This is a genomic window from Parasphingorhabdus sp. (assembly GCF_048269865.1).
GTDB lineage: Bacteria > Pseudomonadota > Alphaproteobacteria > Sphingomonadales > Sphingomonadaceae > Parasphingorhabdus.
Genome location: NZ_JBLWUA010000008.1, coordinates 172220 through 227534, shown reverse-complemented (window position 1 = coordinate 227534; position 55315 = coordinate 172220). Strand labels below are relative to the sequence as shown.

59 protein-coding genes and 1 pseudogene (2 of these 60 cut by a window edge) are annotated in these 55315 nt (G+C 58.9%); 25 read left to right on the top strand and 35 right to left on the bottom strand.

From position 1 onward, the window contains the following. Positions 1-417 carry the end of an SDR family oxidoreductase gene (locus tag ACN0WW_RS12695; RefSeq protein WP_417613043.1) on the top strand. 516 nt of this gene lie to the left of the window's left edge, so the window shows 417 of its 933 coding nt (coding positions 517-933); its start codon lies beyond the left edge, outside the window; the stop codon is at positions 415-417. A gap of 5 nt (positions 418-422) precedes the next feature. Then, positions 423-1190, top strand: coding sequence for an SDR family NAD(P)-dependent oxidoreductase (locus ACN0WW_RS12690; RefSeq protein ID WP_417613041.1), 768 nt, complete (start codon positions 423-425; stop codon positions 1188-1190). Between the two features lie 67 nt (positions 1191-1257). Here ACN0WW_RS12690 and ACN0WW_RS12685 read toward each other — a convergent pair whose 3' ends face one another. The 4 genes from ACN0WW_RS12685 to ACN0WW_RS12670 all read right to left on the bottom strand — a co-directional run bounded on the left by ACN0WW_RS12685 (position 1258) and on the right by ACN0WW_RS12670 (position 6731). Next, entirely contained in the window at positions 1258-2247 is a 990-nt protein-coding gene (locus ACN0WW_RS12685) for a HupE/UreJ family protein (protein ID WP_417613039.1), read from the bottom strand. Continuing rightward, positions 2244-3059 (bottom strand): peptidyl-prolyl cis-trans isomerase, encoded by an 816-nt coding sequence (locus ACN0WW_RS12680; RefSeq protein ID WP_417613037.1) that lies wholly within the window; start codon positions 3057-3059, stop codon positions 2244-2246. Before ACN0WW_RS12680 ends, ACN0WW_RS12685 begins: the two co-directional genes overlap by 4 nt. A gap of 87 nt (positions 3060-3146) precedes the next feature. Next, positions 3147-5036 carry a DUF3604 domain-containing protein gene (locus tag ACN0WW_RS12675; protein WP_417613035.1) on the bottom strand — a complete coding sequence of 630 codons (1890 nt, stop codon included), beginning with the start codon at positions 5034-5036 and terminating at the stop codon, positions 3147-3149. An 87-nt stretch (positions 5037-5123) separates the two neighbouring features. Further along, complete coding sequence (locus ACN0WW_RS12670; RefSeq protein WP_417613033.1) at positions 5124-6731, bottom strand: phytoene desaturase family protein; 1608 nt, start codon at positions 6729-6731, stop codon at positions 5124-5126. 156 nt (positions 6732-6887) lie between these two features. On the opposite strand from ACN0WW_RS12670, the gene ACN0WW_RS12665 reads away from it, so the two are divergent. The 10 genes from ACN0WW_RS12665 (at position 6888) to ACN0WW_RS12620 (ending at position 16096) form a co-directional block, all read left to right on the top strand. After that, complete coding sequence (locus ACN0WW_RS12665) at positions 6888-8705, top strand: DUF885 domain-containing protein (RefSeq protein ID WP_417613031.1); 1818 nt, start codon at positions 6888-6890, stop codon at positions 8703-8705. A gap of 268 nt (positions 8706-8973) precedes the next feature. Continuing rightward, entirely contained in the window at positions 8974-9816 is an 843-nt protein-coding gene (locus tag ACN0WW_RS12660; RefSeq protein WP_417613029.1) for a DUF6597 domain-containing transcriptional factor, read from the top strand. Between the two features lie 126 nt (positions 9817-9942). Further along, positions 9943-10398: an SUF system Fe-S cluster assembly regulator gene (locus ACN0WW_RS12655; RefSeq protein ID WP_417613027.1), complete on the top strand. Its 456-nt coding sequence runs from the start codon at positions 9943-9945 to the stop codon at positions 10396-10398. 47 nt (positions 10399-10445) lie between these two features. Beyond that, on the top strand, positions 10446-11906 hold the full coding sequence (gene sufB, locus ACN0WW_RS12650; protein ID WP_417613071.1) for a Fe-S cluster assembly protein SufB: 1461 nt from the start codon (positions 10446-10448) through the stop codon (positions 11904-11906). A gap of 163 nt (positions 11907-12069) precedes the next feature. Continuing rightward, positions 12070-12819, top strand: a complete 750-nt coding sequence (gene sufC, locus ACN0WW_RS12645; RefSeq protein WP_417613025.1) for a Fe-S cluster assembly ATPase SufC — start codon at positions 12070-12072, stop codon at positions 12817-12819. Beyond that, complete coding sequence (locus tag ACN0WW_RS12640; protein WP_417613023.1) at positions 12816-13010, top strand: hypothetical protein; 195 nt, start codon at positions 12816-12818, stop codon at positions 13008-13010. Before sufC ends, ACN0WW_RS12640 begins: the two co-directional genes overlap by 4 nt. Next, a complete protein-coding gene (locus ACN0WW_RS12635) occupies positions 13007-13759 on the top strand; it encodes a SufD family Fe-S cluster assembly protein (protein WP_417613021.1) in 753 nt (250 codons plus the stop codon). Before ACN0WW_RS12640 ends, ACN0WW_RS12635 begins: the two co-directional genes overlap by 4 nt. A gap of 50 nt (positions 13760-13809) precedes the next feature. Beyond that, the gene (locus ACN0WW_RS12630; protein WP_417613069.1) at positions 13810-15045 is read left to right on the top strand and encodes a cysteine desulfurase; all 1236 of its coding nucleotides are present in this window, start codon (positions 13810-13812) and stop codon (positions 15043-15045) included. Positions 15046-15054: 9 nt separating this feature from the next. Continuing rightward, positions 15055-15627: an SUF system Fe-S cluster assembly protein gene (locus ACN0WW_RS12625; RefSeq protein WP_417613019.1), complete on the top strand. Its 573-nt coding sequence runs from the start codon at positions 15055-15057 to the stop codon at positions 15625-15627. Positions 15628-15733: 106 nt separating this feature from the next. Further along, positions 15734-16096, top strand: coding sequence for a HesB/IscA family protein (locus ACN0WW_RS12620; RefSeq protein ID WP_417613017.1), 363 nt, complete (start codon positions 15734-15736; stop codon positions 16094-16096). Positions 16097-16161: 65 nt separating this feature from the next. Here the strand turns inward: ACN0WW_RS12620 and ACN0WW_RS12615 are convergent, their stop codons facing one another. Continuing rightward, the gene (locus ACN0WW_RS12615) at positions 16162-17316 is read right to left on the bottom strand and encodes a slipin family protein (RefSeq protein ID WP_417613015.1); all 1155 of its coding nucleotides are present in this window, start codon (positions 17314-17316) and stop codon (positions 16162-16164) included. A gap of 784 nt (positions 17317-18100) precedes the next feature. Here ACN0WW_RS12615 and ACN0WW_RS12610 point away from each other — a divergent pair. After that, positions 18101-18241: pseudogene (locus ACN0WW_RS12610) on the top strand (HesB/IscA family protein); the annotation flags it as partial. An 18-nt stretch (positions 18242-18259) separates the two neighbouring features. Here ACN0WW_RS12610 and ACN0WW_RS12605 read toward each other — a convergent pair. The 9 genes from ACN0WW_RS12605 to ACN0WW_RS12565 all read right to left on the bottom strand — a co-directional run bounded on the left by ACN0WW_RS12605 (position 18260) and on the right by ACN0WW_RS12565 (position 27087). After that, the gene (locus ACN0WW_RS12605; protein WP_417613013.1) at positions 18260-19273 is read right to left on the bottom strand and encodes a cupin-like domain-containing protein; all 1014 of its coding nucleotides are present in this window, start codon (positions 19271-19273) and stop codon (positions 18260-18262) included. 238 nt (positions 19274-19511) lie between these two features. Beyond that, positions 19512-20441 (bottom strand): electron transfer flavoprotein subunit alpha/FixB family protein, encoded by a 930-nt coding sequence (locus tag ACN0WW_RS12600; RefSeq protein ID WP_417613011.1) that lies wholly within the window; start codon positions 20439-20441, stop codon positions 19512-19514. 90 nt (positions 20442-20531) lie between these two features. Then, the gene (locus ACN0WW_RS12595; RefSeq protein ID WP_417613009.1) at positions 20532-21278 is read right to left on the bottom strand and encodes an electron transfer flavoprotein subunit beta/FixA family protein; all 747 of its coding nucleotides are present in this window, start codon (positions 21276-21278) and stop codon (positions 20532-20534) included. A gap of 188 nt (positions 21279-21466) precedes the next feature. Next, a complete protein-coding gene (sucC, locus tag ACN0WW_RS12590) occupies positions 21467-22666 on the bottom strand; it encodes an ADP-forming succinate--CoA ligase subunit beta (protein WP_417613007.1) in 1200 nt (399 codons plus the stop codon). Positions 22667-22895: 229 nt separating this feature from the next. Continuing rightward, entirely contained in the window at positions 22896-23411 is a 516-nt protein-coding gene (locus tag ACN0WW_RS12585) for a GNAT family N-acetyltransferase (protein WP_417613005.1), read from the bottom strand. Between the two features lie 13 nt (positions 23412-23424). Continuing rightward, positions 23425-23724 (bottom strand): hypothetical protein, encoded by a 300-nt coding sequence (locus ACN0WW_RS12580; RefSeq protein ID WP_417613003.1) that lies wholly within the window; start codon positions 23722-23724, stop codon positions 23425-23427. A 14-nt stretch (positions 23725-23738) separates the two neighbouring features. Then, positions 23739-24527 (bottom strand): DUF1206 domain-containing protein, encoded by a 789-nt coding sequence (locus ACN0WW_RS12575; protein ID WP_417613001.1) that lies wholly within the window; start codon positions 24525-24527, stop codon positions 23739-23741. A 60-nt stretch (positions 24528-24587) separates the two neighbouring features. After that, complete coding sequence (ppa, locus tag ACN0WW_RS12570; protein WP_417613000.1) at positions 24588-25130, bottom strand: inorganic diphosphatase; 543 nt, start codon at positions 25128-25130, stop codon at positions 24588-24590. A 16-nt stretch (positions 25131-25146) separates the two neighbouring features. Further along, on the bottom strand, positions 25147-27087 hold the full coding sequence (locus tag ACN0WW_RS12565) for a M61 family metallopeptidase (RefSeq protein ID WP_417612998.1): 1941 nt from the start codon (positions 27085-27087) through the stop codon (positions 25147-25149). Positions 27088-27237: 150 nt separating this feature from the next. Here ACN0WW_RS12565 and hisS point away from each other — a divergent pair, with 150 nt between their 5' ends. The 4 genes from hisS to ACN0WW_RS12545 all read left to right on the top strand — a co-directional run bounded on the left by hisS (position 27238) and on the right by ACN0WW_RS12545 (position 31299). Next, on the top strand, positions 27238-28485 hold the full coding sequence (hisS, locus tag ACN0WW_RS12560; RefSeq protein WP_417612996.1) for a histidine--tRNA ligase: 1248 nt from the start codon (positions 27238-27240) through the stop codon (positions 28483-28485). Next, on the top strand, positions 28482-29558 hold the full coding sequence (gene prfA / locus ACN0WW_RS12555) for a peptide chain release factor 1 (RefSeq protein ID WP_417612994.1): 1077 nt from the start codon (positions 28482-28484) through the stop codon (positions 29556-29558). Before hisS ends, prfA begins: the two co-directional genes overlap by 4 nt. Continuing rightward, the gene (gene prmC, locus ACN0WW_RS12550) at positions 29551-30420 is read left to right on the top strand and encodes a peptide chain release factor N(5)-glutamine methyltransferase (RefSeq protein WP_417612992.1); all 870 of its coding nucleotides are present in this window, start codon (positions 29551-29553) and stop codon (positions 30418-30420) included. The genes prfA and prmC overlap by 8 nt, the downstream gene beginning before the upstream one ends. A 204-nt stretch (positions 30421-30624) precedes the next feature. Next, positions 30625-31299 carry a DUF4167 domain-containing protein gene (locus ACN0WW_RS12545; protein WP_417612990.1) on the top strand — a complete coding sequence of 225 codons (675 nt, stop codon included), beginning with the start codon at positions 30625-30627 and terminating at the stop codon, positions 31297-31299. Between the two features lie 52 nt (positions 31300-31351). Here the strand turns inward: ACN0WW_RS12545 and ACN0WW_RS12540 are convergent, their stop codons facing one another. Then, positions 31352-32095, bottom strand: a complete 744-nt coding sequence (locus tag ACN0WW_RS12540) for a YgfZ/GcvT domain-containing protein (RefSeq protein WP_417612988.1) — start codon at positions 32093-32095, stop codon at positions 31352-31354. Between the two features lie 101 nt (positions 32096-32196). On the opposite strand from ACN0WW_RS12540, the gene pyrC reads away from it, so the two are divergent. Beyond that, positions 32197-33246: a dihydroorotase gene (gene pyrC, locus ACN0WW_RS12535; protein ID WP_417612986.1), complete on the top strand. Its 1050-nt coding sequence runs from the start codon at positions 32197-32199 to the stop codon at positions 33244-33246. A 13-nt stretch (positions 33247-33259) separates the two neighbouring features. Here pyrC and rarD read toward each other — a convergent pair whose 3' ends face one another. Further along, positions 33260-34180: an EamA family transporter RarD gene (gene rarD, locus ACN0WW_RS12530; protein ID WP_417612984.1), complete on the bottom strand. Its 921-nt coding sequence runs from the start codon at positions 34178-34180 to the stop codon at positions 33260-33262. A gap of 74 nt (positions 34181-34254) precedes the next feature. Beyond that, positions 34255-34515 carry a hypothetical protein gene (locus ACN0WW_RS12525; RefSeq protein ID WP_417612982.1) on the bottom strand — a complete coding sequence of 87 codons (261 nt, stop codon included), beginning with the start codon at positions 34513-34515 and terminating at the stop codon, positions 34255-34257. Between the two features lie 52 nt (positions 34516-34567). On the opposite strand from ACN0WW_RS12525, the gene ACN0WW_RS12520 reads away from it, so the two are divergent. The 3 genes from ACN0WW_RS12520 (at position 34568) to ACN0WW_RS12510 (ending at position 36415) form a co-directional block, all read left to right on the top strand. Continuing rightward, positions 34568-35119 (top strand): GNAT family N-acetyltransferase, encoded by a 552-nt coding sequence (locus ACN0WW_RS12520; RefSeq protein WP_417612980.1) that lies wholly within the window; start codon positions 34568-34570, stop codon positions 35117-35119. Between the two features lie 12 nt (positions 35120-35131). Continuing rightward, the gene (locus ACN0WW_RS12515) at positions 35132-35569 is read left to right on the top strand and encodes a DUF1330 domain-containing protein (protein ID WP_417612978.1); all 438 of its coding nucleotides are present in this window, start codon (positions 35132-35134) and stop codon (positions 35567-35569) included. A 114-nt stretch (positions 35570-35683) separates the two neighbouring features. After that, positions 35684-36415, top strand: coding sequence for a hypothetical protein (locus tag ACN0WW_RS12510; protein WP_417612976.1), 732 nt, complete (start codon positions 35684-35686; stop codon positions 36413-36415). An 83-nt stretch (positions 36416-36498) separates the two neighbouring features. Here ACN0WW_RS12510 and ACN0WW_RS12505 read toward each other — a convergent pair whose 3' ends face one another. From ACN0WW_RS12505 to secB, 8 genes are all read right to left on the bottom strand, one after another. Then, a complete protein-coding gene (locus ACN0WW_RS12505) occupies positions 36499-37263 on the bottom strand; it encodes an SDR family oxidoreductase (RefSeq protein WP_417612974.1) in 765 nt (254 codons plus the stop codon). Between the two features lie 27 nt (positions 37264-37290). Next, positions 37291-38538 carry a cytochrome P450 gene (locus tag ACN0WW_RS12500; RefSeq protein ID WP_417612972.1) on the bottom strand — a complete coding sequence of 416 codons (1248 nt, stop codon included), beginning with the start codon at positions 38536-38538 and terminating at the stop codon, positions 37291-37293. Between the two features lie 18 nt (positions 38539-38556). Then, positions 38557-38898, bottom strand: coding sequence for a putative quinol monooxygenase (locus ACN0WW_RS12495; RefSeq protein ID WP_417612970.1), 342 nt, complete (start codon positions 38896-38898; stop codon positions 38557-38559). Positions 38899-38911: 13 nt separating this feature from the next. Continuing rightward, positions 38912-39322: a nuclear transport factor 2 family protein gene (locus tag ACN0WW_RS12490; RefSeq protein ID WP_417612968.1), complete on the bottom strand. Its 411-nt coding sequence runs from the start codon at positions 39320-39322 to the stop codon at positions 38912-38914. 85 nt (positions 39323-39407) lie between these two features. Beyond that, the gene (gene murA / locus ACN0WW_RS12485) at positions 39408-40691 is read right to left on the bottom strand and encodes a UDP-N-acetylglucosamine 1-carboxyvinyltransferase (RefSeq protein ID WP_417612966.1); all 1284 of its coding nucleotides are present in this window, start codon (positions 40689-40691) and stop codon (positions 39408-39410) included. A gap of 88 nt (positions 40692-40779) precedes the next feature. After that, positions 40780-41775, bottom strand: a complete 996-nt coding sequence (gene trpS, locus ACN0WW_RS12480) for a tryptophan--tRNA ligase (protein ID WP_417612964.1) — start codon at positions 41773-41775, stop codon at positions 40780-40782. A gap of 3 nt (positions 41776-41778) precedes the next feature. After that, positions 41779-43368: a murein biosynthesis integral membrane protein MurJ gene (gene murJ, locus ACN0WW_RS12475; RefSeq protein ID WP_417612960.1), complete on the bottom strand. Its 1590-nt coding sequence runs from the start codon at positions 43366-43368 to the stop codon at positions 41779-41781. Positions 43369-43391: 23 nt separating this feature from the next. Then, positions 43392-43934 (bottom strand): protein-export chaperone SecB, encoded by a 543-nt coding sequence (gene secB, locus ACN0WW_RS12470; RefSeq protein WP_417612958.1) that lies wholly within the window; start codon positions 43932-43934, stop codon positions 43392-43394. 277 nt (positions 43935-44211) lie between these two features. On the opposite strand from secB, the gene ACN0WW_RS12465 reads away from it, so the two are divergent. From ACN0WW_RS12465 to ACN0WW_RS12455, 3 genes are read left to right on the top strand one after another with little or no spacing between them, the layout of a single operon-like run. After that, positions 44212-44877, top strand: a complete 666-nt coding sequence (locus ACN0WW_RS12465) for a Tim44/TimA family putative adaptor protein (RefSeq protein ID WP_417612956.1) — start codon at positions 44212-44214, stop codon at positions 44875-44877. A gap of 25 nt (positions 44878-44902) precedes the next feature. Continuing rightward, entirely contained in the window at positions 44903-46204 is a 1302-nt protein-coding gene (locus ACN0WW_RS12460) for a murein transglycosylase A (RefSeq protein WP_417612954.1), read from the top strand. 2 nt (positions 46205-46206) lie between these two features. Then, positions 46207-46767 (top strand): Smr/MutS family protein, encoded by a 561-nt coding sequence (locus ACN0WW_RS12455; RefSeq protein WP_417612952.1) that lies wholly within the window; start codon positions 46207-46209, stop codon positions 46765-46767. A 9-nt stretch (positions 46768-46776) separates the two neighbouring features. Here ACN0WW_RS12455 and dapE read toward each other — a convergent pair whose 3' ends face one another. The 9 genes from dapE to ACN0WW_RS12410 form a co-directional block, all read right to left on the bottom strand. Then, entirely contained in the window at positions 46777-47904 is a 1128-nt protein-coding gene (dapE, locus tag ACN0WW_RS12450) for a succinyl-diaminopimelate desuccinylase (protein WP_417612950.1), read from the bottom strand. Positions 47905-47914: 10 nt separating this feature from the next. Beyond that, a complete protein-coding gene (locus ACN0WW_RS12445) occupies positions 47915-48586 on the bottom strand; it encodes a glutathione S-transferase family protein (protein WP_417612948.1) in 672 nt (223 codons plus the stop codon). A 70-nt stretch (positions 48587-48656) separates the two neighbouring features. After that, positions 48657-49277, bottom strand: coding sequence for a ribosome biogenesis GTP-binding protein YihA/YsxC (yihA, locus tag ACN0WW_RS12440; RefSeq protein ID WP_417612946.1), 621 nt, complete (start codon positions 49275-49277; stop codon positions 48657-48659). Beyond that, positions 49274-51133, bottom strand: coding sequence for a membrane protein insertase YidC (gene yidC / locus ACN0WW_RS12435; RefSeq protein WP_417612944.1), 1860 nt, complete (start codon positions 51131-51133; stop codon positions 49274-49276). Before yidC ends, yihA begins: the two co-directional genes overlap by 4 nt. A 53-nt stretch (positions 51134-51186) precedes the next feature. Then, positions 51187-51399, bottom strand: a complete 213-nt coding sequence (gene yidD / locus ACN0WW_RS12430) for a membrane protein insertion efficiency factor YidD (RefSeq protein WP_417612942.1) — start codon at positions 51397-51399, stop codon at positions 51187-51189. 2 nt (positions 51400-51401) lie between these two features. After that, entirely contained in the window at positions 51402-51803 is a 402-nt protein-coding gene (gene rnpA, locus ACN0WW_RS12425; RefSeq protein ID WP_417612940.1) for a ribonuclease P protein component, read from the bottom strand. Positions 51804-51858: 55 nt separating this feature from the next. Continuing rightward, the gene (gene rpmH, locus ACN0WW_RS12420) at positions 51859-51993 is read right to left on the bottom strand and encodes a 50S ribosomal protein L34 (protein ID WP_074203543.1); all 135 of its coding nucleotides are present in this window, start codon (positions 51991-51993) and stop codon (positions 51859-51861) included. A gap of 120 nt (positions 51994-52113) precedes the next feature. Beyond that, positions 52114-52449, bottom strand: coding sequence for a PGPGW domain-containing protein (locus ACN0WW_RS12415; protein ID WP_417612938.1), 336 nt, complete (start codon positions 52447-52449; stop codon positions 52114-52116). A gap of 121 nt (positions 52450-52570) precedes the next feature. After that, complete coding sequence (locus ACN0WW_RS12410) at positions 52571-53302, bottom strand: hypothetical protein (protein WP_417612936.1); 732 nt, start codon at positions 53300-53302, stop codon at positions 52571-52573. A gap of 177 nt (positions 53303-53479) precedes the next feature. Between ACN0WW_RS12410 and ACN0WW_RS12405 the strand changes: the two genes are divergently transcribed. Continuing rightward, on the top strand, positions 53480-54988 hold the full coding sequence (locus tag ACN0WW_RS12405) for a YifB family Mg chelatase-like AAA ATPase (protein WP_417612934.1): 1509 nt from the start codon (positions 53480-53482) through the stop codon (positions 54986-54988). 43 nt (positions 54989-55031) lie between these two features. Here ACN0WW_RS12405 and ACN0WW_RS12400 read toward each other — a convergent pair whose 3' ends face one another. Continuing rightward, a protein-coding gene (locus tag ACN0WW_RS12400; protein WP_417612932.1) for a bactofilin family protein crosses the window boundary here: on the bottom strand, positions 55032-55315 show its 3' portion. Its footprint extends 139 nt past the window's final position; only the last 284 of its 423 coding nucleotides appear in the window; its start codon lies off the right edge, out of view; it ends in the stop codon at positions 55032-55034.

The window sequence follows — 55315 nt, the reverse complement described above, 5'->3', positions numbered from 1 at the left end:
AACTGGATCAGCCTCGACGATGTCGGCAAGTGCATGGTCGCCGCGATGGATCGGCCGGACTTTGAAGGCTCCTGGCTGAACATCGGTGGTCCGCAGCGCCTGAAGCCACCGGAAGTGGCCGAAACCCTCTCTCGCGTGTTCGGACATGAAATCAAATATGATCCCTGCACCCCGAAGGAATTCGGTGACTATCTGGTCGAAGCCTTTGGCGATGATGTGCCGCCCGAAAATCGCGAAACAATGGCGGCCGGGATCACGGCTTTTTACGAGTATAACAACAATAACGAAACCAGACCATTCGAAGTGGATACCGACTTCATGCAGCAGCGTCTGCCGGAAGTCGAATTCGAGACCCTGGAAGAATGGGCGGCGCGGCAGGATTGGTCGGAAAACGCGCACAGACCTCCAGCAGGATAACGCCGATGTCAAAACGTATGCACGGCAAGATCGTGCTGGTGACCGGTGGTGCCTCGCGCCCCGGTCTCGGCGCTGCGATTGGCGAACGACTGGCTGAAGAGGGCGCAACCGTTGTCCTCAGTGATGTCAACTTGAAGGGTGTCGAAGAAACGGCCGCACTGATCCGCGAAAAAGGCGGTGATGCGTCGGCGGTTCAGCATGATGTTGCGTCTCAGGACGATTGGGATCAGGTGGTGGCGAACGTGCTGGCCAAACACGGAAGGCTGGACGTGCTCGTCAATAATGCGGGTATATTGGAAGTAGCACCTGTTTCCAGCGACCGGGCAGTTGGTGCTATGCGTAGCCAGTTTGACGTCAACGTTGTTGGCAGCTTTATCGGTACCCAAGTTGCGGTCCGTGCGATGCGGCAGTCGGGCGGAGGCTCAATCGTTAATATGTCATCGGTGGCCGGGCTCGTTGGATTTCGGGGCAGCGCGAGCTATGCTGCGTCAAAGGGCGCGGTAAAGCTGTTCAGCAAATCGGTTGCGCTCGAAGTCGCTGCCGAAAATATCCGCGTGAACACAGTGCATCCCGGAATTATCCGGACCAATATGCAGGACCTGGGAGCGGAGAGCAATTCGGATAATTATGCCGCTATCGAAGCGGCCATTCCAGCAGGCAGACTCGGCGAACCGGCCGACATCGCCAATTGCGTCCTGTTTCTGGCATCAGACGAATCCACCTATGTGACCGGTGCTGAATTTGTCGTCGACGGTGGCTATACGGCTCAATAGGATTGAGTGCGATTGCGGCCCACCTTTGCTGTGATGGCACGCGGGTGCCCGCTATTGCCGATACTATTCAGATCGCCATACGTTCGATAAACCAGTAGGTCGAAATGATCCCGATACCATAGGCCATAGCGGTCTTGGTGGGCTGTAGCCATTGGCTCTGGAAACTGCGAATTGCGTGCAAAAGCAGCAGCGCCACCGCGACAATGGCCAATTGGCCGATTTCGACGCCGAGGTTGAAGGTCAGCAAGGCTAGCGGCACATCGCCTTGCGGCAGGCCGATTTCGGCCAGTGCACCGGCGAAGCCAAAGCCGTGGAGCAGGCCGAACAGAAAGGCCACGATCCACGGGAAGCGTTCGGACAGGCGGATCTCGCCGGGTTTTGCCTTTACCACTTCAACAGCCAGGAAGATGATCGAAAGTGCGATGACCGCTTCAACCGGCCGGGAGGGTAGCGACAGAAATCCAAGCGTCGTACCGACCAATGTAAGGCTGTGCGCCACCGTAAATGCGGTCACGGTTTTGGCCACCAGCCAGCCACCCTTGAGCAGCAGCACCAGCGCCAGCACGAAAAGCAGATGGTCAAAGCCCAATAATATATGCTCGATTCCGATGATCGTATAAGTCGCGGCGACATTGGAGATCACCGACGGTTCGGCTAGCGTAGCCGCAGGCTGATCCGGGGTCAGGCGGACCGTTTGCATGGCGCTGTCGATCGGGGCGATGCGCACCAGCGCGTCGGTGGTGGATAGCTCCAGGCCTTGCAGACCGATGGTTTGTCCCTGCAGCGATCCGTCGCAGTGCAGGTCGAGGCGCGTGAGAATATTGCTGCCGGAATATTCGCGCCGGGGCTCACCGTCGATTTCGCAATTTTCCGGGATTAATATCTCACCGGTCTGACCAAGGCGCGAATTGGTGGAGGCCTTCCATAGCAGCGACCATTGGCCGGGCGTCTGTTCCGTCATTTCGATATAGGCGGGGCGCAATTCATCGGCGTGAGCGCGCGCTGGAAACAGCGCAAGCGCGACACACAGCCACAACAGAGCGTAACAGCATCTCATGGCCTGCCGGCTACCGTGACTTCATATTGCGACCGGTAATCGGCAAGCGCCTGTTCTTTCTGCGCCGCCCGTCGGGCCGCCAGCCAGTCATTGGTTGCTTGCTGCCGGATGTCCGCCAAAGCGGGCGTCTCGCCCGGTGTTTTTTTGATGATCTGTACTGCGTGCATGCCAAAACCTGACACAACGGGGCCAGCCCATTGACCGGTTGGCAACTGGTCCAATGCTCCTGCGAACTCATCGCCAAACTGGCGAGAGATTTCTGCAATGGTGGCGTTCTGAATTGTTTCAGGCAACGAAATCGATCGCGCCAAATCGGCGGGCTTGGCGCCTTCTTTCAAACGTTCGATCCGCTCTTTCGCCTGTTCAGCGGTGATCTGGCCCAGATAGATTTGTTCGAAATCGTAGAGCGGGGAGAGGGCGTATTTTTCAGGATGTTCTTTCAGCCATTGCTGCAGAACTGCATCGGTTGGTGCAGAAGTTTCCGCATTTTCACTGTCGATAAAGCGCATTTTGGTGAAAAGCCGCCGCCGGATAACCGGGTCATCCTTGTCCAAGCCCAGCCGGAGAGCCTCGCGATAGTAGATTTCTTCAGCAATTTCCTGATCGATCAGGCCATCCAGTTCATCCGCTGTCGGCGGGCGCCGGAAATTCCGGACCCAGTCACTGGTGAGCCGGTCAATGTCTGTCTGATCGATACTGATCCTATAGTCCGCCGGGTCACGGTCGGCGCCGGTCGCCCAGAAAAAAGCAAAAACAAGCAGCGCGCCACCCAGAAAATGGACGAGTGGCTCGCGAACAAATTTACCCAACATATATCATACAATCCATCAGTGGCGGCAGCAGCTTTTATGTTCTCTTGGGCAGCCGCGTGTCAGGCTATCGGTGAACGGTTGGTCCGGCTAAGCCGACGGCGTATACCAGATTGGCGAACTGTAGGCCCGTTCCTGCTGAATCTTGACTACTTGTTCTGGCAGGGTGAGGCGGAATTTCAGCGCATCATAGACCGGCCATGTTGGTGTCGGAATTTCGAGCACGCGTACATAATAAAAGGCATTTTGCGCGGCGTCGAAATCGGGGTCCTGCCAGAAGGTGACCAGTTCGGGCGCGCCGGTCGCATTGTCCCAGGTGCCCTTGGTCAAATCGACCGTATTCGGGACCGGAGTCAGCTTTCCATCCGCTCCCAGTTTCCTTGTTTCGGGCCCGCTCCAGCTGACATTATAGATTTTTTCGTAGCTATTGCCGTCCGCATCGACCCAGCCCTTGATGACCTGGATGCGGTCGAGACTGGCGCTTTGCGGGTCCATCAGCGCGCTGATCAGGAACTTTGGTGCTTCTCCGTCACCGCCGCTGAGATCGCCGCCCATGGGGACGCCTTTGGCATAACCGGTTTTAACCAGATCGGCGACATCGTCGGCAGCGAAATCAAAGCCGCCAAAGAAACGCACCTGCATCCGGGGGCCCGTTGTTGCGTAGACTTCGCGGCGCATCATCGCGTCGAAAATCGCTTCCCGCGTGTTGCTGGTTGCCCAAACGGCCGCATAGCCGCTCGACAGATATTGCCAGCCAAAGCGGCCTTCCCTTGTACCGAGATTTTGTGGTTCAATAGCGCGTTTCTTGTTTGTTGGTTCGTTGCCGCTGTGCTTGCCGAAGAAATTGTCCTCATCGGCCGTGGCCAGCGACGTATGGCTATCGGTCGAACCGATCATGCCAAATTTAAACGGGTTGGCACCGACCGTGAGGGTCAGCTGCAGACCGCGTTTCAGGGCTTCGCGAACATAGCTCCCGCCATAGCTTTCCGGCGGCATGTCCTCGGTGCAGCTAAGGTTGCATTTGTCCCAGCCGGCAACGCCGAACTCGGCAAATTCGTCATTCGGTGACAGAAACGGATGGGTTTCGCTGTCGCCCTTGATCTGTGTCACTTCGACGATCGGTTCGCGGAGCGCTCGGGTCTTCACATAGGCGGCGTCGATCGGACTGCCGTCATATTTGTTCATCGCGAACATGCGGCCATTCGAGACATTGCTATTGTGCGGAATCGCCAGCACCTTGCCACCGGTTTTTTGCTCGTAGGCGGCCATATAGGCCCAGAGTTTTTCCGGGTCCTGCGCGCCAAGAGCGCCAAACGGGAGAGTATCTCCCATTTTCTCAGGGCTGTCGCGGAACATCACAACCCGATGGATATTGTCGCCATCGGGCATCGAGGTATATTCGAAGCCCATGAAGGCCGTGAATTTGCCGGGTTCATTATATTGATCAACGGTCTCGCCATGCTTTTCCCAGAGATCAGCCGTGCGGTCTCTGGTCTGCTCCGGGTCGGTCAGTGATGCCGGCAAGGTTCCTCTCGCGGCCCCGTCGATCAGTTCGGATGTGACCTGCAACGACCCCTCGTCGCTTTCGTTCATCATATCGTGCCAGCGGAGCAGCAATTTGTTCGTCAGCAACGCGATGCGCGGCGCTTCCATGATCGCCTTGGTCGCCCCCATGGCGTCGCTATGGTCGGCAATTACCAGAAAATCGAGAGGACGGGACAGCTTCGCCTTGGCACCTTTGGACGCCGTAACTTCTTCGCCCCGGGCAAATCGCAGCGCCGCTTCGGCGTCCAGCCGGTTGCCGAATCCGAACGCGTCGATGCTGTTGTCGGTGTGGAGATGGGTGTCGCCCCAGAATACCTGTTCGGGATATTCGGTATTGATCACTTCTGCTGCTTCGCTGTCGCCGTTCGTGCTTTCGGAACATGCCCCGAGGGCCAAGGCAGCCGTACAGACTGCCCACATCAGTGATTTGCGCATATTGATTCTCCCATCCCTATATTATCAAACTATCTCTCTCGCCGTGCAGGCGCAATAGGCAGCTGATTTGGCAAGGACGTCGTAGCGTCAGCCGAACCAGCGGCTCAACAACCCGCGCTCTCGCAGTATCGCCTTGGCAGCATTGTGGCCGGGTGCGCCGGTCACGCCGCCGCCTGGATGGGTGCCCGAGCCGCACATGTATAGGCCCTCTACCGGCCCCTTATAGCCAGCCGCGCCGATCACCGGTCGCGCCGCCCAGAGCTGGTCGAGGGACATGCGGCCATGGAAGATATCGCCGCCGACCATCCCGAATTTCGTTTCGAGATCTGCCGGAGAGAGCGCCATCTGACCAAGGATCAAATTGCGGAAGCCGGGCGCATGCTGCTCCACCACATCGAGGATCGATGACACCGCTGCTTCCCGCTCATCCTCCCAGCGCCCACCGTCCGGCAGTTGCGGAGCGAATTGCTGGCAGAACAGACTCGCCACATGTTGCCCGGCAGGGGCCAGGCTGCCATCGACAAGACTGGGGATCAGCATCTCGACCACGGGCTCGCGCGACCAGCCATAGCGCCGGGCATCCTGATAGGCGCGGTCCATATAGTCGAGCGATGGCGCCATGATGATTCCCGCTTGCAGATGATCCCCGCGACCCGGCAAGTCCACAAAATCCGGCAATCCGCACAATGCCAGATTCATCCGGAAGCTGCCGGAGCCGCATTGATAGCCAGCCATCATGCTGCGGAAGTCGGGCGACAGATCGTCGTGATCGATCAGGCGGTCATAGAGCAGCTTTGGCCCGACATTGGCGATAACTTTTTGCGCGCGTATCTCTTCACCGCCCGTCGTCCGTACTCCGACAGCCCGTCCTTTCTCGACGAGCAGTTTTGCGACCGGTTTGCCGAGTTCGATTGCAACGCCTGCAGATCCGCAGGCTTCCGCCATCAATTCCGTGATTCGGCCCATCCCGCCCAGGACATGGCCCCATTGCCCGTGCTTGCCATTGACCTCGCCGAAGACGTGATGGAGCAGAACATAGGCACTGCCGGGCATATCGGGGCTCGCGTAATTACCAACGATGGCGTCAAACCCGAAGGCCGCCTTGATCGGCGCGCTTTCAAACCATTGATCCAGCAATTCGCGTGCGCTGAGCGTGAACAGCTTGGTGATCTGCTGCTGTTCCAGCGCGGATAAACGGGCGAACCGGCGTGCAGTCCTGATGCCCGTCAGAATTGCGATCGCGCCGTCTCCGGAATTGGGCGGGATTTCCAATGCCAGCTCGCGCAATATCGCAGCCGCAGACTCCAGCATCGCATAATAGTCCGGCAGGCGAGCTGCATCGTTCTCGGAAAAACGTGCCGCCTCCCGCTGCGTTGCTTCCAGAGATCCTCCGAGCAGCAGATGGCGGCCGCCACCCAGTGGAAGAAAGTTGCTTTTCGGGCGCTCGATCACGCGGTAGCCGCGTTCGACCAGCTCCATATCCGCAATCACTTTTGGCTGCAGCAGCGAGACGGTATAACTTGCCGTGCTGTTGCGGAAGCCGGGATGAAATTCTTCGGTGACGGCCGCTCCGCCGATCACATCCCGTGCTTCCAATATCCGCACCTTCATACCGGCGCATGCAAGATAATATGCGCAGACCAGACCGTTATGGCCGCCGCCGATGATCAGTGCATCGAGTGAGTTTGTCTGCATATATCCCGGGACTAGCGCCGCATCCGGATGCCAGCAACAACCAAGTCGCACTATCCCGATGCCCGTCCCCGGAGTGCGTGTGGCTGGGCGCAATTGTGAAAATCAGAAGGGGGTGATAGGAGCGGTACAAGTTGTACCAGATAAGGGAAATATTGGATGAGAAATATGCTTCTGAGCGCGGCCTCTGCGCTGGCGTTGACCGCCGTCGGCATTGCGCCTGCGAGCCATGCGCAAACCAGCGATGCTGAAACGCAGGCCGAGCAGGACGTCAACGAACAGCTATCGGCATTTTTCCAGGAGTATGACGAGCAGGAGCTGGCCCATTCTCCCGTCTCAAAGGCCTATCGCGGCATCCGGGATGAAGACTATGGCAAGTGGGATGATCCAAGCGAAGCCGCTGAAATCGCGCAATATGAACGCAGTCAGGCGTCGCTGGAACAGATGGAAGCGGAGTTTGACGAAAATGCGCTGAGCGAGGACAGCCAGCTAAGCTATCGTTTGTTCCAGGCACGGGGTGAGCGTTCGACCAATGCGTTTCCGTTCCGTCGCAATGCCTATATTTTCGATCAGATGAACGGCGCGCAGAGCCAAATCCCGGCTTTCCTGATCAACATTCACCGGGTGTCGAGCAAGGCGGATGCCGAAGCGTATGTCAGCCGCCTTGATGGTGCCGGCCCGTTAATTGAAGCGCTGGTCGCGCAGTCGGCAGAGCGGGCCGATGACGGCGTGATCGTGCCGGACTGGGTATTTCCCTATGTTATCGCCGATGCGAAAAATGTCATCAGCGGTGCCCCATTTGAGGATGGCGATGACTCGCCCATTTTTGCCGATCTGAAGAAGAAAGTCGGCGCTCTTGATATTCCGGAGGATGAAAAATCCGATCTCATCGCGCGCGGCGGCGCAGCGATGGTGGCCAGTATGAAGCCCGCTTACGAGAAATTGATCGCGGAGATGGAGCGTCAGCAAGCGATGGCGGTCGACGGCGATGGCATCTGGCGGTTCAAGGATGGCGCCGCTTATTATGCTGAACGCCTGCAAAATTACACCACAACCGATCTCACCGCCGACGAAATCCACCAGATTGGCCTCGATAATGTGGCGCGGATCCACGGTCTGATGCGCAAGATCATGGCGGATGTCGGTTTTGAAGGCAGTTTGCAGGACTTCTTCGCACATTTGCGCAGTAGTGATGAATTTTATTATGACACGCGCGAAGCCTATCTGGCGGATGTCGATGCCAAGCTGACGGCGATGACGGCCAAGCTGCCCGAATATTTCGATACGTTGCCGAAGGCCCCGCTCGTGGTAAAACCCGTCGAGGCCTTTCGTGAGAAATCCGCTGGCAAGGCTTTTTACAATGGGCCGGCACCCGACGGTTCGCGGCCTGGCACTTATTATGTCAATCTCTACAATCTGCGGAGCATGTCGAAGACCGAGCTGGAGGCGCTCGCCTATCACGAAGGTCTGCCGGGGCATCATTTGCAACGAACGATTCAAACGGAACTCGGTGATTTGCCGCCGTTTCGCAGATTTGGCGGATGGACGGCCTATACCGAAGGCTGGGGACTCTATTCCGAAGAGCTTGGCAAGGATATGGGCTTTTACCAGGACCCGTATAGCGATTTTGGCCGGCTTGGGATGGAGCTGTGGCGCGCCTGCCGACTGGTGGTCGATACCGGCATTCATCACAAGCGCTGGAGCCGCGAGGAAGCGATTCAATATCTGACCGACAACACCCCCAATCCCGAGGGTGATATTCGCAAGGCGATTGAGCGCTATATCGTTTATCCCGGCCAGGCGACCGCCTATATGATCGGCAAACTCAAAATACTCGAATTGCGGAGTCGGGCGCAGGACGCGCTGGGCGACAAGTTCACCATGGGCGGTTTCCACGATGTGGTCTTGAAAAGCGGTCCGGTGCCGCTCGACATCCTCGAAGAACGGGTGGACGCGTGGATAGCAGACAGCAAGTGACGTTGATCACCGACGATTGTCCGAAAATGTCAACCTTAGTTCCGGAATCTGTCGTTTCTGTCCAATGAATCTTGACCGATTCGGGCGATACGGTCGGTGCGACCCGAAGGGCTCTCACCGTCGTAATCCGGTGATATTAGAGTTCTTTTCCTTTTCAGGCCTGGCTATTAATTTAGTCAGGCCTTTTTTTTACCTTTGTTTTTCAGCTATAAACGGGCATCGATAAGAAATCTGGACCAGGAGGAGGGACAGATGAGGGGGTCGTCGCTTGGTAAGTCTGAGATATTTTGCGCCTGCAGAAGATGTTCGGGACTTGGTCTCGGTCTATTATCTGTTTGAGGTTGATCAACCGCGCTTTATCGACAACGAGCGGGCCGCGATCGCTCAATTGCGGTTCTTGCTCGAGGGTAGCGCCGAAGTCAGCTTTGCCGATGGTAGCACTTTCCCGGCAAAGGATGCCATGTTGCAGGGGCCTTCTACGGGTTCCATGCGTTTTGATGTGCACGGACCATTCCGGATGTTCGGGGTTGGCATTTTGCCCTCCGGCTGGGCAATTTCGACGCGCAAATCGGCGGCAGATTATACCGACCGGGCAGTCAACGCGAGCGAAGTTTTTACGGAGGAAATCGACAAAAACCTTGAATACCTGCGCGGCTGCGAGAGTCCGGAGGACATGGTGGCCTGGGCGGACAAGGTCTACCGGGCCCTGAAACCGCGCCTGAAACCGGAGACAGCGGCGTTCACCAAAATGGTTGATGCATGGTTGTCATCAGAGCCTTCGCCGCCGGTCAGCAGCCTGATGGAGCGGTCCGAGCAAAGCTCGCGGCAGGTGTTGCGCACGGTGAACAAGCTTTATGGCATGCCGCCAAAATATCTGGCGCGCAAATATCGCGCGCTGCGGGCGGCGCGAGCCTATGCCGAGCATAATGAGGAAGAACTGCTGGAGCTGGTCGATGCCTTCTACGACCAGTCGCACATGATTCGGGAAGTGAAATTCTTTGCCGGTGTGACGCCGACTCAGCTGCGGGTGGGCGAGGGCGAGACCGCCCGGCTGATCGATCAGCGCGCGGATCTGAAGGGCAAGATTGCACCACTGACTTCGGACACCTGATTAGAAGATTTGGAAGCATGTTTGCGTTTTTCCAGGGCTGCGCCACGCGGCGCTGCGCTTGCAATGTTGGATAAATGAGACTAAATTAGTCTTGTTTATGGTTTAACCCCGAATGATTCGAGAAATATGCGTCTTTCCAACCTTGCCGATTATGCCGTTGTCCTTATGTCCGCTGCCGCGCGACATTGTGGGGCTGCGCGGTTGGCGGATGGACGGCTCAACGCAACGAAGCTGGCCGAGGAAACCGGCGTCCCGCTGCCGACCGCCAAGAAACTGGTCAGCCGGTTGACCGCCGCCGGCCTATTCGAATCGACGCGCGGCATTGGCGGCGGTATCCGGCTGGCCCGTCCGCCGGCATCGATCAGCCTCGCCGATATTGTCGAGGCGGTTGAAGGTCCGCTGGCGATCACCAGTTGTACAATCGACGGCAATCATGACTGCCTGCTGGAAACCGGATGCACGGTTAAACCGCATTGGGGCGTCGTCAACAGAACAATAAGACAGGCGCTGGATGACGTGACTCTGGCCAGCCTGTCGGATTTGCCGGTGGCAACGAAATTAAAAATGATGGAAAAAGCGTAATGAGCGAAGACGTCAAAACTTCCAACAATGATGCCGAGCGCGCCGAAATGAATGCGGAAGCGCAGCAAGCGGTCGACAAGGCGAGCACTTATGAATTCGGCTGGTCGTCGGATATCGAGCAGGATTTTGCGCCGAAAGGTCTGAACGAAGACACGGTGCGCTTCATTTCCGATAAGAAGGGCGAGCCCGAGTGGATGCTCGAATGGCGGCTGAAGGCCTATCGCCAGTGGGAAAAGATGGAAGCGCCGGACTGGGCCAAGCTCGACATCCCGATGATCGACTATCAGGACGCCTATTATTATGCCGAGCCCAAGCCCAAGGAAAAGCTGGGTTCGCTCGACGAGGTCGATCCGGAGATCCTGCGCGTTTATGAAAAGCTCGGCATCCCGATCGAGGAGCAGAAGGTGCTGGCCGGCGTCGAAGGCGCGCGCAAGGTCGCGGTCGATGCGGTGTTCGACAGCGTCTCGGTGGCCACCACCTTCCGCAAGGAACTGGAGGATGCGGGCGTCATTTTCCGGTCCATTTCGGAAGCAATCAAGCAATATCCTGACCTTGTCCGGCAATATCTTGGCAAAGTTGTGCCGATGCATGACAATTATTTCGCCACGCTGAACTGCGCCGTGTTCAGCGACGGCACCTTTGTCTATATTCCCAAGGGCGTGAAATGCCCGATGGAGCTTTCCACCTATTTCCGGATCAACGCCGAAAATACCGGCCAGTTCGAACGGACGCTGATCGTTGCCGACGAGGGCAGCTATGTCTCCTATCTCGAAGGCTGCACCGCGCCGATGCGCGACGAGAATCAGCTGCACGCTGCGGTCGTCGAGCTGGTCGCGATGGATGATGCGGAGATCAAGTACAGTACCGTCCAGAACTGGTATCCCGGCGACGAGAATGGCAAGGGCGGCATCTATAATTTCGTGACCAAGCGCGGGCTGTGCCAGGGCAGGAACAGCAAGATCAGCTGGACCCAGGTCGAGACTGGCAGCGCAGTGACCTGGAAATATCCGAGCTGCGTGCTGAATGGTGAAAACAGTGTCGGCGAATTCTATTCGGTGGCGCTGACCAACAATTACCAGCAGGCCGATACCGGCACCAAGATGATCCACAACGGCAAGAATACCCGCTCGACGATCATCTCCAAGGGGATCAGCGCCGGGCACAGCGACAATACCTATCGCGGTCTGGTACGGGTCGGGCCGAATGCGGAGAATGTCCGCAATTTCACCCAGTGCGACTCTCTGCTGCTCGGCGACCAGTCGGGCGCGCATACCGTGCCCTATATCGAGGTCAAGAACCCGACCGCGACGATCGAGCATGAAGCGACCACCAGCAAGATCAGCGACGACCAGATGTTCTACGCCCAGCAACGCGGGCTGGATGAAGAGGCGGCGGTGAGCCTGATCGTCAATGGCTTTGCCAAGGAAGTGCTCAAGGAACTGCCGATGGAATTTGCGGTCGAGGCGCAGAAATTGCTGGCGATTTCGCTGGAAGGGTCGGTTGGTTGATGAACCGGCCTGTCCTCCTTCGTCATCCTGAACTTGTTTCAGGATCCACTTCCCCAACTGCACAGGCAGTCAGTGGGGCGCGACGGATGCTGAAACAAGTTCAGCATGACGAAGTTCTAACGGCGTCAAACATCTCAAGAATTTTGAACTGAAAAGAACCATAATGCTAAAAATTGAAAACCTCCACGCCACCGTCGGCGACACAGAAATCCTCAAGGGGCTTTCGCTCGAACTGAACGCGGGTGAAATCCATGCGATCATGGGGCCCAATGGTGCGGGCAAGTCGACGCTCGCCTATGCGCTCGGTGGGCGGCCCGGTTATGAAGTGACTGCGGGTTCCGCATCCTTCGACGGCCAGGATCTCCTCGAACTGGACCCGCACGAACGCGCGGCGGCGGGTATTTTCCTCGGCTTTCAATATCCGGTTGAAATTCCCGGGGTCAGCAACCTGCAATTTCTGCGCGAAAGCCTGAATGCGCAGCGCAAGGCACGCGGTGAAGAGGCACTGAACGGTGCGGAATTCATCAAGCTGGCCAAGGACAAGGCGGCGCTGTTGAAAATGGACATGGATATGCTCAAGCGGGCGGTCAATGTCGGTTTTTCCGGCGGCGAGAAGAAGCGCAACGAGATGGTACAGATGGGCATTCTCGATCCCAAGCTGGCGATCCTCGACGAGACCGACAGCGGCCTCGATATCGACGCGCTGCGGACGGTGGGTTCGGGCATCAACAGCATCATGCGCAAGCCCGACAAGGCGGTGCTGCTGATCACCCATTATCAGCGCCTGCTGGAAGAGGTGAAACCCGATTTTGTCCACGTGCTGGCGAATGGCCGGATTGTGAAGACCGGCGGGCCGGAACTGGCGCTGCAGCTCGAGAATGAAGGCTATGAAGCGATCGCGGAGGCGGCATGATTTTTTCAGGCAAGCTGGCTCAACAAATTAACTGCCGCGTCAGCGGCACATATATTGTTGATTCACGCGAAGCCGCGAAGGCGCAAAGAAACAGCGTCTTTCCGCTAGCCCTTCGTGTCTTCGCGCCTTCGCGTGATAAAATTCAATTCAATGGCCGCTGTCGCGGTGCAAGTCGGGAGATGATGATATGAACGCGCCTCTTCCTACGCGCCGTGATGAAGCCTGGCGCTATGCTGATCTCAAGGCGCTGGAGCCGGTCTGGCCGACGCTCAAGGGCCCCGAGAAAATCAATGTCCCGGCTGGCGAGAGCCTGTCGCGGCAGATCGCCGAACTGCCGGTGGTCGATGGCGTCGGCGTGGTCGATCTTGATGTCACGATCGGCGACAATGCGACCTTCACGCTGCATCTGCTGGCGCATAATGCCGACTATGGCCGGATTCACGTCAGGGCGACGCTCGGCAACGGCTCGCATTTTGAACTGGGCGGGGCGATTCTGGGCTCTGGTGATCAGACGCTGGAAATCGTTACCGAAACCATCCACGCGGAACCCAATGCGACCTCCAACCAGGTGGTGCGTTCAGTGCTGGCCGACAAGGCAACCGGCAGCTTCCTCGGCCGGATCAATGTCGCGCGTCATGCCCAGAAGACCGATGCGGCGCAGTCGGTCAAGGCGATGCTGCTCGATCGCGGCGCAACCGCCAATGCCAAGCCGGAACTGGAAATTTTTGCCGACGACGTGAAATGCGCCCATGGTGCCACCGTCGGCGAGCTCGACAAGCAGGCCTTGTTCTATCTGGCGTCGCGCGGATTGCCGCCGGCTGCGGCGAAGAAGCTGATGCTGCAGGCGTTTATTGCCGATGCCTTTGTGTCCGTTGATGATGATGCGGTTCGCGATGGGATCGAGAGCAAGGCGCTTGAGGTTCTGGAGGGGTTGTCGTGAGTCAGAGTTCCTCTCTGCCGTTCGCTTCGAGCGAAGTCGAGAAGCCGGTTGTGGCGGATAGAGGTGTCTCGACTGCGCTCGACACGAACGGAATAGCGCATTCGTATCGCACCGACTTCCCCGGGATCGGACCGGACTGGCATTATCTCGACAGCGCCGCGACCGCGCAGAAGCCGCAGGCGGTGCTCGAGGCTATTGCCCGTGCCTACGGCCCCGATTATGCGACGGTGCACCGCGGTGTCTATGCGCGTTCGGCCAATATGACTCTGGCGTATGAAGCCGCGCGCAAACGCGTCGCCGGTTTTCTGAACGCCGCGAGCGAGAACGAGATCGTCTTCACCAGCGGTGCGACCGACAGCATCAATCTGGTTGCCGAAAGCTGGGGCAACAAGTTCATCACCAATGGCGACCGCATCATGCTGTCGCAGCTGGAGCATCATTCGAATATCGTGCCTTGGCAGATGCTGGCCGAGCGGGTCGGGGCGGAGATCGATGTCGCGCCGCTGACCGGGGACGGCCAGATTGATCTCGACTGGATCGAGGCGCATCTGACCGAACAGCATAAGCTGGTCGCGCTGGCGCATGTCTCCAATGTGCTCGGGTCCCTGCTCGATGCGAAGCGGGCGGCGGCCATCGCGCACAAGGTCGGGGCGAAGCTGCTGCTCGACGGCTGCCAGGCCGCGCCGCGGCTGCCGGTCGATGTGCAGGACCTGGGCTGCGATTTCTATGTGTTCTCCGGGCACAAGATTTACGGGCCGACCGGGATCGGTGCGCTCTGGGCGCCTTATGCGACGCTCGAGGCGATGCCCCCATGGAAAGGCGGCGGGTCTATGATCGACCGCGTGTCTTTTGAAGGTACGACTTACGCGCCGCCGCCGGGCCGGTTTGAGGCGGGCACGCCGCATATCGCCGGTGTGGTCGGACTGGATGCGGCGATCCAATATGTCGAGGGCATCGGGCTGGACGTGATCTCGGATCACGAGAATACCACGCTGGCGAAAGCGCGCGAGGCGCTGTCCGGGATCAACTCGGTGCGAGTCTTCGGGCCGGACAAGAGCATGGGTATATTGAGCTTCGCGGTCGGTGACGTGCATCCGCACGATGTCGCTACTATATTGGATGAAGGCGGCGTGGCGATCCGCGCCGGGCATCATTGCGCCCAGCCGCTGATGGATACGCTTGGCGTACCGGCGACCGCGCGGGCGAGTTTCGGAATTTACAGCGATGACAGCGATGTCGCGGCTCTGGTCGATGGCATCAATCGCGTCAGAACAATTTTTGGTTAAGGTGACGATATGAGCGAAGAACGGAAAATATTGGTGGAAGAAGTCGACAGCGTCGCAAAGCCGAAGCTGGCCAAGGTCGAGGATGCGGTGGATGACAGCGAGCAAGATGTCTCGACTACGCTCGACACGAACGGAAAAGCGGACGCCAAGCCCGCGCCGGTGATGGCGCCGTCGCCTTATGAAGCGGAGAGCGATTCGGCCAAGCTCAGCCGCAAGAAGGACTATCTCGAGGGCTTTCTGGCGCAGAAACCGGAAGAGACCCCGGCGGGCGAAGCCGGCGGCGATGTCTACGAGGCGGTGATCGATACGCTGAAGAGCATCTTCGATCCGGAAATTCCGGTGAATATTTATGATCTCGGCCTGATCTACGGCGTCGAGATTACCCCCGACAATCACGCGATTGTCACCATGACGCTGACCACGCCGCATTGCCCGGTCGCCGAATCGATGCCCGGCGAGATCGAGCTGCAGGTCGGCAGCGTCCCCGGCGTCGGCCATGCCGAGGTCAATCTCGTCTGGGACCCGCCGTGGGACCCCGGCAAGATGAGCGACGAGGCGAAGCTGGAACTGGGGATGCTTTAAGGCTGGAAAACAGCATTGCCGTTCGTCTCTAGCGAAGTCGAGAGACGGACTGGGAGCGCAGAGGTGTCTCGACTGCGCTCGACACGAACGGGACCGGAGAAAGACTATGACCGACACAAAAACCAAGACCCGCGAAATTCCGGCAGCGATCACGCTGACCCCGGCGGCGGAGCAGCGCATTGCCGACCTGATGGCGAAAGCCCCCGACGATGCGATCGGCGTCAAGCTCTCCACCCCGCGCCGCGGCTGCTCGGGCCTCGCCTATTCGGTCGACTATGTGACCGAAGAAGTCGCGTTTGACGAGAAGATCGTGACTCCCGGGGGCGTGTTTTACGTCGATGGCGGTTCGGTGCTCTATCTGATCGGCAGCACGATGGACTGGGCGGAGGATGATTTCACCGCGGGCTTTGTGTTCGACAATCCGAACGCCAAGGGCGCGTGTGGGTGCGGGGAGAGTTTTACGGTTTGAGCAAAAAAGGGCGCGGAGATTTCTCCCCGCGCCCTCCGTTTCGTGGCGGTTACTGAACCGGCCGCTCAGTCAGCGGACAGCTTGACGAGATCATTCATCAAGCCGGCCGTACCGTTGGTCACGGTCAGTTTGTCGACCTTGCCCGCGATGCTTTCCAGAGCCTCAAGCTCTTTCAGCCGCAGCATGACCGGGTTGTCAGCCATCACCTTCGCGGCGGGAAGAAGCGACCGCGTTGCGTTCGTTTCTTCCCGCCGCTTGATGACGTTGGCCTCTGCCGCTTTCTGGGCAGACACCACCTGGTTCAAAATCTCCCGCATCTCGCCCGGCAGAATCACATCCTTGAGCGTGATGTCGGTGACTTCGAGACCAATGGCCGCCATGTCGGACCGCACTTTCGTCGCTGCCTGTGCGTCCACCGTCACCTGCTTTTCCAGGATCTGGTCAAGCGTCATCGCGCCCAGTGTTTTCCGGAACGCATATTGCAGCGCCCGGTACAGCGTGTCGGCAAAGTCCTTCACCTCGGTCACGGCTTTTACCGGATCAACGACCCGATATTCCGCGGAAACATTGATCCGCAGGGTTACCCGGTCCTTGGTGAGCAGCTCCTGGCCGGTTACGTCGAGCGGCTGCCGCGTCAGATCAACGATCTTCACAACGACCTTCTGCCCGACCATCCAGTAGCCATAGACACCCGGCGCCAGTTCACCGGCCATCCGGCCGTCGACGGTGAGCAGGCCAATCTGGCCCTTGTCCACTTCGACAATCCGGATCTGGCTGAGCAGGCTGATCTGCCCCGCCTTCATCAGCCGTTCGAGCAAGTCCGGTGCGACAACCGGATTTTGTTCCAGCTGCACGACCTCGGCCTGCCACGGACCGGCATCGGTCCAGACGGTGAGCTTGCTATCCGGTGAGAGGACGGAATGGATCCGTCCGTCGCAAATGATGACAGCAATCTCGTTGGTCCCGGTCCGGTACTGGGTCAGATGCGCGGCCGCCTGATCCGGCACTTTTTCAAAAAGCGCCTTTTCATAGACCGAGACAAAGGCCGCACTGTTCAGCGCCATGCGCTCGACCCGCAATTGCTTGCGCCAGTTCGGCAGGACATGCTCGCCCGCACCCAATATACCGCGTACCTCGCCCTTGTAGAGCCAGACCGCCCGTTCGTTTTCGTTGATGGTCAGCCGCTTGCGGCCGATCAGCTTGTCAATCAAATACAACATAATACTCACTCAAATATCAGCTCACGCCAATCTCCTTTCTGATGTCGCCGCCGGAATTGGCGCACGACTTTCCCCGATCAAAGAGCCGGGGACCGGTGGCATGCCGCATGGCGGGCCGGCCAGAGCGGGCGTTGCGGGTGCCGGCGCGGATCCGGGCGGTTCGAAAACCAGCCGTCTCGGCACCGGACCAGCGCTGCCATCCTGACAGGCCGAACCATTTGTCATGGTGGCGAACGCTTTGCCTTCGCCGTTCGGGAATCCGGAGACTCCCTCCCGCCGCAGACGCCGCGCCGTTCACATGCCGGTCCCCGAACCCGGTATTCACTCAAACAGCATTCTGAGTGCTGCGGTCTTTTACAGTGACCAAGTGTGGAGCAGGAGTCGAACCTGCGACACCAAGATTCGTAGTCTTGTGCTCTACCCATCTGAGCTATCCAGTGGTGGGTCAGACAGGAATCGAACCTGTTGCCTCCGGGCGCAAAGCCCGGCGCTCTCCCAATGAGCTACAGTCCCAGCCGAATCGGGACAAGGCAGCATCCGTACATGGAACTATCAGGGATAGTCCATGCGGGCGGGCGTACCGGGAAGCCCTGACCGTTGATATCTGCCCCATCCGCTGATCGGGGAGGCGGGCCGTGAGGGGTCGGTTTTTGCGGGCGCAAGGGGTGAGCGTGGTTTTAGCGATGGGGTGGGGCGTGGGAGCGGCCAGTGGTTGCGGATGATACTATTGTGCCATCGTCATGCTATGGATATCAAACACATAGGTGCAGCGCCGCCGAGCTTGTTCCATGTGGACGGCGGTTCGGTGCTCTATCTGATCGGCAGCACGATGGACTGGGCGGAAGATTATTTCACCACGGGCTTCGTGTTCGACAATCCGAACGCCAAGGGCGCTTGCGGGTGCGGGGAGAGTTTTACGGTTTAGGACCGACGGCTTGCCACTTCAGAACACGGTTTCGCCCGGATAGTCGGCGTAAAAGTCATTATCATAGGGAAAATTGGTGAACGACATGCCGATTGTGTGGTCGAGCGCCTCGACATGGTGCCACCAGCCGACCGGCAGGAATATCGCTTCGCCAGGGCCGATGTCGCATTCCCAGATGTGCGGCGCATCCTTGTCCTGAGCTGCCATTTCGGCGCTTGAGGCCCACTCGCTGAAACAATGGATATGGTTGCGCATATAAGCGGTGTCATAGGCAGCGACCATTTTGACCCGCTTTCGGCCTGAAATCTGCAGCAGCAGGTTGTTGGTCAGATCATGGTGGAACGGTGTGATCGTTCCCTTTGGCCCGATCCAGAAAAACCCGTCCTGCCCGCCGCTCGACCTGAGCAGCGAAATATCGGCCACATCCTGCCACAGCGGCGCCAGTGCCTGTTTGTTGACCGTGTCATTATAGGCGGTCATGTAGAAATCATTGCTGCTCTCGGTCTGGCGCAGCGCCTGGATGAAGTTGCTGAACGCTATGTGGCGCTTGTGGCGGTCCTTGGCCAGTTCGTAATCGCCGGCCGACAGCCGCTGGCCCTGCAGCTCGACGACGGTGTTCCCGATCTTCTCCACCAGATAGTCGAAATTCCAGCGTTCCATCGCCGGCCAGTGATCGACCAGACCGGTCAGTTTGACCGGGCGGTTGCGGTGATGGAAGTGGCGGAAGAAAATTGCCGGCTCGATCCGGTCGATCACCGGAACAGTCCGGTCGCCGCCCGCTTCCGCCGCGTGCAGCCGGCGATAGATGGCCAGCGTCCAGTCGCGCTTGCCGACCCGGTTGCCGACTCGTCTGGCGGCGCTGAACAGCGGATCCTTGACCGCTCGCCCGGCTTCGTAATTGGCCGCTGTCTCGCTGTAGCCGGCGGCGACAAAACGCGCCGCGAGTTCGGTGACCGGGCATCCGTCGAGGATCGCCTGGGCCAGGATCTCGCGCTTGTCGGGGCGGGTCTTGGGGCTGGAGTTTGACGTCATAAAAGTGACATAACGCGGGTGGGTTGCAGAAAGATGACAGGGGGTGGGGCGATTTTACGGTTTAGGCGGCTGTCTTCGAACGGTAACCGGAACAAAAAACCCCCGGAGCTTTCACGCCGGGGGTTTTTTAATTTCGTCATCCTGAACTTGTTTCAGAATCTCTTGAGTTTGATGCGCCCTCTCACGGGATCCTGAAACAAGTTCAGGATGACGAGATGGGTGGGGCACCGCGCTCGCTTCAGAGCTTGCTCGTCAACTCCGGCACCGCATTGAACAGATCCGCGACCAGTCCGATATCCGCAACCTGGAAGATCGGGGCGTCTTCGTCCTTGTTGATGGCGACGATGATCTTGCTGTCTTTCATGCCGGCGAGATGCTGGATCGCGCCGGAGATGCCGATGGCGATATAGACTTCAGGCGCGACGATCTTGCCGGTCTGGCCGACCTGATAGTCGTTCGGGACATAGCCCGCATCGACGGCAGCGCGACTGGCGCCGATGCCGGCGCCGAGCTTGTCGGCGAGCGGAGTGATGACTTCCTCGAACTTTTCGCCGGAACCCAAAGCGCGGCCGCCGGAGACGATGATCTTGGCGCTGGTCAGCTCGGGGCGTTCGGACTTGGCGATTTCTTCGCTGACGAAGGTCGACAGGCCGGATTCACCGGCGCCGGTGACGCCTTCGATCGTTGCCGAGCCGCCTTCGGTAGCGGCTTTGTCAAAAGCGGTGCCGCGGACGGTGATCACTTTCTTGGCATCCGAGGATTTTACGGTGGCGATGGCGTTGCCGGCGTAGATCGGCCGAGTGAACGTGTCTTCGCTTTCGACCGAGAGAATGTCGCTGATCTGCATCACGTCGAGCAGGGCAGCGACGCGCGGGGCGATATTCTTGCCGGTGGTCGTGGCGGGCGCGAGGAACGCGTCGTGCGTTTCCATCAGGCTGGCGATCAGTGGCGCGGCATTTTCCGCCAGCTGATGCTCGAGCGCGGCATCATCGGCGACATGGACGGTGGCGACACCGGCGACCTTGGCCACTTCTTCCCCAACGCTGGCGCAGCCGGAGCCGAGGACCAGCGCGTGGACTTCACCGAGCTGCGAGGCAGCCGTGACCACGGCCAGGGTGGCGTCCTTCATGGTCTTGTTGTCATGTTCGACTAAAACTAGAGTTTTCATGGTTTAACTCCTTAAAATTCGTTTCATCCGTTCGCTTCGAGCATCGTCGAGAAGCATGTCTCGACTGCGCTCGACATGAACGGCAGGGCCTTAGATGGCTCCCACAGCTTTGAGTTTCGCGACCAGTGCATCGACGTCCTCGACGATTTCACCGGCCTGGCGAACCGGTGGCTCGGAGACATTGGTGGTGGTCAGGCGCGGGGCGATATCGACGTCGTAATCGGCTGGCGTTTTTTCATCCATCGGCTTTTTCTTCGCCTTCATGATGTTCGGTAGCGACGCGTAGCGCGGTTCGTTGAGACGCAGGTCAGTGGTGACCACGGCGGGCAGGTTCAGCTTGACCGTCTGCAGGCCGCCGTCGATTTCGCGCTTGACGGTGATGCTGTCGCTGTCGAGCTCGACGGTGTTGGCGAATGTACCCTGGCCCCAGCCGAGCAGGGCTGCGAGCATCTGGCCGGTCTGGTTGGAATCGTCGTCGATCGCCTGCTTGCCGGTGATCACCAGCTGCGGCTGTTCGTCAGCAACGATCTTGGCGAGGATTTTGGCAACGCCCAGCGGCTCGACTTCTTCGTCGGTGACGACGAGGATCGCCCGGTCCGCACCCATGGCGAGAGCGGTGCGCAGGGTTTCCTGTGCTTTCTGCGGTCCAACCGATACGGCGATGATTTCTTCTGCCTTGCCGGCCTCTTTCAGGCGGATGGCTTCCTCGACGGAAATTTCGTCGAACGGGTTCATCGACATTTTGACATTGGCGAGATCGACGCCGCTGCCGTCGGACTTGACCCGCGGTTTCACATTATAATCTATCACCCGCTTGACGGGTACCAGGATTTTCATTGCTGTTTCCTTCTACTATTTCTCAAACCTCTTAGCTTACGTTCACGTAAACGTCAAGTTTGCGCTGCGGCGCAGCATTGTGTCTTCCGCCCAACGCTCCGTTCGTCCCGAGCCTATCGAAGGACTGGGGAGCGTGCACGTTCGTGCTTCGACAAGCTCAGCACGAACGGGACGGGATTTTCCTTGCCTCAGGCGGCTTCTTTAACCTGGGCAACAATCTTTTTGGCGGCATCGCCGAGATCATCGGCCGACACGATCGGCAGGCCGCTATTGGCGAGGATTTCCTTGCCCTTCTCGACATTGGTGCCTTCGAGGCGAACCACCAGCGGAACGGACAGGTCGACTTCCTTGGCTGCAGCAACAATGCCTTCAGCAATGATGTCGCATTTCATGATGCCGCCGAAGATGTTGACGAGAATGCCTTCCACAGCCGGATCGGCGAGGATGATCTTGAACGCCGAGGTCACCTTTTCCTTGGTCGCGCCGCCGCCCACGTCGAGGAAGTTGGCCGGGAAAGCGCCATTGAGCTTGATGATGTCCATCGTCGCCATCGCCAGGCCGGCGCCATTGACCATGCAGCCGATATTGCCGTCGAGCTTGATATAGGCGAGATCGGACTTGCTGGCTTCGACTTCCGCCGGATCTTCTTCGGTTTCGTCGCGGAGTGCGGCGATGTCGGGGTGACGCATCAGCGCGTTGCCGTCGAAGCTCATCTTGGTGTCGAGTACGATCAACTGCTCATCTTTCGTGACCACCAGCGGGTTGATCTCGACCATTTCGCAATCCATCGCGAGGAACGCTTCGTACAATTTCTTGCCGAGCTTCTGCGCCTGCTTGTTGAGATCGCCATCCAGTCCCAGCGCGAAGGCGAGGGTGCGGCCGTGATGCGGCATGAAGCCCTGGGCCGGATCGATGGTGATTGTCTTGATCTTGTCGGGTGTGTTGTGAGCAACGTCTTCGATATCCATGCCGCCTTCGGTCGAGACGACCATCGCAACGCGGCCACTGGCCCGGTCGACCAGAATTGAGAGGTAGAATTCTTTCTCGATATCGACGCCGTCGGTGACATAGAGGCGGTTGACCTGTTTGCCTTCGTCACCGGTCTGGATCGTCACCAGCGTGTTGCCGAGCATTTCTTCGGCATTGGCGCGCACTTCGTCGATGGTTTTCGACAGGCGCACACCGCCTTTTGCATCTGCGCCCAGTTCTTTATATTTGCCCTTGCCGCGGCCACCGGCGTGGATCTGCGCCTTGACGACGTAGAGGGGGCCAGGCAGTTTTTCGGCAGCGGCTACCGCTTCGTCAACGGAGAGCGCGGCATAGCCGGCAGGAACGGCGATGCCGTGTTTTGCGAGCAATTCTTTGCCCTGATATTCATGGATGTTCATGGAAAGATATGAAGCCTTTCATTGCGCTTGAAAATGGTCGGTTAGACGATACGAGTCTTGGCTCAGGCTTAAGCACAGATGATGGGCCATTTCCACCCTGATTCATGATAATTGTTAGACGAATAAGCCAGTTTAGCCGATATAGATTACGAATGAAACTATCGTTGCCCTTGCCTGGCGGTAGGGGGCCGATGGTTAAACGATCCAGGCAGCCGACGAAGCGGTTTTTTCACAGATCAAGCCGCATCGCACAACGCCGGTCGCCGGGCAAACCACTCTCGATTTCCGATTTCAATATTGCAGCCAGCCGCTCCGGCAGTTCGGCCTGTTGCAGCGTTTGATAGCCCAATCTCCGGTAAAAATGTTCGTTGAAGGGCAGGTCCCGGAAAGTGGTCAAGGTCATCGCGGCCAAGCCTTGTTCGATCGCATGGGCTTTTGCGGTTTCCAGCAGGCGCTGTCCGATCCCCTGGCCCTGAAGACCCGCCTCGACCGCCAGTTCGAGTATGTGCAGAGCGTCGTCTTCGACGGCAGTGGTGACAAAGCCAATCGGTCGGCTCCCCGAAAGGGCGATCCAAACCGTGGATTCGTCAATGTAAATCTGATGCATTGCGGCTGCCATCACCGCATCATCTGCGATCCATTGCAGGCCCTTTATCGCCAGAAAGGCTTTCGCTGCGGATCGCTCGATGGCTGGCAGGGCTGCGGCGTCGTCGTGGGTGGCCAATCGAATGATGATTCCGGGCATTGGTTTGCCAAGTCTATTTTACCGCGCAAATCACGCCGGACGATGTCACGACCCCGATGATTTCGGGGTCCTGCAGCGCGCGGGTCTGTTTCACAAATTCGTTGATCGTCACATCACCGGCCCTGCGCTTCTTGAGCTTGCTCAGGCCGTTCAGCTTTTTCAATTGGCCGAGCGAAAGCCGATCCACCATCCGGTCGGCCATACAGGCCGAAACTGGGGCAGACAGGCCCGCGCTCATCAGGCCGTTGCGCACCCGGGTTTCCGGCGTGGCGCAGCCAGAAACCAGCGCGCATCCGGCTATGGTCAGGGCCATGAATTTGCAATTGGTCAGGATTTCAGTCGCTCCAGAACGTCATCATTTCTGATCCGGCGATAGCGGGCCATGACCAGGCTGAACAGCCCAAATAGCAGGAGACCTATGGCCACCGCGATATAGAGCCAGTTGGTCGAGCGCAAGCTGTCGAGCACCTGACCGATACCGCCAACCGAGCTGGCGTTGCCGCTTAGTGCCGCGGAGGCGATTTGCCAGCCCAGGACCGCGAAAACGACGGCACGCGCTGCGTAGCCCGCTTGCCCGACATGCTTGGCGAACGCGGGCGCATCGGCATCGAGCAGGCCCATGAATTTGGACGTATAAGCTTTGGTTGCCTGGTTGATCGCTGCCGCAAGAAAACCCAGTCCGACAATGCCGAGCAATATGTTGCCCATCGGCATCGATGCCAGGGTGCCCGCAGCCTGGCCAGCGGAGTCCCCGCCACCTGATGATCCGCCGGACGAACCAAAGGCGGCCTTGAGGGCAAAATAGCACAGAAACACATGGGCAAAGCCGCTGGCCGCATGGCCGATCCGCATCGCTATGCCTTTTGCATCACTGCCATGGCCCTGCAGATCCATCCACGCGCCATATAATCGAAAGATGCCGTACCCCAGCAGACCCACACCGACCAGTGCCAGCAGGATCGGGCCGCCGGACATCGTCTCAATTTCTTCCAGGACGCCGGTCGTGCCTTTTGACCCCGCCGTTGTCAGGGTCAGATAGCCGGCCAACCCATAGACGACGGCACGACCGAGATACCCCGCTCGTGCGAATGTTTCGATATTGGTGACGCGGGACATAGAGGGCTCCTGTTAAACTGATATTCAGCTTACGCGCAGAACGCCCTAAGGTTGCGTCTCCTAGCCGGCCTTGGCTTTGGTTTTGGCCAGTTCGATCGCTTCGAGCACCACCTTGCGCGCTTCGTCCGCATCGCCCCACTTGCCGACCCGCACCCATTTTTCGGGTTCGAGATCCTTGTAATGAGTGAAGAAATGCTCGATCTGCTGCATCACGATTTCCGGCAGATGATGGCCCTCGTCGATCTTGCGGTAATAGGGGAAGGTCGCATCGATCGGCACGCAGAGCAGCTTTTCATCGCCGCCATGCTCGTCTTCCAGATTGAGTACGGCAATCGGACGACAGCGGACAACGCAGCCGGGCATGAACGGGGAGCGCGCCACGACCAGCGCGTCAAGCGGGTCACCGTCGGGCGACAGCGTGTGCGGGATAAAGCCATAATTGGCCGGATAGCGCATCGGCGTGTGTAGAATACGGTCGACGTACAGTGCACCGGATTCCTTGTCGAACTCATATTTGACGGGTTCGCCACCAACTGGAACCTCGATAATGACGTTCAGGCTTTCTGGCGGATTATCGCCAATCGGAATTTTATTAATGTCCATGGAACAAGCGTTTCCTTCATCTGGTTTTCGGCTTTAGCAACTGGTCGATGCCGCCGTCTGTTCGGGCACCCTCTCGCGTGATTTTTTCCAGCGCCGGATAGCGCAGGCCGCCGGAATGGTCGACCATAAAATTATGAAATGCTTCACCATTTTTGGCAAAAATATCGATTTGGCCATCCTGACCCTTATTTTCCTCAATCGCCTGTTTCAGGGCGTCGTCGCTATAGGCCTTGCCGTTGACCGCCGAGATCGTGAGACCGGGTTTCAGGCCGGCGCGAAACGCCGGGCTGTTCCAGACCACCGATTTGATCATGCCCTTGCTGCCCATGACGAGGCCGATGCTATAGCTTAGATCCAGCTGTTTCCGGCGCTTGTCGTTGGCCAGAATATAGGCGCTGGGTGTATCGACGAAGACCAGCCGGTACCCGCCAAGAACCAAGCCGTTCTTCGGGGCCTCGGTGTTGGTTTGATGCACGCGTTCCTCGACAAAGGTCGCCCAGTCATAAGGCTGCACCGCGTTTAACGCGTCGATCACATCCTTTTCCTGATAGGTCCGGACACCCCAATCGCCGTTCTTGCCGCCGAAAAAGGCGCGTGCGAAATCGCCCAATGACTTTTTGCCGCCCGATTCGCGGCGGATGATCTGGTCTGCCTCCAGCCAGATCAGCAGCCCTTCGTTGTAATAATCTTCCGCTCGTTGCCAGCTGGTCCAGGGCTTGGGTCGCCGCGCTGCGATGATCGGATCGTGGGTGGTGTCGACCAGCGGTCGCCATTCCCGGCCAACGCGCTGATCCATGCCGGCGGCGATCGCCGCCAGCGCATCCAGCGTGTCCTGCTTCGAATAGAGGCCGGATCGCGCGCCCAGCACATAGCCCCAGAACTGCGTCTGTCCTTCATAGACCCACAGCAGATTGTCGCGCATCGGTTGCCGGAAGTCTGGCGTCCACATGCCCTGCGGACGGCGATATTTGCCGTTCCAGGCATGGGTCATCTCGTGCGGCAGCAGGTTGCGCCGGCCCGGTCCGCTATCCCAGTCGGTGAAATATTCCCGGTTCACGCCATTTTCAGACGAGCGGTGATGCTCCAGCCCGATGCCCCCCATTTCGTCGGTCAGTGCGAGCAGGAAATCATAGCGGTCATAGGGGTGGCTGCCGAACAGCGCTTCGGCCTCTTTGACCAGTGCGATATGCGGCGCGAGCTGCGCTTTGGACGGCCGGATGAATTTTGCGTCGTCGGCGACGACATTCAGGTGGACCCGGTTGGTCAGCGGATAGGACTGAAAATATTGTCCGGCGAAGACCGGGCTGTCGACCAGAGTGTCATAGTCCGTCTTTTGATAGACGGTGGTGCTGCCGGTCTGTGATTTCGGCCGCAATGCGCTCGCGGCCTGCCAGCCCTCGGGATAGATGGCGGTCGCCTCGACCGGGATCTGGCGGACATAATAGCCGGCAGGGTAGAGCGAGACCTGATGCCAGCGCAGATTGAGCATCGAGGGCGCCATGACCACACGGCCCTGATTCTCCATCGTGGCGGACACAAACTGGAATTTTGCGGTAATCTGGGACACGCCCTCCGGTACCGTCAGATGAAAGGCATAAACATCGACATTATCGCGGACCCACGGAATGGTCTGGCCGTTGGCGGAAAAGGACAGCCCGACCAGCTTCTCGATCTCGCCGCGCGGAGCATGATTGCCAGGCAGCCATTCCGGATAGAGCAGGGTGAGGCGACCGGCCTGACTGACCGGGATCGTCTGGGTGACACGAAATATGCCCTGGTCATGGTCGCGTGCATCGACTTCCAGCGTCATTGTACCGGGATAGGCAATGTCCTGCGGTGCCGGGATACTGTCCTGCGGAGCGACATATTCCGGTTTGCTCAGATTGTCGGGCATCGCTGACACAGGTGCGAAGGCGGTAAGGCTCAGACCAAAGCTGAGAAAGGCGGCGGTACGCATGGGGAGAAAATCCTCTGAATTTGGTTGATTCTCAAATGAAGGTTTTTGACGGCGGCGTCTAGTGGTTGCGAATTTCAACGTAGACCAACGACAGCCTGCCGTGTTGAAAAACATATTCCGCTTTTACCGATCACCGTCTAAAGGCTGCGCATGGCAAAGATACAGACCCCCCAGCCGGTACGCGGCACGCAGGATATTTTCGGCGAAGATCAGGAACGCTTCCAGCACGTGGTCGAGACATTCGAACGGGTGCGGCGGCTCTACGGGTTCAAGGGCGTCGAAATGCCGGTGTTTGAACCGACCGCGGTGTTTGCCCGCTCGCTCGGCGAGACAACCGACGTGGTGTCCAAGGAAATGTACAGCTTTGAGGATCGTGGCGGCGACAGCCTGACCCTGCGGCCCGAGTTCACGGCCGGCATCTGCAGGGCTTTTCTGAGCAATGGCTGGCAGCAGCATGTGCCGCTGAAACTGGCGGCGCATGGCCCGCTGTTCCGCTATGAGCGGCCACAGAAGGGGCGCTATCGCCAGTTCCACCAGCTCGATGCCGAGATTATCGGCGCGGGCGAGGCGGCGGCGGATGTGGACTTGCTATGTTTCGCGGATCAGCTTTTAAAGGATCTGGGCATTGATGATGGCGTGACCTTGCAGCTCAATACGCTGGGCGATGGCGAAAGCCGCGATGCGTGGCGCGATGCACTGGTCGAACATTTTCAGGCGCACAAAGCCGAGCTGTCAGAAGACAGTCAGGACCGGCTGGAACGCAATCCGCTCCGGATACTGGACAGCAAGGAGCGGCAGGACCGCCCGATTGCCGATGCCGCGCCGGATATCGACGCCTATCTGTCGAACGAGGCGAAGGAGTTTTTCGCGCAGGTCACCGAAGGCCTGGATGCCTGCGGCGTCGCCTGGGAGCGCAACAGCCGACTGGTGCGGGGGCTGGATTATTACCGCCACACGGCGTTTGAATTTGTCACCGACCGGCTGGGCGCACAGGGCACGGTGCTGGCGGGCGGCCGGTATGATGGCCTGATGGAATCGCTCGGCGGACCGCATACACCGGCCGTTGGTTGGGCCGCCGGGATCGAGCGGCTGGGTATGTTGCTGGACGAGCCGGAAGCGCCTGGCCCCGATGCGATTTTCATTCCGCTCGGCGATGGCTGCGAAGCGGCGGCGATGAAGCTGATGGGTGAATTGCGCCGGTCGGGGATCACCTGTGACATGGCCTATAAGGGCAATATGAAAAAGCGGATGCAGAAGGCCAATGCGGCTGGTGCTGCGCATGTCGTGATCATCGGCGAAAATGAACTGGCCAACGGCGTGGCCGCCGTGAAGAATCTGGCAACCGGTGATCAGCGCGAGATCGTGCTCGACGGACTGGTCGAGGCTTTGTCGGCATGACGGCCATTACGCCCCAGCGCATTGCCCAGATCGAGGCGCGGTTCGCCGAGTTGCAGGCGATGATGGCGTCGGGCGATCTCGACAGCGACAAATTTGTTTCCGTCTCCAAGGAATATGCCGAGATTGAACCCGTCGCGGAGGCGGCTGCGCGGGTCAAAGCCTTGCGCGACGAGCAGCAGGGTCTGGCCGAAATGCTGGCCGGCGATGATGCCGAGATGAAGGCGATGGCGGCGGATGAAGTGGACGGCGTGAAAAAGGCGCTGGAAAAGGCGGAGCACGCGCTGGCGCTGCAATTGCTGCCCAAAGACTCTGCCGATGACCGTCCGGCGATGCTGGAAATCCGGGCGGGCACCGGCGGCGACGAAGCGGCGCTTTTTGCCGGCGACCTTTTCCGCATGTACACGCGCTATGCCGAGGAGCAGGGCTGGAAAGTCGAAATGCTCTCGGCCAACGCCTCGGAAGTGGGCGGCTTCAAGGAAGTGGTTGCCAATATTCAGGGCAAGGGCGTGTTCGCGAAGCTGAAATTCGAATCGGGCGTGCACCGGGTGCAGCGGGTGCCGGAAACCGAAAGCGGCGGGCGTATCCATACCTCTGCAGCAACGGTGGCGATTCTGCCGGAACCGGAAGAGGTCGATATCAAGATCCGCACCGAGGACCTCCGTATCGACACCTACCGGGCGAGCGGTGCGGGCGGGCAGCATGTCAACAAGACCGACAGTGCGATCCGTATCACGCACCTGCCGACCGGGCTGGTTGTGCAATGCCAGGACGGCAAGTCGCAGCACAAGAACAAGGCGCAGGCGATGAAGGTGCTGGCGGCGCGGCTCTATGAACAGGAGCGTGATGCAGTGCAGAGCGAGGAAGCCGAGGCGCGCAAGTCGATGGTCGGATCCGGCGATCGCAGCGAACGCATCCGCACCTATAATTATCCGCAAGGCCGGGTGACCGATCACCGGATCAACCTGACGCTGCACAAGCTGCCCGAGATTGTCGAGGGCACCGCGCTGGGCGAAATGATCGACGCGCTGATCGCAGAGGATGAGGCCAACCGGCTCGCCAATCTGGATGGGTAATGCCGCCATTGCCCTGCGTGAAGCGGCGCAGACACTGGCCGAAATTTCCGACACTCCCCGGCTCGACGCCGAATTGCTGATGGCGCATGCGTTGCAGATGGAGCGGTCGCAGCTGCTGTTGAATCTGCCTGACTTGCAAAGTCCTGCAGAATTTGACGCGCTGATCGCGCGTCGTCAGCGGAGCGAACCGGTTGCCCATATTATCGGCATGAAGGAATTTTGGGGGCTGGATTTTCAGGTCAGCCCCGATGTCCTGATTCCGCGTCCCGACAGCGAGCTGCTGATTGAGGAAGCGGTGCGCCTGCACGCCGACGCACCACCAGCGCGAATTCTCGATCTGGGAACGGGCAGCGGTGCGCTGCTGCTGGCAGCGCTGCATGAATTTCCGGACGCGCAAGGGGTCGGGATCGACGCCAGCGCGGCTGCCCTGCAGATTGCGCATAACAACGCCGATGCGCTTGGGCTTGCCGACCGCGCTCGATTTCTGCTGCTCGACTGGACGGCGCCGGATTGGACCGGCGTTGTCGGGCACGACTATGATCTGCTTCTTGCCAACCCGCCTTATGTTTCGACCGGCGTTCAATTGGCTCCTGATGTCGCCGATTTCGAACCTCATCAGGCTTTATTCGCCGGAAAAGAGGGGCTGGATGACTATCGCATCATCATCCCTGTGCTCGCGCAACTGCTGTCGCCGACCGGGTGCGCGCTGCTGGAAATCGGCTATGATCAGGCAATTCCGGTCAGTCAATTGGCCTCGGATAGCGGCTATAGCGTTGAATTAAAACAGGATTTATCGGGAAATGATCGGCTGCTGATCCTCCGGTCTGAAAAAGGGCTTGGTTTTGCCGAAGCGACTCGCTAAGACTCGCTCAGGCCCAGAGGATTTCTGGCTTTTTCCCAAAATCACTGGCCTGCCCCCAATGCGATAATGTTGCTGTATTTCGGCGCGTATTTGTTTTGCATGGGCCGCTGTGGACGGGGTGTCCGCAACGCAATCGCCACCAGAGTGTGGCTATGACTTGAGAAAGACCAAGTTTATTAACGGCTTAAGGATACTCAAAAATTGATGAACAATCGTCAAGCTGGCCGCCGCGGGCGTGGCCGGAACACCAATAACCGTCCCCAGAACAATCGTGGCGGCGGATCGGATCGCGACAACCGGATCGATAACCGCGCACGCGGCAATGCCGTGCAAATGCTCGATAAGTTCAAAAAGATGGCGCAAGATGCGCAGGTCAATGGTGACCGGGTCCAGGCCGAATATTACCATCAATTTGCCGACCATTATTTCCGGGTCAATGCCGACACGGTCGCTCGCCGCGAAGAGCAGCGGATCGCCCGGGAGGAGCCACGCGGCGACAATCGTGGTGACAATCGCAGCAACAACCAGGATGATTCCAGCGACAATGATAGCGACAACAATGGTCGCAATCGTCCGCAGCGCAAGCAGTCCAATCGTCAGGCGCGCGATGATCAGAATGATCAAGAAGACCGCGACGACAAAAAGGCGAGTGACGGCGCAGAAGAGAAGAAGCCGGTACGCAGCCGTCGCCCGCGCAAAGCCGAAAGCGCTCCTGCCCAAGACGACGCGTCAGACAAAAACAGCGAGAGCAACGGGCTGGATGCCAGCGTCCTGCCGCCTGCAATTTCCGCATCGAACGAGGTTGTGGTCGAGAAGAAACCCGCTCGCAAAAAACGGGTCACCAAGCCGCGTCCGGCAGAAGAGAATGACGCCGCCTAGTTTCCGCCAGGCTGCAACCGGCTAGATAGCGGGCCGGGCACGCGGCCTGTCGTCAAGGAAGTTTAATTGCGTCCGCCAGCCATGCTGGCAAATCCAGCGCATGGAGATCGTCGACCCGCCGATGTTCGACCGAGAGGCCGTAGGCGGGATAGGCGGTGCGCTGGCGCTTTTCATCAGCCTGATCGAGCGGCACGACCACCATCCGCCGGTTGACCTTTTGCCGGTAGTTCATCCGCGCGGTATTTTCCTGTCCGACATAGCAGCCCTTGGCGAAGCTGACGCCATGGAGTTCTGCTGCATTGCATTCGAGCCACAAGGTCTTGTCGCTGCCCAGTTCTGCGGCGCCTTCGGTGACGCCGAGCGACAGGCGATGTTTCCGATAGGCTTCGTCGGCACCTTTTCCGTTCTCTGTGGTACCAAGCCAGCGATAGCCCAATTCCGGCAATCGCGGATCGGCCGGCCGGTCGTCGGCTGCCAGAGCCCAGTGTACACCAATGCTGTCATCTAGGGCGATCTCGATCTTGCGGCGCAAACGATAGAGTTTCAGGCGCTTGAGCAGGGCTTCGGCCTGATCCTGTTCGCAGTCGATCAATATGTCATCACCGTCCGCCCACAGGAAGAAATCAAACAGCACCTTCCCCTGCGCGCTCAGCAGCGCGGACCATTGCGGCATGCCGTCAACTACGACGACCATATCCTGCGTCACCAGCCCTTGCAGAAATGCCTTTATGTCTTCGGATCCGTCGGTTGCGGACAGCCTGATGATGGCGCGGTCATTTAGTCTGGTTTCGGTCATGGCATTTAGGTAGGGGTTCGCGAACGGAAAACCAACCCGCCAGGACCCGGCTTGCCGAAATCAGGCAATGTTCGGTCGGCGCAGCATCGACGGAACAGAAGATGACCGACAGCAACGACCATATTAGCATCCGCCGTCCCGACGACTGGCACGTCCACTTGCGCGATGGTGCGATGCTGGCAGCGGTGGCTGGCTTTACCGCAGACCAGTTTGGCCGCGCGATCGTCATGCCAAATCTTTCTCCGCCGGTGACCAGCGCCGCCAGCGCCGCAGCCTACCGGGACCGGATCATGGCCGTTCTCCCCGCAGAATCCGATTTTACGCCGCTGATGACCTGTTATCTTGCCGACGATGCGGATGCCGACGATCTGGCTTCGGGTCATGCCGACGGGATTTTCACGGCCGCCAAACTCTATCCTGCCAATGCGACGACCAATAGCGCTCATGGGGTCACCGATGTGGCGCATATCATGCTAGTCCTGGAGCGGATGCAGCATATTGGCATGCCGCTTCTGGTGCACGGCGAAGTGACCGATGGCGACATCGATATTTTTGACCGGGAAGCGGTGTTTATCGAGCGCGTTCTGAAAAAGCTGATCGGAGCTTTGCCCGGTCTGAAAATCGTCTTTGAACATATCACGACCGCGCAGGCGGTCCAGTTTGTCGACAGCGCCGGTCCCAATGTCGCAGCCACGATCACGCCGCATCATCTCCATATCAATCGCAATGCGATGTTTGTCGGCGGCATGCGCCCGCACGCCTATTGCCTGCCGGTGGCGAAGCGCGAGCAGCACCGCCTGGCGCTACGCAAGGCCGCGACCTCCGGATCCCCGAAATATTTCCTCGGCACCGACAGCGCCCCGCATGAAATTCACGCCAAGGAATCAGCCTGCGGCTGTGCCGGCATTTTCAATGCACCGTTTGCACTGGAAAGCTATGCCGCCGTTTTTGAAGAAGAGGGCGCGCTTGACCGGCTGGAGGGTTTTGCGTCGGTCCATGGTGCCAATTTTTATGGCCTGCCGGTCAATGAGGCGACGATTACACTGGAACGATCCGAAATCGCCGTTCCGGATATGATCGATGCCAATGGCGCAACACTTGTGCCATTTCACGCAGGTGCTGCCTTGCCCTGGCGGATCGCGCAGGCCTGAATCGTCAACAGGCTCATGTGGGTTGCGGTTTGCGGGCTGCCTTGCCGGTCCGATAGGAATCGGTCGAATAGAGCGCCAGGCTGATCCAGATCAGCAGGAAGCAGACAACATGCGATAGCGTCATCGGCTCGTCATAGACAAAGACTCCGACCAAAAACTGAATGGTTGGCGCGAGATAGTTGAGCAGGCCGATAGCACTGAGCGTCATCTTCTTGACCGCGGCCGCGAACAGCAGCAGCGGAATCGCGGTGACAAAGGAACCGCCGATGAGCAAAAGGCTGATTCCCCAGCCATCCCCGAGATGCTGCGTGGATGAAGACACCGGCATGCCGAAGGTGATCCAGACCAGAAAAAGCGTGAATGGCAGGAACAGCATCCCGGTTTCTGCGGTCAATCCGACGATCGGTCCGATATCGGCGATTTTCCGGACCAGTCCATAGCTGCTCCACGAGGCGGCGAGTGCGAGACTGATCCAGAGCGTATCCAGCGCTTGCACGGCCAGCACCGAAACACCGGCCACCGCGATCGCGATTGCCAGCCACTTGGTCCGCGACAGCGGTTCGCCAAGAAAAATCTTGCCCATGAAGACGCTGACCAGCGGACTGATAAAATAGCCCAGACTGGCGGCCAATATATGATCGTTGTGCACCGCCCAGACGTAGATCAGCCAGTTGGCGCCGATCAGGCAGGCACTGGCGAACATGGCCCAGCGCAGCTTGCGATTCACCATCGCCGCCCAGAGGCTGGCCAGACTCTTGCGAAAATAGAGGATGATCAACAGCAGTGGGACCGACCAGACGATACGATGAGCGACTATTTCCAGCGGGTCGACGCTTTGCAGCAGCTTGAAATATACCGGCATCAGTCCCCAGAAGACGCACGCGGTGAGCGCCTGGATGAAGCCGATCTTGCTGGTGGATGGTGCGTTGGCCATAGAGCAGCGCTTAGGCTTCGCGCCGCGACCCGGCAATCAAGAAATCCTATCGCCGGGAGAACCGGGCTTCGGAGTCAGATAATGCCGCCGCCGATCCAGAGCCGGAAGGCGCACAGGCACATGACGATCATGCAGAAATACAGGCCGCTGGCGCGCGAGGAGATCAGACCGAATAATGCGCCGACACCGGCAATCGGCAGGATCAACCAGTTGGTCCAGCCGAGCAGGGGAACCAGGCCGACAAAAGAGAGAATAAGGGCGATCACGCCGATGAGGATGGAAATGATATTGAACATAGGTGTATTATATACATAGTGCACCGAGAATTCAAGCATTTGCGCATCCGGCCATTGCTTTGTAGTCAGGATGGCCGAAGGGGAAGAGATCATGGCTATTGAAGACATCAGAATTGAAACGGACCGGTTGATCCTGCGCCCGCCCAATGGCGATGATCTGGAAGGCTGGGCGGCGTTTCAGGCAGATGCCGCGACCATGAAATTTATTGGCGGGGTCAAAACCCGCGCCGAATCGTGGCGATCTCTGTGCGCGATGGTGGGGGCGTGGCATGTGCGTGGCTATGCGATGTTCTCGGTCGTTCTCAAGGATAGCGGGCAGTGGATCGGCCGGATCGGACCCTGGTATCCCGACAGCTGGCCCTGCACCGAAGTCGGATGGGCGGTCGCGCCTGAATTCGCGGGGAAAGGCTACGCGCTGGAAGCCGCAGTGGCGAGCATGAACTATGCCGTGGACGAGCTGGGCTGGCAGGATATCTGCCATACGATTGCTCCCGACAATATTGCCTCCATCAAACTGGCCGAGCGCCTTGGTGCGACCAATCGCGGGCCGACACAATTGCCTGCCCCTTTTCAGGATGCACGGGTTGACGACTGGGGGCAATCGCGCGAACAATGGCAAAAGAACAGAAAGCAGTTCCAGTAGGAGAGCAGAAGCATGGCAGAAGACCGATATCTCGACCCGACCCGCGAGGCGTTCGATGCGTTCAAGGCGCTGCCACGCGACGTACCGATCCAGATGCTCAATCTGCTCCGCTTCCATGAATCGGCACAATATCCGGACGATCATCCCAATGCTGGCAAAGGATGGACTGGCGCGCGCGCCTATCGCGAATATGGCAAGACCAGCGGGCCTATTTTCGAGCGGGTTGGCGGCACGATCATCTGGCGGGGGCAGATGGAATGCATGGTTATCGGACCTGACGACAAGCAGTGGGACTCGGCGTTCATCGCTCGCTATCCGACCAGCGGCGCGTTCATGGAGATGGTTACAGATCCCGAATATCAAAAAGCGGTGGTCAACCGGCAGGCGGCGGTGCTCACATCGCGGCTGATCCGGTTTGGCGAGATCGACGGGCCGGATACGTTCGGGTGAAATCCCGAAATGGGACAAAAGGTTAATGACCAGTCACCGGATTAACCAGTTTCCCTAACGAAATATTAACGCTTTTTCGTGCATTTGGTCCGGTAAAATTCAGGAGCCTATCGCATGTCCAAGCTTACCCGTTCCCTTATGCTGTCTGCCGCAGCTTTTGCGCTGCCTCTGACGCTCGCTGCCTGTGGCAGCAAAGATGCGAGCGACGAAGAGCTGGCGCAACTGGATGACAATCTGACCTCTGACCCGGCGATGAATGACGCGCTGGAAGATTCGATCCTGGTGGATCCCGATCTGACCGATCAGGCCAATCGCAATGCCGTTCGCAGTGCCAATGAGGCAGCGGACGGATCGGTCCCTCCCGGCACCGGTGAAGACGGCAGCGCCGCCGCAAAGGCTGCGCTTGGCGGCAAAATGATGAGCGCGCCGACGCCGAAGCAAATGACCTCGGACGATGAAGGATTGACGCTGGGGGACAAGGCCGAGCTTGAGGAAGCGCGCAGCAACAAGCCCCCATGCAAGGAAAAGCTGACCTACGATATGAGCTGGGCCAACAAGATGCCACCGGAATTTGCGGTCTATCCGAAAGCAAATTTGCAGGAAGCGGCGGGCAAATGCGACCTGCGGGTGGTGAGCTTCACCACCGCCACGCCGATCAAGAAGATTGTCGATTATTATTATACGAGGGCGAAGCGCGGCGGATATGACGCCGAATATGTGTTGCGGGGCAGCGAGCATGTTCTGGGCGGTTCAAAACCGAACCAGGCCAATGCCTATGTCATAACCCTGAACGAGCGTTCGGGCGGTGGAACCGTGGTTGATATCGTCGCCAACACAGGGCGATAAACGCGTGCATTAACGGCCGGACGTCGCATTTCAAACGTTCCGGCAATCAAGGGTGGCCCCGCTCCGGCCGCCCTTTTTTTTGCTTATTCCCGGTAGCTGCCGCCGCCATCCACCGTGACGTCATTGGCGGTGGTGAAGCTGCTGAGGTCGCTGGCCAGCCATAGCATCGCATTGGCCACTTCGACTGCCTGGCCGACGCGATTGATCGGGTGGTTGCGGTTGAACAGTTCCACCGCTTCCTCGTGCGGACCCGGGTAAGCGGCGAGATAGCGCTGGTACATCGGCGTGTCGATTGCGCCGGGATGCACGGTATTGACCCGCACCGGATATTTCTGCGCAGCGCAGTGCAGCGCCAGCGATTTGCTCATCGACGTCACCGCTGCCTTGCTGGCGCAATAGGCGGCGAATTGAGCGCCGGGGCGCATCGCCAGCATCGACCCGATATTGACAATCGCGCCATCTTCGCCGCTTTCGATAATGGCTGGCAGGCCGACACGGCAGCCGTAGAAGGTGCCCTGCAGATTGATATCGATGGTGCGGTTCCAGCTTTCCAGATCGACCTCGTCGACCGATCCCGGTTCGGAAATACCGGCGACATTGAACAGCGTCGTCATCTTGCCAAAGCGCTCTTTGGTGGCGTCGACGGCCGCTTGCCATTGGTCGAGGTTGCGCACATCCAGCTCAACCGCATCGGCGCGTTCGCCGAGCGAGGCGGCAAGTTCGCGCGCCTTGTCGATCTGGATATCGGCCAGCATTACCGAGCCGCCTTCCTCGATCACGCGCTGCCCGGCGGTGCCGCCAATGCCTTCCGCGCCGCCAGAGATCAGCGCGACTTTTCCGTCCATCATGCCCATGTCGTTTTCCTGTTTTCCGGTCTATTTCTTGTCGAACTGGATCGGCAGATTGGCCAGTCCGCGCAGCATCATGTTCGGTGGATAGCGCAGTTCCGCGCCTTCCTGGATCCGGATATTATCCATACGCTTGGCGAATTGCTGGAACGATACGGTCATTTCCTTGCGCGACAGCATATTGCCGACGCACATGTGGATACCCTTGCCGAACGCCAGATGAGTGCGCGCATTTTTGCGATCGACATGAAATTCATTCGGGCTTTCGAACTGTTTGGGATCGCGGTTGGCCGCATGATAGCGCATCATCACCATCGCGCCCTTGGGCAGCATCACGCCGCCCAGCTCGGCATCGCGATGCATCACCCGCCAGATGCCCGAGGAACCGCTCGACATGCGCAGCACTTCTTCGACGGCGTTGGGGATCAGCGACGGATCGTCCTGGATTTTCTTATACTGGTCGGGGTTGGTGGCGAACAGGCGCGTGCCTTCGGCGAGGGCTGCGGTTGTCGTCTCATTGCCCGCAACCATCAACTGCTGCACGATCGACAGAGATTCAGCATCGTCGAGCGGTCGCTCGCCATCAACCCGGGCATTGACCAGGTCAGAAAGGATATCGTTCTTCGCTTCCTTGCGGCGCTCGTCCATATTGGCTTTCAGAGCGTGCTGATATTCGACCACCTCGCGTTCGGTTTCCAGCTGCCGTTCCCGGGACATCATGCCGGAAAGCCGGTCAACAAAGGCATTGGTCCAGCGCTTGATCGTGCTGGCGTCGGCAACGTCGAGGCCCAGCTGTACGGCGATCGTGCGGACCGGCATCGGAATCGCATATTCCTCGACAAATTCGCATTCGCCCCTGTCGATGAAATTGTCGATCAGCTCGTTTGACATCTCGCGCATGCTGTCTTCCAGCTTGTTCACCTTGGGCATCGAGAAAGCGAGATTGACCAGCTTGCGGAAGCGCGTGTGCACCGGCTGATCGGCGGTGAGCAGGGTGTTGACCTGCGGCCAGCCCTGGGACTGAATTTCCTGCACTTCCTTGTCATTTTCCAGCTCTTCTGCGGATTTTCCGCCGGAAAGCAGCGCATTGAAATTGTTGGAAAAATCGTCCAGCCGACCGACCGCTTCCGAAATCAGGTCATAGTCGAGCACGACATAGGCGCCGGCCGCTTCGTCATAGAAGACGGGGTTTTTGGCGCGTTGTTCTTCGTAAAATTCAAACGGATCGACCAGAATGTCTGGTTGGAATAGCGATTTGGAAACGGCTTCGTTCATGGCAGGTTCCTGTCTTATTCAGTCAAAAGAAGGCGTTGGTTCGCCTTGCGCATTGTAAACCGGGCTTTCGGCATCAACGCGATATTTGGCGCTGACCGCATTGGTCAGGCCGAACTTGCCGATATGGTCTCGCATGCTGGCATAGTGGACATTCTTGAAATGCGCCGCCAGCGCTTCTTCGCTGGCCCATTCCTCAAACACTTCGATGCGCGCCGGATTGTCGAGATCGGCGGCCCAGCTGTAACACAGACAGCCTTCCTGGGTCAGGGCGCCGTCAATATAGGGCTTGCCGGTTTTCAAACATTCTTCACGCTGCGCCGGATCGACATCGATATGTGCCGCAATCAAAATCTTCGCCATATATCCAATTCTCCTAAAGCTTGTTGCCGCCGAACTGGGCGACGACGACAAATATCCGTTTGCTGTAAAGCCACTGACCGTCGATTTTGACAAATTCATCGTCATAACGGCCGCCGGCGACGCGTGGCTCGCCCTTCTCGACCAGTATTTCATGGGTCTGGTATCGCCCGGTGGCGGTGTCGCCGGTGACTTCCAGGCTGGCGGGGATGCCGAGAAAGCTGACGGCATCAAACTGGCCCATCGCGCCGTTCCAGAGATTGACGATATTCTCGCGACCGACCACTTCGGTGCCCATCAGCGACCAGGTGGCATCTTCGGTCCAGAGTGCACCCCAGTCGTCCGGATCCTTGCGCAGCACGGCATCGCAATAGGCATCGTGCAGTTCGCGGATCGCCAGTCGATCTTCTATTGGTCCTGAAAACATGGACTAATCCTCTCCTTATATCAGTGCCGACTACAGGAGAAAAATGGCTAAAAAACAAGCTGCCATAAGTGCTAGCGCCCGTCGGTCAGTCGCCGCTGATCCGTTCGATATCGGCGCCGACAGCGGCCAGCTTTTCTTCCAGCCGCTCATAGCCGCGATCGAGATGGTAGATGCGCTGCAATCGTGTTTCGCCTTCCGCCGCCAGCCCGGCAATCGCCAGACTCATCGAGGCGCGCAAATCGGTCGCCATCACCGGCGCGCCGGTCAGCTTTGCGACCCCCCGCACTACCGCAGTACGACCCTTGGTTTCGATATCCGCGCCCATCCGGTTGAGCTCCGGCACATGCATATAGCGATTTTCGAAAATGGTTTCGGTCAGCACGCTGGCGCCATCGGCGAGGCAGAGCATCGCCATCAGCTGCGCCTGCATGTCGGTGGCGAGGCCCGGATAGGGAGCGGTCGACAGGGTTAGCGGCCTGAGCTTGCCGTCAGATGCAACCCTGATTCCCTTGGCATGGGTCTCTACCGACAGACCGGCATGGCGCAGCGCATCGAGCGTCGCTTCCATTTCGTCGGCCTTGGCGGCCAGCAGATCGACTTCGCCGCCGGCAATGCCGACCGCGCAGGCATAGCTGCCCGCTTCGATCCGGTCCGACATAACCCGATAGGTGCAGCCGTGCAGCCGGTCGACGCCGGTGATGGTCAGCGTCGAGGAACCAATGCCCTCAATTTCCCCGCCCATCGCGACGAGCATGTTGCACAGGTCGACAATTTCCGGTTCGCGGGCGGCGTTTTTCAGGACGCTGGTGCCATTGGCCAGGACCGCGGCCATCAGCGCATTTTCTGTCGCGCCGACGGACACCACCGGGAAGGTAAAATCGCCGCCGGGCAGGCCGCCATCGGGTACGCGGGCAATAACATAGCCGCTGGTTGTTTCGATCGTCGCACCCAGCGCCTCGATCGCTTTGAGATGCAGGTCAATCGGCCGGTTGCCGATGGCACAGCCGCCGGGCAGCGATACCCGGCATTCCCCGGCGCGGGAGAGCAGCGGCCCGAGCACCAGGATCGAGGCCCGCATCTTGCGGACGATATCATAGGGCGCTTCGGTCGAGGTGATCCGGCCGGCTTTCAGCGTCATCACCCGGCCGAAATCTTCCGGGCGGGCGCCTTCGATGGTGGTCGAAACGCCGAGCTGGTTGAGAAGATGGCCGAAACTGTCGACATCGGCCAGCCGCGGAAGATTGCGCAGCGTCACCGGTTCGTCGGTCAGCAGCGCACAGGGCAGCAGGGTGAGAGCGCTGTTTTTTGCGCCGGAAATCGGAATGGTGCCAGACAGCCGGTTGCCGCCGCGTATCGAGATAATATCCATGGTCCAGCATTTACCGCAAATGGCGATGCAGGCAAGTCTATTGCGGTTCTATTGCGGTCCGATGCTGCACAGCGCGCAGCAAATGATGCTAGTCGCGCAGCAGTCCCAGAGCGGAATAAGCCGCTTCCACGGTCGGACGGGCCAGCGCAGAAGCTTTTTCCGAACCTTTGCTCAGGATCGCGTCAATCGCATCCGCGTCCTTGCGCAAATCGTCAAACCGCTGCCGGATCGGCGACAATGTGCTGACCGCCAGATCGGCCAGCGCGGGTTTGAAGTCGCCAAAGCCCTTGCCCGCATATTCGGCCAGCACAGCCTCTTGTGACTGGTCGGCCAGCGCAGCGTAGATGCCGATCAGATTCCTCGCTTCCGGACGATCGGCGAGATCCGCCATATTGTCGGGAAGCGGCTCGGGATCGGTCTTGGCCTTCTTCAATTTGCGCGCAATCGTGTCGTCATCGTCGCTCATATTGATCCGGCTGAGATCGGACGGATCGGATTTGCTCATCTTGGCATTGCCGTCGCGCAGGCTCATGATCCGGGCCGCGCTTTTGCCGATAAACGGCTCGGGCAGGACAAAGGTCTCGGTGCCGGTGTCGCTGTTGAACTTTGTTGCAATGTCGCGGGCCAGTTCCAGATGCTGCTTCTGGTCTTCCCCAACAGGGACATGGGTTGTCTGATAGGCCAGTACGTCGGCAGCCTGGAGGACGGGATAGGCATAGAGGCCAAGCGAGGCTCTTTGCTTGTGCTTGCCGGATTTTTCCTTGAACTGCGTCATCCGGTCGAGCCAGCCCATCGGCGTATTGCAGATCAGCATCCAGGCCAGCTCCGCATGCGCGGGAACCCGGGCCTGATTGAACAGGATCGACTTGTCCGGATCGATGCCTGCGGCGACCAGCACCGCAACCATGTTACGGCAATTGGCCGACAGTTCAGCGGGGTCGTTATGGACGGTAATCGCATGCATATCGGCGAGGAAAAACAGGCATTCCCCCTCCTGCTGCATCTTCACCCAGTTCTTGATCGCGCCCAGATAATTGCCGAGATGGAGATTACCTGTGGGCTGGATGCCCGATACCGTGCGCATGTCTTAACTTCCTTCTTTTGCGGCTGCTTCTGCCGCTTTCTTCTTGGTCAGCATGGTGATCTTGTCGCGATCAATCGCGCCGGTCAGCCATGCCAGCGCGCCATAAACCAGTCCGCCGACGCTGACCAGAGCCGAGATCGATCCGATGCGCTGCAGGATCGTGCCATCGTAAAGGCCCTCGCCGATCGGGGCGGCATAGACCAGCACCACGGCCATTCCCGCTGCCGAGAGCGTGATCCGGCCGATCCGGATCAGCAGCGGCCATTCGAGATGATAGTGACCGCGCCAGTGGAGCATGGTGTAAAGCATGGCGCAATTGCACCAGGCGGCAATCGCACCGGCAATGGCCAGACCCCTGATGCCATAGAGCGGGATCAACAGCAGATTGAGCGCGATGTTCACGACCAGCGAAATGGCGGCGGTATAGACCGGTGTCCTGGTATCCTTGCGGGCGAAAAAGCCGGGGATGAGAACCTTGACCAGCACATAGGCGGGCAGGCCGACAACCAGTGCTGCCACGACCGCAGAGGTGGTCTCGCCATCACCGGCGGTAAAATTGCCGCCGACATAGAAGGATGTCACCAGCGGACCGGCAGCAAAAAATAGCGCGATCGCGGCGGGTATGGTGAGCAGCATCCCGAGCTCGATGGCATTGCTTTGCAGCCGCTGCGCGCCGCCCAGATCATCCTTGGCGATAAACCGCGACAGTGCCGGCAGAATGGCGGTGCCGAGAGCGATGCCGATAATTCCAAGCGGCAACTGGTTCAGCCGGTCCGCCATCGCCAGATAGACGAACGAACCTTCCGGCAGGCGGCCAAGGAAAAACAGGTCGATGAAGCGGCTGATCTGGTAGATGCCGGCACCGAACACGGCGGGCAGGATAAGGATACCCAATTCTTTTACATCGGCGTTGAAGCGCGGCATTTTCAGCGGAAAGCGGAAGCCCGTCTTGCGCGTCCAATAGTACAGCCAGAGCATCTGCACCAGTCCGGCAGTGGCGACCGCAATCGCCAGAAAATAGGCTGTCTGGCGCGGATCGTTCCCGTCATTGAACCAGTAGGAAGCGAGCAGCGCCGTGATCATGCAGATATTGAGCATGATAGGTGCCGCTGCTGCAGCCGCGAACCGGCTGAGCGAGTTCAAGATCGCTGCAAACAGGGTGGTGATGCTGATCAGGCCGAGATAGGGGAAGGTGATCCGGGCCAGCGAAATCGAAAAATCTGTTGTCCGCCCACCTCTGCCGAAATCGTCAATCAGCCAGATGATGCCTGGCATGATGAGCATCATGATCGCAGAAAATAGCAGCAGCAGCGGCACGAATACCGACAGCACATCAATCACGAATTTCTGAGCTGCCGTCCGGTCCTCGTCTTCCTCGATCTTGCGGTTGAACAGCGGGACAAAGGCCGCCGAAAACGCGCCTTCCGCAAACAGGCGGCGGAAAATATTGGGCAGCTGAAAGGCGAGCTGCCAGGCATCTGCGGCCGCGCCGGCGCCGAGGATCCGCGCCAGCATGATATCGCGGACAAAGCCGAAGATACGGCTGACCAGAGTCAGTCCGGCTATGATTCCGGTAGATTTGAGCAGGTTCATGCCTGCTGCCCTAGCAAGGGAACTTAGGCGTTACCAACGGGTTGCTCGCCCGATTGCTGTGCTGCCATCTGTTCGCGCTGCTGCATGTAGAGCGCCGTGAAATCGATCGGTTCGAGCAACAAGGCCTGGAAGCCTGCATCCCGCACCGCGTCGGAAATGATCGCCCGGGCAAACGGGAAGAGGAGCCGCGGCGCTTCGGCAAACAGAAACGGATGCGCCTGCTCTTCCGAAATGTTGCGCAGACCGAACAGGCCGCAATAGAGAAGCTCGATTGCGAAAGCGACGCCTTCATCGGCTTTGGCGGTGACGTCGATCTTCAATTCGACTTCATGCACTTCGTCCGAAATCTGGGAAGAGCCGATGTTGAATTGCACATCAATCTGCGGCTGCGTATTCCACTGGTAAACGTCAGGCGCGTTGGGGTTTTCGACGGACAAATCTTTTATATATTGCGAAATTACGCCGATTTGTGGCTGGGTATCTGCGCCATTGGCGAGCGGGTCGGGCGTGTTCACGTTGCCGGTAGGTATTGCGCCGGATTCGGTATTGTCATTCTCATCAGCCATCGGGCCTGTCCTTTCGGAAAATCAGTCAAACATGTCCTTAGGCGCATATTGCCACGCCGTTCGCAGCGCGCCTAGCAGGGGACGGAACCGAGGGCAATGAAAGAGTAATCGGCTATTCAGGCGTCCGTCATGCGAGTGCATTTACAACTGCTGGTTCGCCAATCGCTTGTCCGAGGTGGACGGCGATTTGCGGCAATGCGGCTTTTTCGCTAATGCCATTTGAAACCGCCCCTATTTCTGCTTATGTATAGGGTTAAATAAAAGATTGGATTCTGAAGTGACCATCGAAATTGTATTATTGGCCATGGTAGCAGCCTTTCTCGGCCTGCGCCTTTATTCTGTGCTGGGCAAGCGCAGCGGTCATGAGCAGGAACATACGCCGCGGAATATTGAGCCACGCGCCAATGAACGCCGGACATTGGATGATGCCAAGCCGCATGTTCCGGATATCGTTCCCGCTCCTGCTGGAGCGCCGGCCATGGTCTATGACAGCAGCGCCGAAGCCGGAATGCGCGAAATTCTCAGCGCCGACCGCAATTTTGATGTCGGCCGGTTCATCGAGGGCGCGCAAGCGGCCTATGCAATGATTCTGGAAGCCTTCTGGAAGGGCGACAAGGAAGAATTGAAATTGCTGTGCGATGAAGATGTCTATGAAAGCTTTGTGGAAGCCATAGATGCCCGCGAAGAACGGGGTGAAATTCTCGAAAACCAGCTGGTGCGAATCGACAACGCCCGGATTTCGGCAGCGGAATATCGCCGGCCAATGGCGAGTATCACGGTCCAGTTTGATGCCGATATCGCTGCGGTTGTGAAGGACAAAGAGGGCAATTTGATCGGCGGTTCGCTTTCCGATGCCGCTGAAACGCACGACGTCTGGACCTTCAGCCGCGACTTGTCGAGCGCCGACCCCAATTGGCTGCTTGACGAAACCGATGAGGCCTGACAGCCGACCGTTCAGGGACATTAGCATGAAAATTGGGTTGCTGTGCGGAGCCGCGGCGATGGTCAGCGCCTGCTCGATGAGCATCATCCCGCAAGGCGCTGCCCGCAGCCTTCCTCCGCAGCAAGACGGTGAGTGGGTGACCGGTGACAGTGCCGAGGTCCGTGCCTCTAGGCCTGCGTACCAGAACGGTGCGCCGGCCCGCTTCCAGCCGGTCGATCCCACTCAACTGGTCAAGATTGGTGAGGATAGCAGCCGGGCAACCGGTGCCGGTGTCGCGCTGGGGCCGGATATTACCACGCTCAATCTCGCAGCGGCGAAGGCTGCATCTGCGCTGCAGTCCTTTCGTACCAGCTGTTCGTCGCTGGTCCGGCGAGAGGATAATAGCGGCCTGACAAGCGGGGCGGATTGGCAATTGTCCTGCGACGCTGCACAACGCTGGCCGGATCAGGATGCGGCGCGCTTTTTCGCTTCCTATTTCGAGACCGTACAGATCGGCGATGGCAAGGCGTTCGCAACCGGCTATTTTGAACCGCAGATCAACGGATCGCGGGTTCGTAACCAGAATTACCAGGTGCCCATCTATCGGCGTCCCGACAATTTGCTCGACGTCGATCTCGGGCTGTTTTCCGAAGCGCTGAAAGACAAGCGTATTCGGGGCAAAATCGACGGGACCAAATTGGTGCCATTTGAAGACCGGGCGCAGATCGATGATGGCGCTTTGGCCGGTCAGGGCCTCGAGATTGCCTGGGCCCAGGATTATATCGATCTGTTCTTCCTGCAGATTCAGGGCAGCGGCCGTCTCGCGCTGCCGGATGGGTCGATCATGCGGATTGGCTATGCCGGGCAAAATGGTCAGGATTATACCGGCATCGGCAAGCTGATGCGCGAGCGCGGATTGCTCGCCGACGGCAAGACCAACATGCAGGGTATCGTCGAATGGCTGCGCGCCCATCCGCGAGAAGGCATGCAGATCATGCGCGAGAACAAAAGCTATGTCTTTTTTCGCGAACTGACCGGACCCGGCCCACTGGGCGCCATGGGCCATCCGGTCGTCGCGCGCACGTCGGTTGCTGCCGACCGGATGTTCGTGCCGCTTGGCGCGCCGGTGTTTCTCGACATGGCGCATGATATTGCTGACGGGCTGTGGGTCGCGCAGGATACCGGTGGCGCGATTAAGGGCGCCAACCGCTTTGACACATTCTGGGGCGCTGGCGAGCAAGCGGCGCAAATCGCGGGCGGTATGTCGTCCAGCGGACAGGCATTGCTGTTTCTGCCCAAAGGCACGGTGTCCAGACTCGTCGCTGCGCGCCAGAGATCAGGGCAGTAACGATGGCAGACCGGCCCCTGACCGCCGGTGAGAAGGCGCTTTGGCAGAAGTTCATCGAAAGCGTCGAACCGCTTGATCAGGCGCGTGTGAAGCGGATTGATAGTTTGCCGGTTGCAAAGCGGTCGCGCGATCTGTCGGGACCGATCACGGCGGAGAGCTTTGGCGGAAAGCCGGGGTCAGCGGTGCCGCTCCGTGATCAGAAGCCGGTGCCGACACGCCACGGCCTCGATGGCGGCTGGGATCGCCGGCTGGCCAAGGGCATGGTTCAACCCGATGTCACGGTTGATTTGCACGGCTATACGCTTTCATCCGCGCACGGTCGTCTCGACAGCGCGCTGGAGCTGAGCATCGCTGCAGGCCATCGCGCGATATTGTTGATTACCGGAAAGGCGCGCAATGATGACGAGCGCCGCCGCGAGGGTGGTCGCGGTGCGATCCGGGCTGCCATTTCCGACTGGTTGGCGGCGTCGCGGCATCACGCCCATATTGCGACGGTCCGGCGCGCGCACCCGCGCCATGGCGGTGCTGGCGCGCTCTATATCATTCTGCGGCGACGGCGCTGAATCGGCGCTTCAGGCTAGCGCCCGCCGGACGATCAGCGCAAATATTTTCGCCAGCTGGTCGAGATCATCCACTGCCACGGCTTCGTCCAGTTTGTGCATGGTCGCGTTGCACAGGCCAAATTCGACCACCGGCATGATCTTCGCCAGAAAGCGGGCATCCGACGTGCCGCCCGAGGTCGACAGTTCCGGGTCGACGCCGGTTATCTCGCGGATCGCGCCCGCGATAATGTCGGAAAATTCGCCGGGCGGCGTGAGAAACGGTTCGCCGGAAATGACGGGCCTCAGCTCGCCACCATGCCGTTCGACAATCTCCTTCACCAGAGCGCTCAGGCTTTCGCCGCTGTGTCGGTCGTTGAACCGAATCGACAACCGGCCTTCAGCCTTGGCCGGTATCACATTATGCGCCGGATTGCCGACGTGGAGGTCGGTGAATTCGATATTGCTGGGCTGGAACCAGTCGGTGCCCTCATCGAGTTGCAGCGCATCGATTTCGCTCAATATCCTGCCCAGCTTGGTGATCGGATTGTCGGCATTGTGCGGATAGGCGACGTGGCCCTGCGCCCCGTGCACTGTGATCCACATATTTACCGAGCCGCGCCGCCCGATCTTGATCATGTCGCCCAGCCGGTGGACCGATGTCGGCTCGCCGACGAGGCAGAGGTCCGGGACAATGTCGCGTTCGGCCATGAAGTCCATCAGCGCGACCGTGCCGAAGCGCGCGGGCCCTTCCTCGTCGCCGGTAATGATCAGACTGATCGTGCCGAGATCGTCCGGCAGCTGCTGCAGGGCGCTGACAAAGGCGGCGATGCTGCCTTTCATGTCGACGGCACCTCGTCCATGCAGCAGATCGCCGCGCACTTCCGGCACGAAAGGATCGGTTTGCCAGCCCTGTCCGGGCGGGACGACGTCAAGATGACCGGCATAGGCGAAATGCCGGGAGCCGGCAGCGCCTTTGCGAATGGCGAAGAGATTTTCGACCGGCCCGTCCGGCGCTTCGCCAGCAACGAAGCGACTGATCTCGAAACCGAGTGGTTTCAGCATCGCTTCCATTTCGTCAAACACGGCGCCGGTCGCAGGGGTAATGCTGGGCTGCGCGATCAGCTTTTTCGTCAGGTCGAGAGCGGTTGGTGCGGTCATCGTTCGGTGGTCAGGCTTTCGCCGCTTCCGGTTGCTCGAGCCGCTCGATCACCCAGGGCTCCTCCTCGGCCGCTTCCATCCATTGTGCGGTCCATTCGTGATCGAGAATGGTCTGCATATAGCTGGTGGCGAAGCCGGGCAGGCGAAAACCGTAAGTTTGAAAGCGCGAGACGACCGGCGCATACATGATGTCGGCGGCGCCATAGGTGCCGAACAGAAACGGTCCGCCGCCGCCGAAGCGCGCGCGTGCCTGCGCCCACAATTGGATCACCCGCGCGGCGTCGGTCTTGACCTCGTCGCTGAACGAGAGGCCTTCGTAAATTTTCCGTGTGTTCATCGGGCATTGGCGGCGCAGTGCCATGAAGCCCGAGTGCATTTCCGCCGCCATGGAGCGGGCCATGCCGCGGGCGGTTTCGTCTTTTGGCCAGAAACGGTCGCGATGGGTCTTGTCGGCAAGCCAGTCGATGATCGCCAGACTGTCCCAGACCACCGTCTCGCCGTCCCACAATATCGGTACCTTGCCGCCGGAGGGCGCAAAATTCTCGCTCTCCCGGACATGATCCCAGTCGTCGCCAAAGAGCGGGACGGTCAGTTCTTCAAAGGACAGGCCCGACTGTTTGCACGCCAGCCAGCCGCGCATCGACCAGCTGGAATAGGCTTTGTTTCCGATTATCAGTTTCATAGATCACCCATAATCAAATAAAATCGGCTGTGTCGAGAAAAGCCTTTTCAGGCCACGCGGTTTCGGGCGCTCAGCTTTCTACGGCTTCCAGCACCGCCAGTCGCAATTCATCGATGCCTTGTTTCTTTTCCGAAGAGGTAAGCAGCAAGTCGGGATGGGCGGCGGGATGTTTCTTGGCGATCGCCGCGACCTTTTCCGCCGTTATGTCCAATGCTTCCTGCTTGACCTTGTCCACCTTGGTCAGCACCACGCGATAGCTCACGGCCGCCTTGTCGAGCATCTCCATCACTTCTTCATCGACCGGCTTGATGCCATGGCGCGAGTCGATCAGCACGAAGGTGCGTTTCAACACAGCCCGCCCGCGCAGATAATCGTTGATCAAAAAGCGCCATTTCTGGACCACTTTCGGCGGAGCCTTGGCAAAGCCATAGCCGGGCATGTCGCAGATCCGGAAGATCAGCGGATCGCCGACGTCGAAGAAATTCAGCTCCTGCGTCCGTCCCGGCGTATTGGACGTGCGCGCCAGCCCGTTGCGGTTGGTCAGCGCGTTGATCAGCGACGACTTGCCAACATTCGACCGGCCGGCAAAGGCGATCTCAGGCACATCCGGATCGGGCAAAAACTGCAGCTGCGGTGCACTTTTCAGAAAGCTGATCGGGCCGGAGAACAGCTTCGGGTGCAGCGACGTCATGCTTTCGCCTTGTCAGCCGCTGCCTTGCGCGCCTTCTCTTCTGCTTCCTTGGCCATTGCCTCTTTCATCTGCGGATGGCGTGAATAGAGCCACTTCTGCTGCAGGATGGTCAGCGTGTTGGACACCGTCCAGTAGAGCTGCAGGCCGGCGGCAAATGGTGCCATGATGAACACCAATATCCACGGCATGATGCTGAAAATCTGCTTCTGCATCGGATCCATTGGCGCCGGGTTCAGCTTGAACTGCAGGTGCATGGTGATGCCCATCAGGATCGGCAGGATGCCCACCGCGAGGAAGGTCGGCGGATCGAACGGCAGCAGGCCGAACAGATTGACCGGGGTCAGCGGATCGGGCGCGCTGAGATCCTTGATCCAGAGGATGAAGGGCTGGTGGCGCATTTCAATCGACAGCATCAGCACCTTATAGAGTGCGAAGAAGATCGGGATCTGCAGGAAGATCGGCAGACAGCCGGCTAGCGGGTTGACCTTCTCTTCCTTGTACAGCTTCATGATTTCCTGCTGCTGTTGCTGCTTGTCGTCCTTATATTTCGCCTGAATCGCCTTCATCTTCGGTTGCACGGCGCGCATTTGGGCCATGGACGCGAACTGTTTCTGGGCGATCGGGAACATGATGCCGCGGACAATGAAGGTCATCAGAATGATTGCCACGCCGAAGTTACCGACCAGCTTGAACAGCCAGTTGAGCAGATAGAAAAGCGGTTTTTCGAACCAGTAGAACCAGCCCCAGTCGATTGCCCGGTCGAGATTGGTGATGCCAAGATTTTCCTGATATTTTACCAATACGGCATTTTCTTTGGCGCCGGCGAACAGGCGGGTCGTTGTTTTCAGCTGCTGACCGGGGGCGATGATCTTTGCGCTCTTTTTCGCGATCTCGGCCTGGAAAATATCACTGCCGCCAGAACGGAATTTGGCATCGACATCGTTAACATTGTCGGGGATCAGGGCGCTCAGCCAATATTTGTCGGTAAAGCCAAGCCAGCTGACGTCCTTGTCATAGCTGTTGGTCCCGGCAACGGCGGACGTACCAAACAGCCGCGCGAAAAATCCGGGTTCTTCACCGGCGAGATTTTTATAGTCTACATCGTAGTTCGCTGCGCCTTCATAGACGCCGACAGGGCCGGAGTGGATGGTCCAGGTGCTGGCTTCGCTGGGCGGAATATTATTAAGATCCCGCTTCCGGTTGATCAGGCCATAGGGTCTCAGCGCCACCGGATTTGCGCCGCGATTGGTAACGCTTTGCTCGCTGGTAATGAGATAGTCGTCGTCGATCGACAGCTTGATGGCATAGGTCTGTCCGGTCTCGTTCGACCAGGTCAGCGTAACCGGCGTTTCCGGGGTCAAGCGACTGCCGTCGGCGGACCAGATTGTGTTGTCATCGGGGACAGCAACGCCATCGCCCGCCCAGCCAACGCGGCTGAAATAGGCGTCCTGGGTCCCTGAGGGAGAAAAGAGCCGGACAGGCTTGCTGTCCTTGCTCATGTCGACCGTATGATCGGACAGCGTCAGATCATCAATGCGGCCGCCCTTGAGGTTGATGGAACCCTTGACCCGCGGTGTGTCTATCAGGACACGCGGGTTTTCGCGCAGAACGGTTGCCAATGGTCTGATCTTGTCGGAAACCGGTCCGGTTGTGATGTCCGTGCTGCCAGCGGCGGGAGCGCTAACCGGCGTACCGGTCTTGTCGCCAACCTGGTCGTTTGCGGGCGCGTTGGCCTGCTCGACGACCTCGTTTTTGTTCGCCATGTCCGGGAAAAACCGCTCCATCATCAACGGCCAGCCAAACAGAATGATCCCGGTGAGTAGCACCGCCATGATAATATTACGCTTATCGTCCACTATATCGTCCCGCTTTCGGCCATTTGTTGCAAATAGGATCGGTGTTCAGGGTATCAAGGCACAGGGTCGTAACCCGAGCTTCCCCAAGGATGGCAGCGCAATAGCCGTTTAGCTCCCAGCCAGCTACCCTTAATTGCACCGTGTTTCTCAATCGCTTCGATCGTATAGGCGCTGCATGTCGGCATATAGCGGCATGTCGGTGGCAATAATCGCGATGGACCCCTTTGCCAGCATCGCACGCAGAAGATCAAAACGGTCTTGAGCATGGCTAGTCCAGCTTCTTCGCCAGATATTTCAGGCCCTTCTCCAAATCAGCCTTCATCGCTGCAAAATCCGCCTCTTGATCGGTTTTGCGGCCGATCATGATATGATCGGCTCCTGCGATACCGTGAGCGGGCAAGCATTGCGCGAGCAAAGCCCGAAAGCGGCGCTTCATCCGGTTGCGCGTCACGGCATTGCCGATCTTCTTGGTGACCGTGATACCGAAGCGGACCGTTTGCGACGAGATGGGGTGATCGGCCCGACGCCGATGTGCCAGCAAGACAAAGCTGTTGGTAACGAATCGCTTGCCGCGATTGGCAGCAAGAAAATCCGGGCGCTTGCGAATCACTTCTATGGAATGACTGGCAGCGGCGCGCGCCGAATCAGACGAAGGCTGCTTCTCGTCCAAGGGATCCGGCGATAGAGGTGCTGCGGCAGGCGCAGCACGAGCGGACACGTTGGTTTTAGGCAGAGAGCTTCTTGCGGCCACGAGCACGGCGGGCTGCCAGCACTTTGCGGCCGCCGACGGTTGCTTTGCGGGCGCGGAAACCATGGCGCCGTTTACGGACCAGGCGGCTCGGTTGAAATGTACGCTTCATCGCGAATATCCTACGTCAAAATTTCGATAAAAAAGGCCGCCAAAAGCTGCGGCCGATACGTTGTCGCTGCGATTAGGCAGCCAGGCGCGGAAAGTCAAGCGTTTGCGACAGGTCGTAACCCTAAACTTTCTTGTCCCGCTTGCCGGTTTTCACTTTGCCGAAAAGCGGCAGTTCAAAATCGTCGGGCAAGGTCTTGTGATGTCGTCTGCGCATCGCCCAGTCAGTCCATTTGCCATAATTCGGGAAGCGGCGCTTGAAATCGACATAGCGCTTTTTCGCCCAGCGGGAATTCTGCAGCACCAGAGCCAGACCGATCGGAAAGACAATGATGAAGCCCGGCCCGGGGATGGCTCCGATGATCGGCGAAATCAGAATCAGCGTGAAGCCGAGCACCGAAAGCAGGAAACGGGACCCGGACGTATATTTCCAACGCTTTTTATCGATTTTGCCGTTCATCTCATTCCACTTGGTGCTTCGCGCGCAGACCCGCAAGCTTGCTCTGTTAACTAAAGCGCGTGGAGGAGATTATCGTTCCCGGAGATGCATAAAGCGTGAACGGGCAACGATTTTTTGCAGACTAGTGCACCATCTGGAAGCGCGCCATATCGTTCCGGGACAAGCGCAGTTGCTCCGAGAAGGGAACACTGTTGGTCAGCTCATAAAACGCTTTCGCGGTGCTGGAGGGCACGCCCATATCGGTGTAATAATCGAGATATTCTGCATGGACCGGAGCATTGGCGGGATAGTCATTTGCCTGGCGTCCGTATTCGTCCATCCAGCTGTGCACGATGAATTCTGCATTGCGATGGGCTGTCCGGGTAACACCGGCGAGAAATAGCTCAACCGCACCGGACCGCACGGAACCGTTCGCAGGCACATGGGTGCTGATCCCGGCCCGGCGGATCATTCTGGCGAGCCGGAGATTGGCTTCCTCGTCCACTGACCCGTCGCAATCGAGCATTTCGATGCGCTTGATCGCGGGGAAATGTTTCATCATCTGCTGAAACAGTGCGGGTGTGTAGCTGTCCACGGTACCGGTCATTTCCACTGTATCCGCTGAAATTACGCGAAACGGGCCATATTGACCGTAAGCCGCAGTCGCCGGCGTTGCCTGCGCTTGCGGCTCATCCAGATCATATTCAATAATCTCGACCGTCTCTGTAACGATGTAGCTGCTGGCGCTAAAGGCGGGTTGGGTAGGGACCAGAAGTGAAACAAAAAGCAGCAAAGCACTGACCAGCACACTCGCATTCAAATTCTTTGACGGGAGGCTGGTGGGTAACAGGGTTGTCGGATGATTATTGTTCATGACCCTGTTATGCAGGTTTAAGCCTTCAACGAAGTAGTGGACTAAAGTTACCCGATATTAACCATCCGGTCGCTGGCAGGACGCTGATTGTTGACGGTTACGGCCAAGATGCGGTTGAGGCTCGACACATTCCGTTGTCGCCGCCAGTGTTTTCGTCATGCAATTGGGGCGGCTATCATGGTAGCGCTGGTTCAGACGGTGGCCTATCTTGGACTGGAGGCGCGGGGTGTCGAGGTGCAATGTCAGGTTGCACCGGGATTGCCCGCATTCAACGTCGTTGGCTTGCCGGACAAGGCGGTGGCAGAGAGCCGCGAACGGGTGCGCGCAGCGATTGCGGCGATGGGGCTTTCGCTGCCGCCAAAACGGATAACGGTCAATTTGTCGCCTGCCGATCTGCCAAAAGCCGGCTCGCATTACGACCTGCCTATCGCACTGGCATTGCTCGGCGCGATGGGCATTATCGATGCCGAAACGCTGGCCAGCTATATCGTGGTTGGCGAATTGTCGCTGGACGGTCGACTGGCGGTGACGCCCGGCGTGTTGCTGGCCGCGCTGCATGCATCGGGCAAGAATCTTGGCTTGATCTGTCCCGCGCTGCAGGGTTCGGAAGCCGCCTGGGCCGGCGATGTCGAGATATTGGCGCCGGCAGATCTGCTGGCGCTGCTCAACCATTTCAAGGGCCAGTCGATCCTGACGCCGCCAGAAACCGGCGCAGTGCCCGAACCCGATTATGGACCCGATCTGAAAGACGTGAAGGGGCAGGAAACGGCGAAACGGGCGCTGGAGATCGCTGCAGCCGGCGGACACAATCTATTGATGAACGGGCCGCCCGGATCGGGAAAGTCATTGCTTGCTTCCTGTTTACCCGGGATTTTGCCGCCCCTGTCGCCAGCCGAGGCGCTGGAAGTGTCGATGGTCGCATCGGTCGCCGGCACGCTGGAAGGTGGTCAGATGTCACGCCAGCGCCCCTTTCGCGCACCGCACCACAGCGCCTCGATGGCGGCGCTGGTCGGCGGCGGGCTGAAAGTGCGTCCCGGTGAAGTCAGCATGGCGCATCTCGGCGTATTGTTTCTGGATGAACTGCCGGAGTTCCAGCGGGCGGTGCTCGATTCGCTCCGGCAGCCGCTCGAAACCGGAGAGGTCAGCGTGGCCAGAGCGAATGCCCATGTCACATTTCCGGCGCGGGTGCAGATGATTGCAGCGATGAACCCTTGCCGCTGTGGCCATTTGGGTGACCCGGCGCTGGCCTGTTCGCGGGCCCCACGCTGTGCGACCGATTATCAGGCGAAGGTGTCGGGTCCGCTGCTCGATCGCATTGATCTGCATATCGAGGTGGACGCCTTGTCCGCCGCCGACCTGACCATGCCGCCGCCGAGCGAGGGATCCGAGGCTGTGGCGGCGCGGGTCGCAGCAGCGCGGTTGATCCAGAATCAGCGCTATGCCGATCTGGACATGCGGACCAACACTGAAATTGACGGCGATGCGCTGGAAAAATATGCGACACCCGACGAACCCGGACGGCATTTATTGGCGCAGGCTGCCGAAGCAATGCGGCTGTCCGCGCGCGGTTACACCCGGGTGCTGAGAGTATCGCGCACCATTGCCGACCTTGCGGGTGCCAATATCGTCGGTCGCCTGCATGTCGCGGAAGCGCTCAGCTATCGGCGGCAAGCCCCTCGCAATTAGGGAGCGGCACAGTCAATGCCAGACGCGTCTGGCAGAAGTGCAATCAGGCCGCCTGATCGTCGGCCTTCAGCTCCAGCGGAATCGCCATTTCATTCATGTTGACGGTTGATTTGGCGAGATTGGGCGACTTGTTGCTGCGGTGCTTGAACTTGCCGTCGACATGGCCGCCTTGCTCGATCGTCACATTTTCATAGGTGACGTCGCCGCCGATGCGAGCGGTTGAGGCAATCGCGAGGTCGCCAGCATCGATTGAGCCTTCGACCGAGCCCGACAGGCTGGCATTCTGGGCGACGATCGCGCCCTTGATCTTACTCGATGGCCCCTGCA

Coding starts and splice junctions, on each gene's coding strand:
- ACN0WW_RS12690 (WP_417613041.1), top strand. CDS start 423: ATGTCAAAACGTATGCACGGCAAGATCGTGCTGGTGACCGGTGGTGCC.
- ACN0WW_RS12685 (WP_417613039.1), bottom strand. CDS start 2,247: ATGAGATGCTGTTACGCTCTGTTGTGGCTGTGTGTCGCGCTTGCGCTG.
- ACN0WW_RS12680 (WP_417613037.1), bottom strand. CDS start 3,059: ATGTTGGGTAAATTTGTTCGCGAGCCACTCGTCCATTTTCTGGGTGGC.
- ACN0WW_RS12675 (WP_417613035.1), bottom strand. CDS start 5,036: ATGCGCAAATCACTGATGTGGGCAGTCTGTACGGCTGCCTTGGCCCTC.
- ACN0WW_RS12670 (WP_417613033.1), bottom strand. CDS start 6,731: ATGCAGACAAACTCACTCGATGCACTGATCATCGGCGGCGGCCATAAC.
- ACN0WW_RS12665 (WP_417613031.1), top strand. CDS start 6,888: ATGAGAAATATGCTTCTGAGCGCGGCCTCTGCGCTGGCGTTGACCGCC.
- ACN0WW_RS12655 (WP_417613027.1), top strand. CDS start 9,943: ATGCGTCTTTCCAACCTTGCCGATTATGCCGTTGTCCTTATGTCCGCT.
- sufB (WP_417613071.1), top strand. CDS start 10,446: ATGAATGCGGAAGCGCAGCAAGCGGTCGACAAGGCGAGCACTTATGAA.
- sufC (WP_417613025.1), top strand. CDS start 12,070: ATGCTAAAAATTGAAAACCTCCACGCCACCGTCGGCGACACAGAAATC.
- ACN0WW_RS12640 (WP_417613023.1), top strand. CDS start 12,816: ATGATTTTTTCAGGCAAGCTGGCTCAACAAATTAACTGCCGCGTCAGC.
- ACN0WW_RS12635 (WP_417613021.1), top strand. CDS start 13,007: ATGAACGCGCCTCTTCCTACGCGCCGTGATGAAGCCTGGCGCTATGCT.
- ACN0WW_RS12625 (WP_417613019.1), top strand. CDS start 15,055: ATGAGCGAAGAACGGAAAATATTGGTGGAAGAAGTCGACAGCGTCGCA.
- ACN0WW_RS12620 (WP_417613017.1), top strand. CDS start 15,734: ATGACCGACACAAAAACCAAGACCCGCGAAATTCCGGCAGCGATCACG.
- ACN0WW_RS12615 (WP_417613015.1), bottom strand. CDS start 17,316: ATGTTGTATTTGATTGACAAGCTGATCGGCCGCAAGCGGCTGACCATC.
- ACN0WW_RS12605 (WP_417613013.1), bottom strand. CDS start 19,273: ATGACGTCAAACTCCAGCCCCAAGACCCGCCCCGACAAGCGCGAGATC.
- ACN0WW_RS12600 (WP_417613011.1), bottom strand. CDS start 20,441: ATGAAAACTCTAGTTTTAGTCGAACATGACAACAAGACCATGAAGGAC.
- ACN0WW_RS12595 (WP_417613009.1), bottom strand. CDS start 21,278: ATGAAAATCCTGGTACCCGTCAAGCGGGTGATAGATTATAATGTGAAA.
- sucC (WP_417613007.1), bottom strand. CDS start 22,666: ATGAACATCCATGAATATCAGGGCAAAGAATTGCTCGCAAAACACGGC.
- ACN0WW_RS12585 (WP_417613005.1), bottom strand. CDS start 23,411: ATGCCCGGAATCATCATTCGATTGGCCACCCACGACGACGCCGCAGCC.
- ACN0WW_RS12580 (WP_417613003.1), bottom strand. CDS start 23,724: ATGGCCCTGACCATAGCCGGATGCGCGCTGGTTTCTGGCTGCGCCACG.
- ACN0WW_RS12575 (WP_417613001.1), bottom strand. CDS start 24,527: ATGTCCCGCGTCACCAATATCGAAACATTCGCACGAGCGGGGTATCTC.
- ppa (WP_417613000.1), bottom strand. CDS start 25,130: ATGGACATTAATAAAATTCCGATTGGCGATAATCCGCCAGAAAGCCTG.
- ACN0WW_RS12565 (WP_417612998.1), bottom strand. CDS start 27,087: ATGCGTACCGCCGCCTTTCTCAGCTTTGGTCTGAGCCTTACCGCCTTC.
- hisS (WP_417612996.1), top strand. CDS start 27,238: ATGGCAAAGATACAGACCCCCCAGCCGGTACGCGGCACGCAGGATATT.
- prfA (WP_417612994.1), top strand. CDS start 28,482: ATGACGGCCATTACGCCCCAGCGCATTGCCCAGATCGAGGCGCGGTTC.
- prmC (WP_417612992.1), top strand. CDS start 29,551: ATGGGTAATGCCGCCATTGCCCTGCGTGAAGCGGCGCAGACACTGGCC.
- ACN0WW_RS12545 (WP_417612990.1), top strand. CDS start 30,625: ATGAACAATCGTCAAGCTGGCCGCCGCGGGCGTGGCCGGAACACCAAT.
- ACN0WW_RS12540 (WP_417612988.1), bottom strand. CDS start 32,095: ATGACCGAAACCAGACTAAATGACCGCGCCATCATCAGGCTGTCCGCA.
- pyrC (WP_417612986.1), top strand. CDS start 32,197: ATGACCGACAGCAACGACCATATTAGCATCCGCCGTCCCGACGACTGG.
- rarD (WP_417612984.1), bottom strand. CDS start 34,180: ATGGCCAACGCACCATCCACCAGCAAGATCGGCTTCATCCAGGCGCTC.
- ACN0WW_RS12525 (WP_417612982.1), bottom strand. CDS start 34,515: ATGCTTGAATTCTCGGTGCACTATGTATATAATACACCTATGTTCAAT.
- ACN0WW_RS12520 (WP_417612980.1), top strand. CDS start 34,568: ATGGCTATTGAAGACATCAGAATTGAAACGGACCGGTTGATCCTGCGC.
- ACN0WW_RS12515 (WP_417612978.1), top strand. CDS start 35,132: ATGGCAGAAGACCGATATCTCGACCCGACCCGCGAGGCGTTCGATGCG.
- ACN0WW_RS12510 (WP_417612976.1), top strand. CDS start 35,684: ATGTCCAAGCTTACCCGTTCCCTTATGCTGTCTGCCGCAGCTTTTGCG.
- ACN0WW_RS12505 (WP_417612974.1), bottom strand. CDS start 37,263: ATGATGGACGGAAAAGTCGCGCTGATCTCTGGCGGCGCGGAAGGCATT.
- ACN0WW_RS12500 (WP_417612972.1), bottom strand. CDS start 38,538: ATGAACGAAGCCGTTTCCAAATCGCTATTCCAACCAGACATTCTGGTC.
- ACN0WW_RS12495 (WP_417612970.1), bottom strand. CDS start 38,898: ATGGCGAAGATTTTGATTGCGGCACATATCGATGTCGATCCGGCGCAG.
- ACN0WW_RS12490 (WP_417612968.1), bottom strand. CDS start 39,322: ATGTTTTCAGGACCAATAGAAGATCGACTGGCGATCCGCGAACTGCAC.
- murA (WP_417612966.1), bottom strand. CDS start 40,691: ATGGATATTATCTCGATACGCGGCGGCAACCGGCTGTCTGGCACCATT.
- trpS (WP_417612964.1), bottom strand. CDS start 41,775: ATGCGCACGGTATCGGGCATCCAGCCCACAGGTAATCTCCATCTCGGC.
- murJ (WP_417612960.1), bottom strand. CDS start 43,368: ATGAACCTGCTCAAATCTACCGGAATCATAGCCGGACTGACTCTGGTC.
- secB (WP_417612958.1), bottom strand. CDS start 43,934: ATGGCTGATGAGAATGACAATACCGAATCCGGCGCAATACCTACCGGC.
- ACN0WW_RS12460 (WP_417612954.1), top strand. CDS start 44,903: ATGAAAATTGGGTTGCTGTGCGGAGCCGCGGCGATGGTCAGCGCCTGC.
- ACN0WW_RS12455 (WP_417612952.1), top strand. CDS start 46,207: ATGGCAGACCGGCCCCTGACCGCCGGTGAGAAGGCGCTTTGGCAGAAG.
- dapE (WP_417612950.1), bottom strand. CDS start 47,904: ATGACCGCACCAACCGCTCTCGACCTGACGAAAAAGCTGATCGCGCAG.
- ACN0WW_RS12445 (WP_417612948.1), bottom strand. CDS start 48,586: ATGAAACTGATAATCGGAAACAAAGCCTATTCCAGCTGGTCGATGCGC.
- yihA (WP_417612946.1), bottom strand. CDS start 49,277: ATGACGTCGCTGCACCCGAAGCTGTTCTCCGGCCCGATCAGCTTTCTG.
- yidD (WP_417612942.1), bottom strand. CDS start 51,399: ATGCTCAAGACCGTTTTGATCTTCTGCGTGCGATGCTGGCAAAGGGGT.
- rpmH (WP_074203543.1), bottom strand. CDS start 51,993: ATGAAGCGTACATTTCAACCGAGCCGCCTGGTCCGTAAACGGCGCCAT.
- ACN0WW_RS12415 (WP_417612938.1), bottom strand. CDS start 52,449: ATGAACGGCAAAATCGATAAAAAGCGTTGGAAATATACGTCCGGGTCC.
- ACN0WW_RS12410 (WP_417612936.1), bottom strand. CDS start 53,302: ATGAACAATAATCATCCGACAACCCTGTTACCCACCAGCCTCCCGTCA.
- ACN0WW_RS12405 (WP_417612934.1), top strand. CDS start 53,480: ATGGTAGCGCTGGTTCAGACGGTGGCCTATCTTGGACTGGAGGCGCGG.